This window comes from Streptomyces sp. NPDC004539 (assembly GCF_040610055.1).
In the GTDB taxonomy this organism is placed as follows: Bacteria; Actinomycetota; Actinomycetes; order Streptomycetales; family Streptomycetaceae; genus Streptomyces.
Genome location: NZ_JBEXLS010000035.1, coordinates 1 through 57671, shown reverse-complemented (window position 1 = coordinate 57671; position 57671 = coordinate 1). Strand labels below are relative to the sequence as shown.

The following is a 57671-nucleotide window of genomic DNA, read 5'->3' as shown; positions in this document are numbered from 1 at the left end:
GTTCAGGTATGTGAAGGGCAAAGATTATCCCTGGACGTCCGGCTGCGGAATCACTAAAGCGATCGATCGGTCGGCGGGATTCGGCTCCGTGACCGCAAGCGCACGCGGAGAAGCCGGCCCCACAGTCGGGATCCCGGTTGAGAGAGCCGAGGCACACCCGGGCGGCTGTGACGATCTCGAAAGGATCCTTCCGGGTCACCGCGCACGGCCGAGTGCTTTCTCGTGGGTCGGCCGACTGCGATCCCGGCAGCCAGAAAAACAGCAAGCTCCAGGCGGCGGTCATGACGAAGCCCGTCTTCCTCATGACCGCCGGCTGGGCAGGTAGTGCCTGCGCGTGTGTGGCGTGGGAGGCCAGTAATGAGAGGACTCAGCTACTCCGCGCCTGTTGCAGGACGTGGCTGTCCGCAGCCTGCATAAGCCACGCGATCTTGGCGTCGCGGATGGTCCAAATGTGAATGTACCGAACACCTGTTCGGTTCCTGCTCTTGGTCTCGTGCCGATCGCCGTCCGCGTAGTACTGATCGGGGGCTGGGGAAACCGGCGTGATGTCCCAGACGAGGTCTGGCGTCACGATCTCCGCGGCGACCGCTGGCGCCATGCGGATTTGTAAGACGACGGACGAGAACGATGTTCGCGGTGTTTGACACAGGGGCCCTGAGCTGCACCCCGTTTCGTGGAGTCGGTTCCCGCGGTGACGTGGACTGGTCACGGTAAGCGATCGACTCCGTCAGCGTCCGCGCCCTCGAAGGGGGCGGCTGGCGGGACCGAATCCGATCGACCGCAGCAAGAAGGGATCGAGAATCCACTTGATCCGAACCGCGGGAGCCTGCCCTTGTCAGTAGGCAATCTGCTGCAAACCTCCACGACAGTCAGGCCCTCATCCCGCGGGTCCGCGGCATCCCGCCACGGGCAGGGCAAGACCAAGAAGGCATCGACCTGTTCGTCCGCAACATCTGCGGTCCGGCCGAGAACTCACTGGAAGGCCGGAACGACCTCCTTGATGAACAGCTCCAGGGACTTGCGCTTCTCCTCGTGCGGCAGGCTGTTGTCGATCCAGAAGCTGTATTCGTCGATTCCGAGTTCCTGGTAGGAGCGCAGCCGCTCGATGACCTCTGCCGGGGTGCCGATCATCGCGGTCTTGTGCAGTGACTCCGGTTGGAACTCGGGTCGGTCTTCGAACTTCGACTCCGGGCTGGGCGGCAGGAACCCGTTCTGCGGGGTGGTCTTGTTGCCGAACCAGGTGTCGAAGGTGCGGTAGAAACGGTTGATGGCTTCCGCGGCTGGGCGCCAGCCATCGGGCTCGTCGGGGGAGTGGATGTGGGTGTGCCGCAGCACCATCAGCTCGGGACGCGGCACCTCCGGGTGGTTGGCCACGGCGGTGTCGAACTTGCGCTTGAGGTCGGTGACTTCCTCGTCTCCCTTCATCAGCGGGGTGACCATGACGTTGCAGCCCTGCGCTACGGCGAAGTCGTGGGAGGCGGGGTCGCGCGCGGCGATCCACATGGGCGGGGTGGGCTGCTGCACCGGCTTGGGCACACTGGTCGAGGTCGGGAACTGCCAGATCTCGCCCTCGTGGGCGTAGTCGCCCTGCCAGAGTGCTCGGACGGCGGGTACGAGTTCGCGCAGGTGCTTGCCGCCGTCGGCGGCGGGCAGTCCGTCCGCGAGGCGGTCGAACTCGAACTGGTAGGCGCCGCGGGCGAGTCCGACCTCCATCCGGCCGTTGCTGATGACGTCGAGGAGCGCGCATTCGCCGGCGACCCGGATCGGGTTCCAGAACGGGGCGATGATGGTGCCGGCACCGAGGCGGATGGTGGAGGTCTTCGCGGCGAGGTGGGCGAGGAGCGGCATCGGGCTGGGGGAGATCGTGTACTCCATCCCGTGGTGCTCGCCGATCCACACCGTGCCGAAGCCACCCGCCTCGGCCATCAGGGCCAGTTCGGAGAGGTTCTCGAAGAGCTGCCGGTGGCTGACCTCCTCGTCCCAGCGCTCCATGTGCACGAACAACGAAAACCTCATGACCGCTCCTTGTGTGCTGTGGGGACCGAGGTGCCGGCGGCGTCCATCTCGGTGAGGGTGACGTCACCGGTGGCCCAGTGCGTGCGGGGGACCTCGTGGACGACGACACGGATGTACTCGGGCCGGGTGTTCACGGTGCGCAGGACCGCGTTGTGCACCTCGTGCATCAACTCCCGGATCTGTGCCGGGGTGCGGCCCTCGGTGAGGGTGATGGCGACCTGTGGCATCTCAGCTCCGCATCGTGAAGGGGTCGGCCACGGGCTCCTCGCTCGTGTTGATCCAGATGCTCTTGAGCCGCGTGTACTCGTTGATCGTCTCGGTGCCGTGTTCGACGCCGACGCCGCTGGTCTTGAAGCCCTGGCGCGGTGACATGGGGGACATGGCCCGGTAGGTGTTGACCCACACGGTCCCGGCGTCCAGGCGCGCCGCCATCCGGTGCGCCCGGGAGAGGTTCGTGGTCCACACGCCGGCCGCGAGGCCGTAGTCGGTGTCGTTGGCCAGGCGTACGACCTCGTCCTCGGTGTCGAACGGCATCACCGCAAGGACGGGGCCGAAGATCTCCTCGCGTACGACGCGCATGGTGTTGTCGACGTCCACGAGCACGGTCGGTTCGTAGAAGTACCCGCCGAGGCCGCCGTCGGTGGCTCGGCCGCCGGTCAGTACCCGGGCGCCCTCGCCGCGTCCGAGGTCGACGTATCCGGCGACCTTGTCGCGCTGGTCCTCGAAGGCCAGCGGGCCGAGCTCGGTCTTCTCGTCGAGGGGGTCGCCGATGACGATGGTCCGGGCGCGTTCCGAGACGCGCTCGAGCAGCTCGTCGTAGACGGACCGGTGGGCGAACACCCGGCTGCCGGCGATGCAGGTCTGTCCGGCGGCGGCGAAGATGCCGGCGACGACGCCCATCGCGGCGTTCGGGACGTTCGCGTCCTCGAAGACGATGTTGGGCGACTTGCCGCCGAGTTCGAGGGTGGAGCCGATGAAACGGCTCGCGGTCGCGGCGGCGATCCGCGCCCCGGTGGCGGTGCTGCCGGTGAAGGAGATCTTCGCGAGGTCGCGGTGGTCGACCAGGGCCTGCCCGGCCTCGGCGCCGAACCCGGTGACGACGTTCACGGCGCCCGGCGGGAACCCCGCCTCCAGCGCCAGTTCGGCGAGCTTGAGCACGGTGGCCGAGGTGTGTTCCGACGGCTTGATCACGACGGTGTTGCCGGCGCAGAGCGCGGGCGCCAGTTTGCTGCTGGTCAACGTCAGCGGAGAGTTCCACGGGGTGATCGCTCCGACCACACCGAGGGGCTCGCGGGCCGTGTAGTTGAGGACCTGCCGGTCGGAGGTGGGGATGAAGTCGCCGTGGATCTTGTCGGCCAGTCCGGCGTAGTAGAAGTAATACTCCGGCAGCGTGGCCAGCTGGCCACGCATCTCGCGCAGCAGCTTGCCGTTGTCCTGCGTCTCCATCCGCGCCAGTTCTTCGGCGTTCTCGGCGATCAGGTCGCCCAGGCGCCGCAGTAGATGGCCGCGCCGTGTCTGGCTGAGGTCGCGCCAGCGCGGGTCCTCGAACGCCTTCCGCGCGGCCGCCACCGCTCGCTCGATGTCGGCGGAGTTCCCGCGCGCGGCCCGGTAGAGAACCTCGCGGGTGGCCGGGTTGGTGCTCTCGAAGTACTCGCCCGACGCGGGCTCGACCCACGTCCCGCCGATGAAGTGCTGCAACGCGGTGAGGTCAGACATGGGCGCACTCTCCGATGAAGGTGGTGAGGCAGTCGACGAACGCCTCGGGGCACTCGACGGGCAGCATGTGACGCGCCCGGGGTATGACCACCGCACGGCAGTTGGGAAGTGCCGCGGCGAGCCGGTCGGTCATCTCGGGGGTGGACCCGGGGTCGTTCTCGCCCGTCACCGCCAGTGCGGGTACGGCGATGTCGGGCAGGTCCGGCGCGAGGTCTGCGTCCGCCGTGGCGAACACGCGATAGCAGCTCAGGAAGGACCCGATGTCATTGGCGAGCAGGGTGGACTCGGTGCGGGCCACCCGGTTGGGGTCGACGTCGGTCCCGTCGTACCACCGCTTCAGGGACGCGGCCGCACTCGCCGTGAAGTCGGCCTCCGCGATACGCAGCCGGTCGAGTACGGAGGCCCGCTCATGGGCCGTACGCGCGCACACCGAGCTGACCGAGGTCAGCGTGGCCACCAGCTCCGGGCGGTGCAGCGCCACGTCCTGGGCGACGAGCGCCCCGAGCGAGAAACCGACCAGGTGCGAGCCTGCCGGGATCTCGTCGGCCACCCCGGCGGAGAGGTCGGCGAGTGTCACCCCGTCGCGCACCGGTGGGCGGGTGCCATGGCCCGGCAGGTCGAGGGCGAGCACGGTGAAGCGGTCGGCCAGGAGCGCGGCGGTGGGCTCCCACATGGTGTGGTCGAGCCCGACGCCGTGCAGCAGCACCACGGTGGGCTTGCTCATGACGTCCTACTGCTCGGTCGAGAGCGGCGCCAGACGCTGCTGCGGGCGCCCCTGGGCGGCCGCGGCGAGCGCGATGACGATCTCGTTCGGGTGGGGGGCGTCGGCGATCCGGACCTCGACAGTCTGGTGGTGCGAGCGGATCGTGGCGTCGGTGATGTGCTTCAGCGGGATGTCGAAGACCACGCCGGCGGGCCCGCGCTTCTCGACCGCGGGCAGCAGGGTGGTGGCGTTCGCCGCCTTACGGAAGTGGTCGCCGAACTTGAGCGTGTGGATCAGCCCCGAGCCGTGCTCGATCTCGCCGTCCAGGCCCACGATGGCCGCCTTGCCGTACGCCTCGGCGGGCGCCTCGAGTGCGTCGAGCACGGCCGGGGCCAGCAGCGCGCCGAGGTCGGAGGCGTGTGCGTCGATGCCGGGAGCGAGGTCCTCGACGAAGCCCTGACCGGCCCAGGGATTCTCGATCACCGCCGCGACGACGGCGACCCGGGCGGGGCGATCGACCGGCCGGCCGCCCTCGATGCGGATTTCCTCAACGACGGTGATGATCTTGCGGACGCTCATGAGGCGACAACCTCCAGGGTTTCGGTGGTGACGACGGGGTCGGTCATGCGGTCCCCGATACGGGGGTGCGGGCGCGGACCTGTCGACGCCGCCGCGATAACGACGATCTCGTCCGCGCGCGGAGCGTCGGAAACACGGGCACTGATGGTCTGGTAGTGGCTGCGCGTCGAGGCCCGCGTCTTGTGCCAGAGCGGCACGACCAGCGTCTCACCCGCTTCGGCACGCGTGTCGGCGAAGCAGATGATCGACTCGCCCTGGAGGAACTCCCTTACCAGGTTGCCGAAGTACGGCGTGTGGATGAGGGCACCGGCGTGCTCGATCTCGCCGGCCGCTCCCACGATGGCAGCCTTGCCGAACGCTTCGATCTCGTCCACGCCGCCCAGGGAAGCGATCAGCTGATCGGTCAGCAACTTGGCGAGCACCGGGGCAATGCGACCTTGCTCCATGGACAGATCAGCCGATGAGCCGGTGCCTACCCACGGGTTCCGTATGACTGCGGCGACGCTGGCTCGCCGTGCGGGCTGCCCAGGCGCCTCACCCGCCTCGGTCAGGACGACGTCGCGGTAGAGCACGAGCTTGCGGAGACCGATGCTCTCGTCAGGATGATCCAGGCGCTCTTGCATGGCACAGGACGATAGGCGTGGTCTCTCGGGTCGGTCAAGAGGGTTGAGTAGAAGGGCTCTCCATGGTCCGTTGACGTCCCCACCTGGGCGAGTAACAGGTCATTAACCTGCAATTATTTGTTCCGCATCAAGCCTGGATGTGATTCCGCATGTCGAACCCTTGACGCTCCATCTGTGACGTGCCTTACTGCTGCTTGTATGCCAGATCAGGCGGCCGTCGGGCCCCGAACCCAAGGAGTTCCATGTCCAGTCACCTTGGAACGGGCGCTGAAATGCCGCCCGCGACGACGACGGAGAGTGGCGGGGAAAGCGTCACGGACGGCACAGGTGCCCACCGTGACGGCGGTGGCAGGCTCGGTTCCGTTTTCTGGACCTCGCTCGGTATCTCCACCGTCTTCGTAGCCTGGGCGGTCCTCTTCACGGACAACCTGAACAAGGTCACCAGCAAGTCGCTGAACTGGGTGACGGCCACGTTCGGTTGGTCCTACCTCGTGGTCACGCTCGCCATCCTGATCTTCCTGGTGTTCCTGGCCTTCAGCCCTGCCGGAGACATCCGGCTGGGCAAGGACAGTGACCGTCCCGAGTTCTCGACGCCGACCTGGTTTGCCATGATCCTCAGTGCGGTGATGGGTATCGGACTGGTCTCCTACGGCGTCGCCGAGCCGATCTCCCACCTGGCGACGCCGCCGCACGGCCTCGCCGAGCCGAACACGCCGGCGGCAGCGGTGCGCGCCCTGCAGTACTCCTACTTCGACTGGGGTCTGCAGGCCTGGGCGATCTTCGCGGTCTTCGGTCTGGCGATCGCGTACTCGACCCACCGCAAGGGCCGGCGCACCCTGGTGAGCCAGTTGTTCCGGCCGCTGCTCGGCGACCGCGTGGACGGGCCGATCGGCAAGACGATCGACGTGCTCGCCGTGTTCGCGACGCTCTTCGGCACCACGACCTCCCTCGGCCTGGGAGCCCTCCAGGTCAACAACGGTCTCGGCAGGCTGTGGGGGATGCCGGTCAACAACGTGAGCCAGGTGCTCATCATCGCCGTCGTCACCTCGATCTTCACGCTCTCGGCGGTGACCGGTGTCAGCAAGGGCATCAAGTTCCTGAGCCAGGGCAGCACGGTGCTGGCCATCGCGCTGTTCGTCTTCATGCTGATCGTCGGCCCGGCCGTGTTCATCGCGAACCTGTACATCGAGTCCGTGGGCCAGTGGGCCACCGACTTCTTCCGGATGAGCCTGCAGGGCACCGCGTTCGGCGGGCTCGAGTGGATGCAGTGGTGGACCTACTTCATGATGGCCTGGTGGGTCTCCTGGGGCGCCTTCGTCGGCGTCTTCCTGGCCCGTATCTCGCGCGGCCGCACCATCCGCGGCTTCATCATGGGCGTCCTGGTCGTCCCCAGCGTGGTGTTCTTCACCTGGTTCACGGTCTTCGGCGGCACCGCGATCCACATCGACATGTACGAGAAGGGCGACATCGCCAAGCAGACCGCGGCCGACATCAACAGCGCGTTCTTCGCGACCCTCGACCACTACCCGCTCGCCACGGTCACCTCGGTGATCGCCATCATCCTGGTCGTGATGTTCTTCGTCTCCGGCGCGGACGCCAACACCTACGTGCTGTCCATGATGACCTCGGACGGATCGCTCACCCCACGCCGCTCGGTACTCATCCTGTGGGGCGTGCTCACCGGTGTCACCGCGGTCGTCCTCATGCTCGCCGGCGGCCTGAACGCCCTTCAGAACACCGTCATCGTGACGTCGTTGCCCTTCCTCGTGATCATCGCCGGTCTGGCGGTGTCCTTCTGGAAGGAGCTGAACGCAGACAGGAAGGAGAAGGCTGGTGTCGAGCGCTGACGCCCGTCGTGGACTGATCGAGAAGGCGTGGGCCGCGGCCTGGGGCGGAGGAGATGTCGATGCCCTCGACGCGCTGCTGAGCCCGGCCTACCTGCGGCACAGCCAGGACCCGCACCCGCAGGACCTGGCCGCCTTCAAGGCCTCCATCGTCTCGACCCGAGCCGCCTTCCCGGACCTGGTGACGACCATCGACGACATCGTGATCGAGGGTGACCGGGTCGCGATCCGCTGGCACAGCACCGGAACCCACCAGAACTCGCTCCTCGGCGTCCCCGCCACCAAACGGCGGGTCGAGGTCAGCGGCGCCACCTTCGCGCGCTTCGAGGGTGATCGGATCGTCGAGGAGTACGTGACGTGGGATCCCCGGGCGCTGCTCTCGGCGCTGGGCGTCATCCGGGTGGGACAGGACTGACGATCGATGACAAGGAGCACCTTCATGACCCCGCTCGCCTCGAAGCCCGACCTCGACGTGATGAAGCAGGTCAACCGGCAGTTCGTCACCGGCGTCACGGTCGTGACCGCGATGGACGGTGAGACCCCCAGAGGGCTGGCCGTCAACGCGTTCTCGAGCATCTCGCTCGATCCCGCCACCGTGATGGTGTGCGTCCAGCACACCTCCTCCACCCACGACTGTCTGTTCCGGGCGGACCACCTCGCGATCAACATCCTGTCCACGGACCAACTCGACGTCGTCGGTACGTTCGCGAGCAAGGCCACGGACAAGTTCAAGGACGTGGAGTGGGAGAGCGGCCCGTTCGGCAGCCCGCTGATCGCCCGGAGCAGCGCTCAGATGGAGGTCGAGATCCGCGAGCGGCTGCAGGCCAGCACCCACACCGTGTTCATCTGCCGGGTGGTGCACGCCGTCGTCTCCGAGCGTCATCCGATGGTCTACAGCGCGGGTAAGTTCTTCGACGGCGGCGCGCTGGCACCGCTGGGATGACCGGCGGGCGGCTCGGGAGACGGAGGAGAGTTCGGTGAGTGGCGCAAAGAGCGAACCGAAGTGGGGGTCCCCCCGGCCAACGGCTGGGGGAGGGTCGATGCAGGCCAGAGTGATCGCCGAAATGCGCCGGCGGATCATCAAGGGCGACATCGAGCCCGGGGCTCCGCTCTCGGAGCTCGCTCTCGCGGAGGAGTTCGGCGTCAGTCGTACGCCGGTGCGCGAAGCCCTCAAGCAGCTGCAGACCGAAGGGCTGGTCGAGATCCGGCCCCGGGTCGGGACGTTCGTCACCACGCCCTCCCGCCGTGCGATCACAGAGCTCTTCGAGATGAAGGAACTCCTCGAGGGCGCGGCCGCCCGCCTCCTCGCCCAGCGTGGCCGCGTCGCGGAGATCGACATGCTCGAGCGGAACCTGCGTGAGGCCGACGAAGCGGTCGAGTGCGACGACCGTGCGCGGTACGCGGAACTGGTCCAGGAGTTCCACGACCTGCTCATCTCCGGCGCCGACAACAGCAAGCTGGAGGCCCACTACCGGATACTGATGAACCAACTGGCCTACTCCCGGCTGGTGCACACCTCGCTGAGCCAACCGGGCCGCGCGCTGCAGTCGGACCGTGAACACCATCTCGTGCTGGAACTGATCCTGGAGAAGGATGGCGACAGCGCCGAGCATGTAATGCGCGAGCACGTCAGGGCCAGCCGACGTGCGCTCCTGAAGGGGCTGCCCGTCAGCGGTTCGCATGAGGGGGCGGGCACCGCAAGCTGAGGTGATGAACGCCGATGGCCGGCCACACCCTGCGCGGGGGTGTGGCCGGCCATCGGCGTTCATGCAGCGGCTTCACATCGAGCGGATGTCTGAGCACAACCGAACAGCAACAAGCAGGACATGCTCGCGAAACAGGAGCTTTGTTTCCTTAGGGTCAACGGAGTTTCTTGAAAGGAGAAGCGTGATCATGAGTCCTGAGGCAGTCGGCAACGCGCAGCCCTCCTTCCGCATGCCGTCTGTCCGACCGGCAGCCGGCGCACCCTGATCACCGCTGATCCGGACACAGGAGACGAGTCGACGCCGCCGGGCGAGTCGATGCGCAACACAGTCGACGGGCCCGAATGGGGCCGCCAGCGCAATGTACGGACCGCGCCGACTGACGCCACATGACACCCGCACCCGCCGCCGCAACCGCCCACCGGTCGCCGTCCCCGACAGCGAACCCTTCCGAGAGGCCCTGACCGTCATGCCCGAAACGACAGACCTGGCGACCCTGGCCGCCAAGTACGACACGACCTTCATCCTCGCCCTCTTCGTCGACCTCACCGGCAAGCCGTGCGCCAAGCTCGTACCCGTCGAGGCCGTCGAGGAGCTCCAGACGGACGGAGTCGGGTTCGCCGGATACGCGGCCGGCGCCCTCGGCCAGGAGCCCAAGGACCCCGACGTGATGGCGCTGCCCGACGCGTCGTCGTACACGCCCGTTCCGTTCATCAAGGAGGGGCTGGCGATCGTCCACTGCGACCCGTACGTCGAGGGCAAGCCGTGGCCGTACGCGCCACGGAACATCCTGCGCTCGATGCTGGACAAGGCCGCCGAGCGGGATCTGTCGGTGTTCGTGGGCGCCGAGGTCGAGTACTTCCTGGTGCAGAAGGACGAGCACGGTGGGCTCACCACCGCCGACGCCAGCGACAACGCGGCGCGGCCCTGTTACGACGCCCGAGGCGTGACCCGTATGTTCGACCACCTCGCCGCGGTGTCGCGCGGGATGAACGAACTCGGCTGGGGCAACTACGCCAACGACCACGAGGACGCCAACGGCCAGTTCGAGCAGAACTTCGCCTACGCCGACGCTATGACCACCGCGGACCGGGTCATCACGCTGCGGTACCTGATCTCGATGATCGCCGAACAGCGCGGGATGACCGCCACGTTCATGCCCAAGCCGTTCGCCGACCGCACCGGGTCCGGCCTGCACCTCCACCTGTCGTTGTGGAACGGCACCACCCCGCTGTTCCCCGCGGCGGACGGCGCCGACGACGCCCGCGGACTCGGACTGTCCGCCCTGGCCTACGACTTCATCGGCGGGGTCCTGGAGCACGCCGGCGCGCTCCAGTCCGTTCTCGCCCCCTCGGTCAACTCCTACAAGCGCACCGGCGCGGTGAGCACCAACTCGGGTGCCTCGTGGGCGCCCCGGGTGCCGACGTACGGCGGGAACGACCGCACCCACTACGTGCGGGTCCCCGACAACAACCGCATCGAACTGCGCGGCGGGGACGGGTCCGCCAACCCCTATCTCGCCATCGCCGCGGCCGTCGGAGCCGGCCTGGACGGCGTCGAACGGCACACCGACCCGGGCACGCCCGGCGGGGACAACGGTGCCGACCGCGCGGCCCTTCCCCTGACCCTGCTGCATGCCACGGAGGCGCTGGAGGCCGACGCCACCGTCAGCGGCGCGCTCGACAGCGCCGGCGCCGAGGTGGCCAAGTACTTCGGCGACCTGAAGCGGGAGGAGTTCTTCCGCTGGCACTCCCAGGTCACGTCCTGGGAGATCAACCACTATCTCACCGCCTTCTGACGCGACCGATCCGGGCCTATCGCCCCGAGCACGAGAGAAACGAGGAACGTCATGTGCGGAATTGTGGGGCTGCATCTGCGAAACCCCGCGCTGTACCCGCAGTTGGGCACCCTGCTGACAGGGATGCTGTGCGAGATGCAGGACCGGGGATCTGATTCCGCCGGTGTGGCCGTCTACGGCGACCCGCGCTGGTCGCCGCCCGGACACGCCGCGGTCTCGCTCGTCGACAGCCCGCTGACGCCCGCCGAACTGCGCGCCGCGCTCGAAGGGCTCCTGCCGCCGGGCACCCCGGTGGAGGTCGTCGAGGCGTCGCCGACGCTGGTGGTGAACGCGCCCGTCGACGTCGACGTCCTGCGTACGGCGGTCTCGACGGCGGCGCCCGAGGCGCTGGTGGTGGGTTTCGGCGAGGACATCGCCGTACTCAAGGGCGTCGGTCATCCCCGTGACCTCGCCGAGAGCTTCGGTCTCGCCGGGGCCCAGGGCTGGCAGGGCGTCGGCCACACCCGCATGGCCACCGAGTCCGCCGTCACGCCGGGCGGCTGCCACCCGTACGCGGTGGGTCCCGGGCAGTGCCTGGTGCACAACGGGTCCTTCTCCAACCACGCCACGATCCGCCGCGAACTGCGGGCCCGTGGTGTGGTCTTCGACAGCGAGAACGACACCGAGGTCGGAGCGCGCTTTGTCGCCGACAGGCTCGCCGCCGGGCTCGACGTCGAGACCGCCCTGAAGGAACTGTGCGCCACCTTCGACGGTTTCTACACCCTGCTGGTCTCCAACCGGGACTCGTTCGCCGTCGTCCGCGATGCCATCGCCTGCAAGCCCGCGGTGATCGCCGAGACCGCGGACTGGGTGGCGATGGCCAGCGAGTACCGCGCGCTGACCGGACTTCCCGGCATTGAGAGCGCCTCCCTCTACGAACCCGAGCCCGAGCGGATCTACGCGTGGACGCGCTGACAGCTCCCCTGACGAAAGGCGGCCATGCCGTGCAGGACGTTCTCGAACTCGAACTCGACCTCGCCGAACGCGGGCTCCGCGACGTCAATGGCCTGCTCCACCGGGCCGACCTCGACGCGGAGGAGGTGCGCATCCTCAACCCCAAGGGCAAGCACAGCGTGGCCGTGGGACTGAACCGGGCGATGCGGGTGACGATCGACGGGCATGTCGGCTACTACGCGGCCGGCATGAACCAGCTGGCCGACGTCGTCATCAACGGCAACGCCGGCGTCGGCGTGGCGGAGAACATGATGAGCGGATCGGTGCTGGTCCGCGGCAACGTCTCGCAGTCCGCGGGAGCGACCGCGCACGGCGGCCTGCTCGTCATCGAGGGCGACGCCGCCGCCCGCTGCGGCATCTCCATGAAGGGCGTCGACATCGTCGTGGGCGGCAGCATCGGCCATATGAGCGCCTTCATGGCCCAGGCGGGCCGCCTGGTGGTCCGCGGCGACGCCGGTGAGGCGCTCGGCGACTCGATCTACGAAGCGCGTCTCTACGTCCGCGGCACGGTCGCCTCCCTGGGTGCCGACTGCGTGGCCAAGGAGATGCGCCCCGAGCACCACGAGGAACTGGCGGGGCTGCTCAAGAGCGCCGGATTCGAGGGCGAGGACACCTCGCGGTACACCCGCTACGGCTCGGCCCGGCGGCTCTACAACTTCCACGTCGACAACACCGACGCGTACTGACCGCAGATCCGTCCGGCACAGACCAGGGGCCAGAAGATGACCGACCTCCCGAACCGACTCTCGATCGAACAGCGCGGACTGCGTGAGTCCGCCACCTTCGACCGTGGCACCATCAGCGCGATCCAGCGCGCCGCCCGCACCGGCGTCTATGACATCCGGGGCTGGGGCGCCAAGCGGGCGCTGCCGCACTTCGACGACCTGCTCTTCCTCGGGGCGAGTATGTCCCGCTACCCGCTGGAGGGTTACCGCGAGCGCTGCGGCACCGACGTGGTGCTCGGCGACCTCAACGCCAAGTACCCGCTGCGCCTCGACACCCCCGTCACCATCGCCGGCATGAGTTTCGGCGCGCTGTCCGGCCGCGCCAAGGAGGCGCTGGGCCGCGGTGCCAGCGAGGTCGGCACCTCCACCACCACCGGCGACGGAGGGATGACCGAGGAGGAACGGGGCCAGAGCAAGCATCTCGTCTACCAGTACCTGCCGTCCCGCTACGGCATGAACCCCGACGACCTCCGTAAGGCCGACGCCATCGAGATCGTGCTCGGCCAGGGCGCCAAGCCCGGCGGCGGCGGCATGCTCCTCGGCCAGAAGATCACCGAGCGGGTCGCGGGGATGCGTACCCTTCCCCAGGGCGTGGACCAGCGCAGTGCCTGCCGTCACCCGGACTGGACCGGTCCGGACGACCTGGCCATCAAGATCGCCGAGATCCGTGAGATCACCGACTGGGAGAAGCCGGTCTACGTCAAGGTCGGGGCGACCCGCACCTACTACGACGTGAAGCTCGCGGTGCACGCCGGGGCCGACGTCGTGGTCGTGGACGGCATGCAGGGCGGGACCGCCGCCACGCAGGAGGTCTTCATCGAGCACGTCGGCATCCCGACCCTCGCCGCGATCCCGCAGGCCGTGCAGGCGCTCCAGGAACTCGGCGTGCATCGCAAGGTCCAGCTGATCGTCTCCGGCGGCATCCGGACCGGCGCCGATGTCGCCAAGGCCATGGCGCTGGGTGCCGACGCCGTGGCCATCGGCACGGCCGCCCTGATCGCGCTCGGCGACAACGACCCGAAGTGGTCCGCCGAGTACGAGGCGCTGGGCTCGGCAGCCGGCTACTACGACGACTTCCAGGACGGCAAGGACCCGGCCGGCATCACCACGCAGGACCCCGAGCTCCAGCAGAGGTTCGATCCGGTCGAGGGCGGCCGACGGCTCGCGAACTACCTGCGCGTGCTCACCATGGAGGCCCAGACCATCGCGCGGGCCTGCGGCAAGGCCCACCTGACACATCTGGAGCCCGAGGACCTGGTCGCCGTCACCATCGAGGCGGCGGCGATGGCGAGGGTCCCGCTGGCGGGCACCTCCTGGATACCGGGAGGCACCGGTGGACTGTGACGCCGTGGTCGTCGGAGCCGGCCTCACCGGCTCCTCCGCGGCGTGGCAGCTGGCTGCCCGCGGCCTCAAGGTCACCCTCGTCGAGGCCCGCGGCATCGGCCACGACAAGGGAAGCTCGCACGGTACCTCCCGCATCTACCGTCGTGCGTACGCCGATCCGGACTACATCGAGCTCACGGGACAGGCCGAGGAGCTGTGGGACGAACTGGAGGATCGCTCCGGCCAGTTGCTCCGCACCCGCACCGGCGGCCTCGATCACGGCGCCGAACGCGACCCTGAGACCCTGACGGCCTTGATGAAGCAACAGGGAGTCGCCGCCGAGCTGTTGCGCCCCGAAGATGCCCAGGAGCGGTTCCCGGGCATGGTGTTCACCGGCCCCGTCATGTTCCACCCGGACGCAGGGCACCTCGACGCGGACCGTACGGTCCGGGCCGGTGTCGACCTCGCCGCGTCCCTGGGCGCGGTGGTCCTCGAGCACACGCCGGTCATCCGCGTCGAGCAGACCCCGTACGGCGTCCTCGTCCACACCGAGGACCGCTCGTTCAGCGCCCGTCACGTGGTCGTCGCGGCGGGCCCGTGGCTGCCCGAGCTGCTGCCCTCGGTCGGCATCTCACCCCGTATGCCGCGCACTTGGGCCACTCAACAGCAGGTGTTCCACTTCCGGCACCGCGACCCGCTGGCCGCGTGGCCCGTCATGGTCTACAAGGAGGGCATCCAGCTCTTCGGCCTGCCGTCGGGGGCGGACGGGGGCCCGGCTCCCGTCATGAAGGTGGCCCAGCACGACGGAGGGACGCCGACGACCGCCTCCGGCCGGGACGGACGGATCAACCCCGCCTCCCGGGACATCGTCACGTCCTGGGTGAGCCGCCAACTGCCGGGCCTCGACCCCGAACCCGTCGCCGAAGGAAGCTGCCTCTACACCATGACGGCCGACGAGGACTTCGTCATCGACCGGCTGGGCTTCGTGATCGTCGCCTCGCCGTGCTCCGGGCACGGCGCGAAGTTCGCGCCCCTCATCGGTTCGCTCGTCGCGGACCTGGTGCAGGGCGCCACGGCGCACCCGCGTTTCGCCTTCCGCGACTGAACTCCGTAACTCCGAGAACCTCCGAGTAACTCCGAATCGCAGTAAGGAATCACCCGCATGCAGCAAGCGAAGGCCGTGGTTGCCCGCGGCAAGGGCCAGCCGGTCTCCGTGGAGACCATCAATGTGCCCGACCCGGGTCCGGGCGAGGCTCTTGTGAAGGTGCAGGCGTGCGGCGTCTGCCACACCGACCTGCACTACCGCGAGGGCGGCATCAACGACGAGTTCCCCTTCCTGCTGGGGCACGAGGCGGCCGGTGTCATCGAGGCTGTCGGCGACGACGTCACCAATGTCGCACCGGGAGATTTCGTGATCCTCAACTGGCGCGCGGTCTGCGGCGACTGCCGGGCCTGCCGCCGCGGCGAGGCGCAGTACTGCTTCGCCACCAAGAACGCCACCCGGAAGATGACGCTGGAAGACGGGACCGAGCTGACGCCGGCGCTTGGCGTCGGCGCGTTCGCCGAGAAGACCCTGGTCGCGGCGGGCCAGTGCACGAAGGTCGACCCCTCCGCCCGCCCCGCCGCGGTCGGACTGCTCGGCTGCGGCGTGATGGCTGGCCTCGGGGCCGCCATCAACACCGGCGGGGTCACCCGCGGCAAGTCCGTCGCCGTGATCGGCTGCGGCGGAGTCGGTACGGCGGCCATCGCTGGCTCCGCGTTGGCCGGCGCCGGCCGGATCATCGCGGTCGACATCGATGCCAAGAAGCTCGACGTCGCGAAGAAGTTGGGGGCGACCCACACCGTCGACTCCTCCGGCACCGACCCCGTTGCCGCCGTTTGGGAACTCACCGGCGGCTTCGGCGCCGATGTCGTCATCGACGCCGTCGGCCGCCCGGAGACCTGGAAGCAGGCGTTCTACGCCCGGGACCTCGCGGGCACCGTCGTACTGGTCGGCGTACCGACACCGGACATGAAGGTCCCCGAGATCCCGCTCATCGACGTGTTCGGCCGCGGCGGCTCGCTGAAGTCGAGCTGGTATGGCGACTGCCTGCCGGAGCGCGACTTCCCGATGCTCGTCGACCTCTATCAGCAGGGCCGCCTCGACCTCGACGCCTTCGTCACCGAGGAGATCGGCATACAGGACGTAGAGGCGGCGTTCGAGCGGATGCACCACGGCGACGTGCTGCGATCGGTGGTGTTGTTCCCGTGACCGCTGCGACGCCAGAAGCACGGGCGAGGATCGACCACGCCGTCTCCAGCGGCACCTTCAGCCTCGACGGCCAGACCTTCGACGTGGACAACAACATCTGGGTCATCGGCGACGACAACGAATGCGTCGTCATCGACGCCCCACACAGCGTCACGGACATCATGGCCGTGGTGGGCACCCGCGAGGTGAAGGCCATCCTGTGTACTCACGCCCACGACGACCACATCCGCGTCGCGCCCGAACTGCGCGAGCGGACCGGCGCACCGATCATGCTGCACCCGGACGACAAGCCGCTGTGGGCGCTGACCCATCCTGACCTGACCTGGGACGCCGACCTGTCCGACGGAGCGGAGATCCCGGTGGGCGGCACCACCCTGCGGGTGCTTCACACACCGGGCCACGCGCCCGGCGCGGTCTGCTTCCACGCTCCGGCTCTCGGTTGCGTCTTCACCGGCGACACCCTCTTCCGGGGCGGTCCGGGCGCGACGGGCCGGTCGTACAGCGACGAGGCTCTCATCGTGCGGTCGATCCGTGCGCGACTGTTCGTCCTGCCGGACGACACGGTGGTACACACCGGCCATGGCGACAACACCACGATCGGGCAGGAGAAGGGACTGCTGGACCCGTAGACCGAGGACCGCGCGGGTTCTTGAACGTCTCCGCCGCCCCTGACGTCTGCCGTGCGGGGCGTGGCCGGGCGGTGCCGGCTCTGTCAGCCACCACATTGTCCGCGCCCAGCACCGGCCCCGTCGCGTGCCCATCGTCTTATCGCTCACGTTGACGACTGAAGCAGGACAGGACCCCTGGCACCGCCGACGCCTGGAACACCGAACAGCCGGAATACGCCGCCCTGGAACAGGATCATTGGTGACCGCGCCGCAGGCCCGGAACGATCGCCACGAGCCCGATGACCAGGCGGACACCGAGCCTCGCGCGGCCGCGTCTTTGCTTTAGGACGCCCTCGACCAACAGCCAGGCCAGCGGAGCTCGCGCCGGAGGTGTTCACGGCGGTCAAGGCGACGACCGAGGCGTTGTGCCCGGCGACACCAGCCAGACTTCACACGGTCGACCACCGGCGCCGGCTGTAGGCCGACAAACGAGGCGGCGGTAGGAGCCACCGAAGACGGCAGAGCATCGACTGTGGTCCACACGACGGCGCGGCGCCCGGAAGCATGACTCACCCTACGAAGGTGGTGTGGAGCCTCCCGATGCGGATGAACTCCTCATTGCTCTCCTCAGGCCGTCGCATCGCTGTACGCGACCACGGACAGGAAGCGGATCGGGAGCACCACCAGCTCTTTCGGGCCGTGTACGCCTTCCCCGTCCAACTGCAGCGCGTCACCGGGGCGCATCCGGTACTCGGCGTCACCGTGGCCGTAGACCATCTCGCCCTCGAGCATGAACAGCAGCTCGGTTCCCGGGTGCTGGAAGAGGGGGAACACTTCGCTGCGCTCCGTCAGCGTCACCAAGTGAGCCTCCATCCGCTTGTGCGGACCGCGTAGCGCGCCCAGCAGGGTGTAGTCATGCCCGACCCGGGAGCCGCGCTGCACGATGCGCGCCCCCGTACCCGCCGGTGTGAACACGGCCTCGCGGCCCGTGTCGGCGCCACGGAACAGCGCCGTCACCGGCACATCCAGGGCCGCCGCCAGCCGGGCCAGCGTCGTGAGACTGCAGGAGATCCGGGCATTCTCGATTTTCGACAGCATGGCCTTGGAGATGCCTGCCAGCGTGGCAAGCTCTCCCACGGTCAGCCCTGTCGCCAGCCGGTACTGGCGCACCTGCATCCCTATGACCCGTTCCAGATCACCTTCGGAGGGCGTCGGCTGGTCGACTTCCCGGGCCGCCGGACCACCGATCGGCTCCTCATCCGGTTCCTGCGCCTGCAACTCGCTCATCCGTTCCCGTCTATCCGTACGATCACGCCACGGTACCCGGAAGCGCCGACGTGGCCGGGTGACGGAACCGCAAGACCAGTGAGGAGCGGGCTCCATGTTGCGCCCGGAGGGACAACGGCGAGCTGCCGGGTAGCCTGACGACCTTTGTTCTCGGGCCGCCCAAGTCTTTAAACGTTACGTATCCAGGGCGCCTTTGCGTCGGATCGTGCTTCGACAACGCCGTCAGCGAGGCGTTCAACAGCGTGCTCAAAGTCGAATACGTCCACCGGCACACCTTCGCCACCCGCGCCGATGCCCGGATCAGGATCGCCACCTGGATCACCGACTTCTACAACGCGCGGCGACTACACAGCGTGTGCGGCTTCAAGAGCCCGATCGACTACGAACACGACCACCGGGCCGGCCTCACCAAGAAGCTGGCTGCATAGGAAGGTCTCCACGTTCGGAGGGGATTGACAGTGAAGCGTAACGGTGGCGTGTGCCCGTAAGCCGGGGCGGAGTTCGCCTCGTTCGACGGCGGCGGTGAGTGCGCCCGCGAAGTGTGCCTTGGCGTGGCCGACCATCTCTTCCCGGATGCGCCGTGCCTTCGCGGCCGTTCGGCGACGGTCGCGACGACCGACGCGGTGACGGGCTGGTTCAGCCAGCCGGCCATCTGTTCCAGCTTGGTCTCCAGTCGAGCGCGGACGGGGGCCATTACCGAAGGTGACCAGAGGGCGCACGCCGCCGGCAAGTGTGTCCAGGAGCAGGGACTGCTGGTCGTGCCAGTGCCGGTAGACGGCGGCACGGCCGACTCCGGCGAGGGCGGCGAGGGCGACCCGCTCGGGGCAGCCTTCGGCGAGAAGCTCGAAGGCGGCCGTAAGAACGGCCGTACGGCTGCGGCGGGCATGCAGGTCTCCGGGCGTTCGGGGCCCCGGAGGCACCTCTTCCCGAAACGCTCCCTATGAGACAGGTTGACTCACAACCCTTCTCTGGTACAGACTGTCTCAAAGGCGGGGTGGAAACCCCGCCGGAGAAGGCACTGCCCGTCACAAGTTCCGCTGCAGGTCCGTCACCCAGGAGAGAGTCATGTCCATCAACGCCATCGCCCTGCGCTTCGCCGACCGTGCCACCGCCTACCAGGCGCTCAGCGACCTCAAGCACATCCGCTCCGCCGCGACCGACGTCCGTGCCGCCGTCCTGATCGAGCGCCTCACGGACGGCTCGGTGCGCATACCCGAGGGCATGGACAACGAGGAGAGGAAGAACACGGCGATCGGCGGGCTCGTCGGCTCGGTGGTCGGCATCCTCGGCGGGCCCCTCGGCGTCCTGCTGGGCTGGGGCATCGGCGCGCTGATCGGGGGCGGCAGTGACAACAAGCGGGCCGCCCTCGCCGGCAACGCCGTCATCGCCGCCACGCCCCATGTCCCGGCCGGCGGCACGATGATCCTCGCCGAGGCCGTCGAGACCGACACCCAGGTCCTGGACAAGCTGGCTATGAGCTACGACGCCATCCTCGAACGCCGCCCGGCCGACGCCGTGCGCGACGAGCTGAAGGCGATGGAAGAGGCCGCCGACAAGGCCCGGAAGGAAGAGGCCAAGCGGAGGCGTGCGACCAGGCGCCCCGGAAAGCAGGCGAATGAGGCCGCCACTGCGCCGACCCAGGAGGCCACCGCATAGCCGCCGACCCCCAGGACGCGGGGCTGCTATCCCCCTGCTCCGCATGGTGTGAGGGCGGGCTCACCGGGCCCGCCCTCACCGTCGTATCTGTGAGACGGTATGTATCGAGAACCTCTTGTAGGAAGCAGGTGTCGGATGAGTCCATCGAAGGCGGACCCCCGTGCGCAGCGAAGCCGCACGGCGGCACTGGCGGCCGCTGTGGACCTTCTGGGGGAAGGTGGCCCCGGAGCGGTCACCCATGCCGCGGTCGCCGAACGCTCCGGCGTCGGCCGGGCCACCCTCTATCGCCACTGGCCGCAGCAGCAGAACCTGCTGCTGGACGCCCTCGTCGGCCTGACGGAACCACTGCTGGGCGCGGGTGAGGGGGGCGTGCGCGACCACCTGGTGCGACAGATCGCCGACCGCCTGAACTGGTTCAACCAGCCCCTCTCGGCCTCGGTCATGGCCACACTCATCGACCAGGCTGAGCGCGATCCGCACATACGAGAGCTGCGACACCACCTCTACGGCGCCGCTGTCGAAGACCTGCGCGGAGCTCTGCGGGCCGCCGTGGAGCGTGGCGAACTGCGGCCCGGCGCCGACGAGCACGCGTCGGTTCTCCTCGCGCGGATCATCGGGCCGCTGTTCTTCCAGCGCTATCTGCTCGACCAGGTGGTGGACGAAGAGTTCGTGGAGCGGAGCGTGGACCACGCGCTAGCCGCGTGGCTGCCCTACACCTGATCGGTACGCGGGTGTGAGGTCGCACCGTTGTTGCGGTGGCCGCATGCTGTTGACCTGCAGTGCCGCACATGGATTGCGACGGGTTCTGGACGGGGAGTGCGCCGGAAGTGATCATGGACGCAGCTCGGGGAAATGCCTCCTCCCAGACGTCCTTGATGGCCTTGCTATGGGGCGCTGTACGACTTGCATCAGATGACGGACCAGGACAATCGCGCCGCAGCATCCCTGGTCGCCTCTCACCTGCGAGACGTCCTGAAAAGGGATGAGACGACCTCTGCATGATCCCGCGCACGGAACAGGGCAACGACGCGTAGCCAGAGCCCTGAGCTTACTGCCAAGCACTTCCGGAAAGTGGGACATCGGGCCGGGACTCCGCGCAGGACAGAGAGTCGATCACGATCCTCTGTTCGCCGGAGCCCCGGTGCCCATTGAGTCCGGATTGCCCATACCGGGACGGAGGCCGGACCGCGCGTGCGCGGCCGGCCAACTCGCAGAGCTGAGGCAGATCATTGTGCCCGGCGGTCCTCACGATGAGAACCCCCTTCCAGCAGCCGTCATGTCAGCGAACGCGTCGACTCCTCATCGCGGATCGCGTCGCGACGGACACACTGCGTCGAACCTCACAGGTTCTCCAAGATACGGTCGATGAGCGCTTGCACCGCTGCTCCTTGGGAGGCGGTCAGCGTCCCCTCGTCGACCTGTCCGGCGGCCCAGTCACCGATGTCGGTCAGACGCGCCCGGGCTCGGTCCACGTGGTTGTCGACGCCCCCGTTCGCGACATGGGTGGTCCAGGCCGCCTTGACCGCGGCCTCGGCCTGCCGAGCTTTGTCACTCGCCTGCGATACGCCTGGAGCATCCAGGCCCGCCACCAGGTCACGCAGCTCCGCGGCTGCCTCCTTGGCCTCGCCGAAGCCGCCGAGGACGGTGTCGACGCCGAAGTCGTACGAGCCCGATCCGACCTCGAACACGGCGGCCCCGTGCTCCATGCGGAGGAAGCGGATCCCCTTGGCGGTGTCGGCCGGCCGGCCGCCCTCGGTGACCGCCCAACGGGACTTGGACGGGACGTGGACCTCGGCGACGGTGTTAACCGGCACGTTCACCTTCAGATCGAAGGCTCCGGCGTCGGTGCTCCATTGCGAAGAGAGGGTGCCGTAGACGGTCTTGAGGCTTCCTGATCCCTTCGTCAGGTTTCCGCCGGGCACCGGCGCAACGCGGGAGCGCTTGTAGCCGGGCTCGATCGCGGAGAGGCCGCCGATGTTCTGGAACATCCAGTCGCCGACGGCGCCGTAGGCGTAGTGGTTGAAGGAGTTCATCTCGACCGGGCCGAAGCTGCCGTCGGGCATGATCGAGTTCCAGCGCTCCCACATGGTGGTGGCGCCGTTGACGACCTCGTAGCCCCAGGACGGGTAGTCCTTGTGTAGCAGCATCTTGTACGCCAGGTCGTCCCGGCCGATCCTGCTCAGGGCGGGCAACAGCAGCGGTGTGCCGATGAAGCCGGTCCGAAGGTGGTAGTCGGCGAGCGCCAGCTTGGCCACGAACTTCTCACCGACCTTCTCGACCAGCTTCGGGTCCGAGACCAGGTCCATGCGGAGGGCCATCGCGTACCCGGTCTGCGAGTTGCCCTTCACGGTGCCGTCGGCGCTGACATAGGCCTTGGTGAAGGCGTCGCGGATGTCGGCGGAGAGCTTGCCGTAGTCGGACGCCGAGGCGTCGTCGCCCAGTGCCTCGGCCACCTCCGCCATCATGCGGGCGTTCTCGGCGTAGTAGGCGGTGCCCAGGATGCCCTGCTCGGTCGGGTCGTTCAGGTGCAGCCAGTCGTTGGTGAAGAACGTCGTGCGGCCCGGTTCGAGAAGGTCCGCTCCGGCGCTGGTGCGCACGAACTGGAAGAACTTCTGCATGGCCGGGTAGTTCTCCCGCAGGATGCTGGTGTCGTTGTAGGAACGCCAGACGTGGTACGGCACGGTGATCATCACGTCGGACCATCCGACGCCGCTGTCACCGAACTGGCCCTGCGGGGTGGGGACGACCGCTGGCAGGTTGCCGTTGGCGTACTGGGAGTTGCGGACGTCCGCCATCCAGTGGGACAGGAACGCGCGGGTGTCGACGAGGTAGTTGGCCGTCGGGGCGAACAGGCTGATGTCACCCGTCCATCCCAGGCGCTCGTCGCGGGCCGGGGTGTCGGTGGGGATGGAGAGGAAGTTGCCCCGCTGGCTCCAGGAGATGTTGCTCACCAGTTGGTTGAGCATGCTGTCCGAGGTCTTGAGCGTGCCGGTGGTGGGAAGGTCCGATCCCCATACGACACCCTTGACGTCGTCGAGTGCGGGCGCCTCGTTCACCCCGGTTATCTCGATGTAGCGGAAGCCGTGCTGGGTGAAGGTGGGCTCGTAGGTCACCGTTCCGGACTTCGCGAAGACGTAGCGGTCGGTGACCTTGGCGCCGCGGAAGTTGTCGGTGTAGAGGGTCCCGTTCTTGTTGAGCACCTCCGCGTAGCGGATCTTGACGGTCTGGCCGGCGGAGCCGGTGAGCGTCAGCCGGGAGACGCCGACCATGTTCTGACCGAGGTCGTAGACGTAGGTCTTGGTGGTGGGCTCGGTCTTCTTCTGGGCCTGGAGCACCTGGGTCCGGCGCACCGGCTCGTCGCTCTGCGGTACGAGCAGGGCGGTCCGGGACTGCATGCTCGTAGCGGGATCCCACGTCGTGTCGTCGAACCCGGGCCGGCTCCAGCCCTCCGGCTTCAGCCGGGCGTCATAGGTTTCGCCGTCCTGCAGGTCGGCCTTGACGTAAGGGCCGTCCCCCGCCTTCCAGTCACCGTCCGTGGCGATCCACTGGACGGAGCCGTCGGTGTAGGAGATGCGTATCTTCGCCACGAGGGCGGGAGTGTCCCCGTACTGGCGGCTCCAGCCGAGCCCGACCTTGCCGGCCCACCAGCCGTTCGCGAGGGACGCGCCGATGACGTTGTCGCCGTCCTTAAGAAGCTTCGTCACGTCGTAGGTCTGGGCCTGGATGCGCTTGTGGTAGTTCGTCCAGCCCGGAGCGAGCACCTGGTCGCCGACCGTCTCGCCGTTGAGCTCCAGCTCGTAGATACCGAGTGCCGACGCGTACACCCGCGCGGACGCGATCTCCTTGCCGTCGCTGGTCGCGAAGGCCTTGCGCAGCAGCGGCAGCGGCCGGGCCCCGGTGCTGTAGAGGGCGTCCGTGGTGCCGGACACCGCGAGGGCGGAGTCGACGATCTCGCCGCCGGTGAAGGGGTTCCGTCCGGAGGCGAAGTCCGTGTCGAGCAGGGTGCCGCCGTCAGCGCCGGTGACGACGGCGTCGTAGACCGTTCCCCGTTCGCCGCAGCACGCGTGGGTGCGGAAGCCGATGTAGCCCTTCGTGAAGGCTGAGTCGGTGAAGGTGTTGACCAGCTTGCCGTCGAGGGTGGTCTTGATGGTGGTGCCCGCCGCGTCGTAGCGGACGGTGTGCCGACCGGTGAGGAGATCCGCGTTGGTGAAGCCGTAGGACGTGAGATCCACCTGCTGAACCACGCTGTAGTTGCCCTTGACCTGCTTGTGCAGCCTCAGCATTGGGGTCGAACCCGTGACGTTGAACTGCCACATGTATCCGTTGCTCGGATCGGGTGCGCGCAGGAACATGCCGAAGGCGGCGCTGTCGAGCTTGAACTCGACCGTGGCGGTGTAGTCGGTCCACTTGTCCAGCTCACTCGGAGCTGCGGGGCGGGTGATCCACTGGGCGCCGTCCCAGTCACCGGAGTCCAGCAGACCTGTCTCGAATAGCGCGGGCGTGCTCCACGGGCTCGCCACTCCCTGGCCATCCCAGGCGCGAACACGCCAGTAGTACCGCGTGGCAGACGTCAGATCAGGACCGCCGTACTTCACGCCGACCTGGCGGTTGGACGTCACCTTGCCAGACGACCACACATCGGCCGCCCCCGGCTCGCGTCCGACCTGCAGTTCGTATGCCTGCTGCGTGGTCGCCCGCCGGGCCGAGGCCAGCTGCCAGCCGAAGACCGGGGTCTCGCCTCCGATGCCCAGCGGGTCCACGCGGCCGTTGGTACTCAACCCCTTCACCGCGAACGGTTCTTCCGACGCCGACGCCCACCCGCCGCCCCCGGACGCCGGCAGGGCCACAAGGCTCCCCAGCACCGCGAGCACTACGAAACCCCTGAGGAACACAAGCAGGGCTGAGCGTTTCTCACTCATGACGGCTCCGATTGAATCGTTTCAATTTATCACATTGCCCGGACGTTACTTATGTGCCGCGAAACACGTCAAGAGGTGGCGAGCAGGTAACTTCGCGATTACCGGAACATCCGATCATCATCTGACACTGCCAAGCAGGACCGAGGGCAGGTGCGCATGATCGTCTGCGACGGGCTCAAAGGCCTGCCCGACTCCATCTCGGCCGTCTGTGTCGTCCACCTGATCCGGGCCTCGTTCCGCTACGCGGGCCGCCAGGACTGGGACAAGATCTCCCGCGCACTCAAGCCTGTCTACACGGCCCCGACCGCAAGTGCGGCGGAGGACTGGTTCCTGGAGTTCCAGGAGGAGTGGGGCGCCAAGTATCCGGCGATCGTGCGGCTTTGGGAGAACGCCTGGGCCGAGTTCGTACCGTTCCTCCAGTTCGACGCCGAGATCCGCCGCGTCGTCTGCACCACCAACGCTGGAGCGGCTGAACCGGGAGATCAGGCGGCGGGCCGACGTCGTCCAGGTCTTCCCCAACCCCGCCGCCCTGGACCGGCTGGCCGCCGCGGTCCTGGCCGAACTCCACGACGAATGGCAGGTCCTCGACCGCCGCTACCTCTCCGAAGCCTCCATGGCCGAACTCCTCACCGACAAACCGGCACCGCAGCGGCAGATCTCCGCGCAAGCGGCACCCAACGAGCTCGACTGACTACACCACCTCGCGGGACACCATCTCACCAGGGCCCAGTGGGAGGGACAGACTGTCCCTCCCACTGCACGTCCTGTCCGGCTCAGACTCGCTCCTGCGTGCATGTAGCGCCCTGACAGTGCTGCTCGAAGTGCACGTCCGGGCGCCATGTGCCGTGCACGGGTCGTTGGGCCCCGGGTGCCGGGAGATCTTCGAAAGTTGGGTGACTGAGCGTGAGTACACGGCGAAAGCTGTCTCGGGCAGGGCTGGTCGCAGGGGCGTGCGGGATGGCTTTGTCGGTGCTGGCGGTGCCGCAAGCCTCCGCGCACCACGGTTGGTCGGAGTTCGACACCACACGTGCCTACTACCTGTCAGGTGAGTTGACGAACGTGCGGTGGGGCAGCCCGCATGTCGAGGTGACCATCCAGGTGGAGCGGACGGCTGTACCCCAGGGCTGGGCCGATCGTGAGATCCCGCAGGATGCCGAGGCCATGGGCACTCGCGACACGATGAAGGCCACACGCCCCTACGACGGCGGCCGCAAGGAGCTCAATCTGGTGCTGGCGCCGCCGGAGACACTGCGCGAATGGGGCTTGGATCGTCGCCTGGAAACCGGGGAGAGTCTGGAAGCGGTCGGGTTCCTGAGCCGTGATCACGACGATGAGCTGCGTCCGGAACTGATCTATCTGGAGAACGGGCAGGCCGTGCGGCAGCGGTTGTTGGCGCTGCCGGACAAGCCCGTCCCACCGGGCGGTTCCGACGAGTCCTCCACAGACACCGGCGATCAGCAGAGTTCAAGCGCAACGGAGCAGGCTTCGGATTCCGGAACGTCCAGTGCTGTGGTGTGGACGGTGACCGGGGCCGTGGCGGTGCTGGTGGTGGCCGGTGGCGCCGTGTACCTGCGGCGCCGTAGCACGGGGCAGTAAGCCGTGTCGGCTTTCTTCGACTGGCTCGAACAGTCAGGGCTGGCCGAGGCTGTGCGGACGACGCCGTATCTGTATGCGGTGCTGGAGTGCATCCACGTACTGGGGCTGGCCGTGTTGGTCGGTCCGGCAGTGGCGTTTGATCTACGGCTCCTGGGCCTGGGACGGCGTCCGCTGCCGGTGACGGCGGCCGCCCGTCATCTGCTCCCGCTGGCCCAGATCGGATTCGTCGTCGCCGCGCTCACCGGCGTCTTCATGTTCATCTCCGGTGCGGTGTCGATCGCGGCCAGTGGAGCCGCGCCCTTCAAGCTGGGGCTGCTCGTCGTTGCCGGGATCAACGTCGCCGTCTTTCATCGCGGCGTCTACCGCAGTGTCGAGAGCTGGAACAAGGACGTACGTCCTCCGGGCGGAGCCCGTGCCGCTGCGGTGATCTCTCTGGCCTCGTGGACTGGCGTCACCGTTTGCGGGCGGCTGCTCGCCTACACCTGACCCGGGTCGGCTGCGGGACGCGGCCGACTCGCTGTGTGCCCAGGCCGTACGTCAACACAGCGTCCGTACGTCGGGCACAGTAAAGGTCACGGCCCCCGGGGTTCGGTAGTACCGGGCCCGGGGGCTGTTGCGCTGCACTTCAGGCCGGGGCTTCCCGTAGGCCGGCGCAGCGGCTGTTTCCCATCCGATTCCGAGTAACGGCCGCTCTGCCGCGGCCGGGAGCCGCCATGAGAACAAAAAGAGTGCTGGCCGGTGCTGCAACCGCCGTTGCGGTACTGGGCGGATACGTGCTGTGGCCGGGAGGCGCAGCGTCCTCCGAGACGCGGAGCCGCGCCGACCGGCAGGTGAACGCACTGGTGAAGGCCATGACCCTGGACGAGAAGATCTCGTTCGTACACGGGTCGACCGATCCCGAGAGCCGGGGCCAGGCAGGGTTCATGCCCGGCGTCGAGCGTCTGGGCATCCCGCCGCTGCGACTGACCGACGGTCCCGCCGGGATCCATCTGGCGCAGAAGGCAACAGCCATGCCCGCTCCCGTGGCCCTGGCATCCACCTTCGACGACCGCCTGGCCCGTGACTTCGGCAAGGTCATCGGCCGGGACGGCAGGGCGCTGGGCCAGGACGTCCTGCTGTCTCCGATGACCAACATCATCCGCGTCCCCTACGGCGGCCGGAACTTCGAGACATTCGCCGAGGACCCGCTCCTCTCCTCACGCATGGTCGCTCAGGAGATCGCCGGCATCCAAGGCGAAGGACTGATGGCCACGGTCAAGCACTTCGCGGCCAACAACCAGGAACGTGACCGGCAGACGCTCGACGCGCGCGTCGGCGAGCAGGCCATGCGCGAAGTCGAGCTGCCGCCGTTCGAAGCCGCGCTCAAGGCGGGCGCGAGCTCGTTCATGTGCGCCTACAACAAGGTCAACGGCGTCTACGCCTGTGAGAACGAGGAGCTCCTCGACAACGTGCTGCGCGAGCAGTGGGGGTTCGAGGGGTGGGTGATGTCGGACTGGAGGGCCACGCACTCCACGAAGTCACTGAGCGCGGGCCTGGATCAGGAGATGCCACTGGGTGAGTACCTGGACGCGCCGCTGAAGCAGGCCATCAAGGACGGCAGCATTCCGCAGAGCGAGCTCGACGCGTCCGTGGCCCGGATCCTCACGCAGATGCACCACTTCGGCCTGTTGCGCTGTGCTTCCCCCGTCGGCGCCCGCGACGGGTGCGTGCTGCCCAAGCGGCCTGCCCTGGCGGGCACCATGGGCGATCAGGTCGCCCAGCAGGTGGCGGAGCAGGGAGCGGTCCTGCTGAAGAACGAGCAACACACCCTTCCGCTCACCGCCCGCTCGGGCAGCCTCGCCGTGATCGGTCAGCCCGCCCAGCGTCCGGTGATCGGTGGCGGAGGCAGCTCCGAGGTCACCCCGCGCACGGTCACCGCGCCGCTGGACGAGATCCGCAAGCGCGCCCCCGGCGAGGTCACCTATCGGCCCGGCCTCGATCTGACCGGCACCCGCATCGACGAGGGCGCCCTGCAGCCGGCCTTCCCCGCGAACGGGATGGACCTCGGCTACAACGAGGAGAAGACGTTCACCTCCACACTGACGGTCAGGACCGCCGGCCTCTACAGCTTCACGGTCAGCGCCCCGCAGTCGATCTCCTTGCTCACCATCGACGGCACGGACGTACTGCGCGGCTCACGCAACAAGGCCGCCCGCGGCGCCCTGCAGCTGAAGCCCGGCACTCACGAGGTCAAGCTGCAGCTGCGGGTCATCCGATCGACCGACCACGTCAGCATGTCCTGGGTCACGCCCGAGAGCGTCGCCGCCGACCGCGCCGAGGCAGTAAAGGCAGCCAGTGCGGCCAGGACCGCCGTCGTGTTCGCCTTCGACGACGGCACCGAAGGCTTTGACCGCACGGATCTGTCTCTCCCCTTCGAGCAGGACAAACTGATCGAGGCGGTCACCCGCGCCAACCCCAACACCATCGTCGTGCTTAACACTGGATCGGCCGTCACCATGCCCTGGCTGAACCGCGTCAAGGCCGTCCTCAACATGTACTACCCCGGCGGGATGGGAGGCCGTGCCACCGCCCGGCTGCTGTACGGGCAGGCCAACCCGAGCGGGCGCCTCACTCAGACCTTCCCGACCTCCGAGGAGCACACCTCTGTGGCCAGCGACGCGTCCGCCTACCCAGGACGCGACGGGGTGGTCACCTACAGCGAAGGCGTCAACGTCGGCTACCGCTGGTACGACAAGACGGGCACCCGGCCGCTGTTCCCCTTCGGATACGGCCTGTCCTACACGTCGTTCGCCTACAGCCACCTCAAGGCCCAGCCCACCAGGCACGGCCTCTGCGTGACGCTGAACGTGCGCAACACCGGCTCGCGCACAGGATCGGACACCCCGCAGATCTACCTCGGCCCGGACTCCTCCTGGCACGGCGAGCAGCCCACCAAGGCACTGGCCGGCTACACCAAGGTGACGCTCAAGCCTGATGAGCGCACCACGGTCCGTATCCACATCGACCAGGACAGCCTCCGGCACTGGAACGCCGACACTCGTCAGTGGGACGCCGGCCGGGGCGCGCGCACTGTGTGGGCCGGCACCTCGGCCATGCACCTGCCCCTGCAAACCCGCGCTCACCTGCGCTGACCTGACCTGTCCGAAGGCGGTGGGGGCAGCCGATCGGCTGCCCCCACCGCCTTCCGTACTCATCCTTGCAGGAGTGGGTCGGCCCATGGCCCGGGGCCTGGCAGCGTCGCCGCCCCGGTCAGCGCGACTCCAGGACGTCGCGGATGACGGGCATGGCGGTGAACACCTTCGGCCACCCGGTGAAGTAGGCGGCGTGGTTCAGCATCGCGTCGACCTCGTCATCGGTGATCCCGACGTCCATCGCCTTGTTGAGGTGGACGCTGATCTGGCCGCTCTGGCTGGTCGCGATGAGCGCCACGACGGTGATCAGGCTCCGGTCGCGCGGCTTCAGGTCCGGGCGCAGCCACAGGTCGTCGAAGAGGACGTCGTCCGTGTCGTCGACGACTCCCTGCGAGACGCCGCCGTACTGCTCCTGGACGCGCTCCTCGCGAGCCCGCTCGGCCTCCTGGTCCTGCGGGAGCAGTTCGGGGTCCCGCTCGGGGAGCTGGTCGGCGTCGATCCGGTGCGCGGCGAACACCTTGGCGATCACCGGCACCGCTGCCTTGGCGTTCTGCCAGCCTGTGTAGAACGCGAGGTGGGTGACCGTCTCCGAGATCTCCGCGGCGGACAGCCCGTCGTCGAGGGCGCGGTCCGTGTAGTGGCCCAGCTCCTGCGTCTGCCCGTTGGAGATGAGCACCGCGATGGTGATCAGGCCCCTGTCGCGACGCGAGAGGCTGTCGTCGTTCCAGAGCTCCTGGACCCGCTCCTTGTCGTACTTCGCCAGTGCCGGGGAAACCGACTCGACCTGACTGGTGCGGGAGCGGGGTAGGGCGGTCGAGCCGGAATCGGCCTGGGCGGTGTATCCGACGAGGAGCGTGCCCGCGGCGATCGTCCCGATGAGGGCAAGTGTCCGGCGCTTCATCATGCCCCCTGCACTCGCTTTCCACCCAGGTACTGGTCGTCGGTGACGTGCTCCAGCCAGTCCGCGGTGACTCCGTCGACGGCGTAGGTGATGGCGATGTGCGCCATCGCACTGTCCTTGGTCGCCCCGTGCCAGTGCTTTACGCCCGGTGCGAACCAGACGACGTCTCCCTTGTGGACGGTGATGCGCTTCTTGCCCCACTCCTGCACCCACCCGGTGCCCTTCGTGATGAGCAGACGTTGCCCGTCGGGGTGGGTGTGCCAGGCGGTACGGGCTCCCGCGGAGAACCGTACGTCCGAGGCCCGCTCCGAGTTCTCGTCGCCGGCGTACTGCGACTGGATCGACACCTCACCGGTGAAGTTTTCCGGAGAGCCCGGCACGATCGCTCGTTCGTCGTCACGCGATACGACTATCCCCGGACTTGAGGTAGCAGTCGCGGCGCCGGCGGCCGGTGCGGAGTCCGTCGCAAACCCGGTGAGCAGAATCGCGCTGCCCGCGACACCGGCGAGCATGGCTGCTCCGGTTCGTCGAGAGGCATTGGTCATCGATACTTCCAATCTTTGCAGGGTGGTTGGGATCAGCTGGCGTGCTCGAAGGGCGGTCCCTGGGCGGCATCGCCAGGAGGGCCTGCCAGCAACAGGGACTGGGAAACGTGGCGGCGAGGCCCACCATCAAGCCGGTCAGGAGGACGATGGGGGTTGCGGCCGTGGCGCCGGGGAGGGATGGGCAAGGCAGCCCGGCAGATGAAGTCCCTGTGGCCAGAGTCTGCCTGACACATTGTCAGTCACGAAAGCGCCCCGTAAGGGAGAGTTTCTCCCAGGGAGAATCTCTCTCTGTCACCTCCCTGGTGCCGTCGGGCACAGTCGCCACAGCGGCCCCCATGACCGCTATGAGGCGCCCCCGATGTTCCGTCCATGGGAGATTCCATGAGCTCCGAGCCCGCCACCCCGCCCGACGCCGACCGGGCACGCCCCACACGGCGCACGGTGCTGGCCACCACCGCGGCAGCCGGCGGCGCACTGACCGTGGGCGCTCTGCCAGACTTCATGGAAAGCACCGCGCAGGCCACCGAGCAGGCCCCCACCAGTGAGGTGACGGTCACCGTCAATGGCACCCGGCACACCCTCACCGTGGACAACCGGACGTCTCTGCTGGACCTGTTGCGCGAACACCTGAAGCTGACCGGAACGAAGAAGGGCTGCGACGCGGGCGCGTGCGGCGCCTGCACCGTCCTCGTCGACGGCCGCCGCGTCAACGGCTGCCTCACCCTGGCCGTGCGCCTTCACGGACGCGAGGTCACCACCATCGAAGGCGTCGCCCGCGCCGATCAACTGCACCCATTGCAGCAGGCGTTCATCGATCAGGACGCCTTTCAGTGCGGCTACTGCACGTCGGGGCAGATCATGTCCGGTCTGGGCTGCATCAAGGAAGGCCACGCCACCTCCGGCGACCGGATCCGGGAGTCGATGAGCGGCAACATCTGCCGCTGCGGCTGCTACCCGAAGATCGTCCGCGCGGTCGAGCAGGCCGCCCGCCACAGCTAGACGAGGCCCCCTTCATGCACCCCTTCGCCTACCACTCCGCCACCACCGTCCCCGAGGCCGTTCGGGCCGCGGTACGAGGCGCTCGGTACATCGCCGGCGGAACGACACTGGTCGACCTGATGCGGGAGACCGTGGAACGCCCCGACGAGGTCGTCGACATCACGGCCCTGCCCCTGAAGGAGATCCGTCCCGCCAAGGACGGTGCCCTGCACATCGGCGCCCTGGTGACCATGGCCGAGGCCGCCACGCATCCTGCCGTGCGCGGCCGATACCCGGTGGTCAGCCAAGCTCTGGAAGCCAGCGCTTCCGCGCAGCTGCGCAACATGGCCACGATCGGCGGGAACCTGCTGCAGCGCACCCGCTGCTTCTACTTCCGGGATGTAAGCGCCGCCTGCAACAAGCGCCAACCGGGATCGGGCTGTGCCGCCCTCGGCGGCTACAATCGCATGCACGCCATCCTGGGCGTCTCCGACTCCTGCGTGGCCACGCATCCGTCCGATGTGGCGGTCGCCTTCGTCGCGCTCGGCGCGGTGGTCCAGCTGCGCGGCCGGGACGGCGAACGCCGCCTGCCGCTGGCCGAGTTGCTGCTCAAGCCCGGAAGCACGCCGCACCGCGAGCACGCGCTCAAGGAGGGTGAGCTGATCACCGGGATTGAAATCCCCGCGCACACGCGCTCGCTCGCCTCCGGCTATCTCAAGGTCCGTGACCGGCAGAGCTACGAGTTCGCTCTGACCTCGGCGGCGGTGGCCCTGCACCTCACCGGCGGGCGGATCACCACCGCCCGCGTCGCGGCAGGCGGTGTGGGCACCGTGCCGTGGCGGCTGGAGGCCGTAGAAGAAGCCCTGGTCGGGCAGCGGCCCCGGCCCGGCCTGTGGTCCGAGGCCGCCCGGCACGCCACCCGAGGTGCCCGCCCGCTGCAGCACAACCGGTTCAAACTCCCGCTCCTGACACGGACCGTGGAGCGGCAGCTGACCGAGATCGGAGGCACTCTGTGAGCCAGCCGTCCGCCGCCGTCGGCGCCCGCGTCTCCCGGGTCGAAGGCCGCGCCAAAGTCACCGGTGCCGCCACCTACAGTGCCGAACACGATGTACCCGGTGTCGTGCACGCGGTCATCGTCGACGCGACCGTCAGCCGCGGCCGCATCACCGGAATCGACACCGACACCGCGCTCGCGCTGGACGGTGTGCTCGCCGTCATCAGCCACCTCAACGCGCCGCGTCTGCCCTACCGGGACAACAGCAGCAGCAACAACCCGCCCGGCCGACGGCTGCGCGTCTTCCAGGACGACGAGGTCCACTTCCACGGCCAGCCCGTCGCCGTCGCCGTGGCCACCACCCTGGAGCAGGCCCAGCACGCCGCCCGCCTCCTGCGTGTGTCCTACGACATCCGGCCCGCCGAAACCGACCTGGAGCGGGGGGAGCCCGGCACGGCCAGGACCTACGAGCGGGGCAACCCGGTCGAGGAGCTGGCCAACGCGCCCATAAGGCTCGAAGCCACCTACCAGTTGGCCCGCAACCACCACCACCCGATGGAGCCGCACGCCACGATCGCGTCCTGGAAGGGCGACGAGCTGACCGTGCGGGACAAGACGCAGTGGGTGGTGGGCACCCAGACCGAACTCGCCGCGGTGTTCGGCCTCGAAACCGCCCAAGTCCGCGTCATCTCCCCGTTCGTCGGGGGCGGCTTCGGCAGCGCCTTGCGGGCCTGGCCGCACGTGACCGTCACGGCTATGGCCGCCCACGTTCTGGAGCGGCCGGTCAAGACGGTCCTCACCCGCAAGCAGATGGCCTTCGACACCGGCTACCGCCCCGCGTACCGCTATCGGCTGCATCTGGGCGCCACCCGCCGCGGCCGACTGATCGCCGCCGACCACGACGTCCTCGCCGAGACCTCCCGCTACGAGGACTTCACCGAGGCGGTGCTGAGCAGCGGGCAAATGCTCTACACCACCCCCCACGTCCGCCAGAGCTACCGCAAGGTCCCGCTCGACGTCAGCACCCCGCTCTACATGCGCGGTCCCGGCTACGCCACCGCCGCGTTCGCGCTGGAGTCGGCCGTCGACGAACTCGCCCACCAGCTGGGCATCGACCCCATCGAACTGCGCCGGCGCAACGAACCGGACGCCGACCAGTCCAACGACCTGCCCTTCTCCACCCGGCGTCTCGCCGAGTGCTACACCACCGGCGCCTGGGAGTTCGGCTGGCACCGACGCAGCCCCAGGCCCCGCTCCCGCCGCGAGGGCAACTGGCTGATCGGGCTCGGCATGGCCGCCGGCGTCTACGACACGCTGCGCAACCGGGCCCAGGCCCGCATCCGGCTCGAGGCCGACGGCACGGCCCGCGTCGAGGCGGCCGCCAGCGACATGGGGCCGGGCACCTACACTTCCCTGTCCCAAGTCGCCGCCGATGCTCTCGGGTTGCCGCTGAAGCGCATCGACACCCGGATTGGCGATTCCACCATGCCGCCCACCCCGCCGCACGGTGGCTCCCAGACCATGGCCAGCGTCGGCTCCGCCGTCCAGGACGGTTGCGACACCGTACGCCGCGCCGCCATCGACCTCGCTGTCAGCGACCCCGACTCCCCACTGCACGAAGCCGACCCCGAGAAGGTCGTCGTACGCTCCGGGCGCCTCCACCTCACCGATCAGCCCGCCCGCGGTGAGACCTATCAGCAGCTGCTGGTGCGCAATGGGCGCACGCACCTGGAGGCCACCGGCACCTTCGCCCCGCCCACCGGCGCCAAACGCCACTCCCTGTACGCCTATGCCGCCACCTTCGCCGAAGTCGCGGTCGACGGCGACCTGGGGCTCCTGAGGGTTCGCCGCCTGCTCGGCGTCTACGACGCCGGCCGCATCATCAGCCCCACCCTCGCCGACAGCCAGGCCCTCGGTGGCATGGTCGGCGGAATCGGGACCGCGTTGCTCGAGCACTCCGTCACCGACCACCGCGACGGCCGTATCGCCAACGCCAACCTCGCCGACTACCTGGTTCCCGTCAACGCCGACATCGGTGACCTGCGCGCCATCTTCCTCGACGGCAATGACCCCATCGTCGACCCGATCGGCGTCAAGGGGCTGGGCGAGGTGGTGCACGTCGGTGTCGCCCCGGCCATCGCCAACGCCGTCTTCAACGCCACCGGACGACGCGTCCGGCAACTGCCCATCACCCTCGACGCCCTGCTGTAACCCCTGATCGCTTCCTGCCGTCAACGGCCACGCCCCCGAAGCCGGGACGGCAGGAGGCACCGCGTACGAGATACGAGACGAGCCTGACGTGCTGAACATCGCCGCCACCCTCGCCCACTGGTGCCGCACCCGCCGCCCCTGCGCCGTGGCCACCGTGACCGCCGCCACGGGCAGCACCCCGCTGCCCGTGGGCACCTCCCTGGCGGTCGACAGCGACGGCAACGTGGCGGGCAGCATCTCGGGCGGCTGCGTGGACGGCGCCGTCTACGAACTCTGTCGTCGGCTGCTCGCTGAGAACGGCGCGCCCGAACAGGCCCGTTTCGACTCCTCCGACACTGACGCGTGGGCTGCGGGGCTGATGTGTGGCGGCAGCATCAGCGTGTATGTGCAGCCCATCCACCCGGCCGACCAGGCCCCTCTGGCCACCGCGCTGACCGCTGCGGCCGACGAGCGAACCGTCGCGCTGCTGCAGATCACCGAGACCGCCGACCCCGACCTGGCGGGCCGCGTTCTGTCCCTGCCCGCGGACGGAACCCTCACCCCGCAGCTGCCGGTTCCTCCGCAACTGACCACGCGCGCCGCAGCCGCCCACCGCACCGGCACCAGCAGCCTTGTCCACGCCCCGGCGGGCCCGCACTGCGCCCCCGCCAGTGCCCTGGTCCACACTTGCCGCCCTGCACCGGACATGCTCATCTTCGGAGCGGTGGAATTCGCCGACGCCCTCAGCCAGGCCGGCCGCTTCCTGGGCTACCACGTCACCCTGTGCGACGCCCGCCCCGTCTTCGCCACCCGCGACCGCTTCCCCCACGCCCACGCCGTCGTCACCGACTGGCCGCACCGCTTCCTCGCCCACACCTCCACCGACGAGCGCACCGTCGTCTGCGTACTGACCCACGACACCAAGTTCGACATCCCGCTGCTGCGGGACGCGCTGCGGCGGGATGTCGGCTACGTCGGCGCCATGGGCTCACGCCGCACCCATGAACACCGCCTCGACCTGCTGCGGGCGGAGGGCGTGAGCCCCGGCGAACTCAAGAGCCTGAACGCGCCGATCGGCCTGGACATCGGAGCCGCCACCCCGCAGGAGACCGCGATCTCGATCGTCGCCGAGATCATCGCTCACACCCGCGGGCGCCCAGGTATGCCGCTCGCGGACACCAGCGGCCCCATCCACGCCCGTACGTCCTACTGAGGGACCAGCTTCAGGGTGGCCGCCCGTGCGGCGTCCGCGACCATGGGATCCACGTAACGGGCCCCGTAGCGGCCGTACTTGCTGCGGTAGGCGGCGTCGATCCGTTCGTTGAGCGCCGGATCGGGCTCGTCGACGAAGGTGACGTCCCTGCTCACTCCGCCCGAGGAGATGTGTCCCTCGTGGCGCTGCTGCGTGGCACGGAACCAGACACCGGTCCGGCCGCGGTGCGCACGGACATACGGGTCGTCGCCGACTCGGACCACCCAGATCGGCGTCGGAGAGCGGTGGGTGCCGTCCGCACGCAGCGGAGCGATCTCCAGTTCGTCGGCGTTCTCGATGCGGGACAGTTCCTGGGAGCTCCAGCCTGTCATGCTCATCGTTCCTTTCTTGGTCTCGGGGCTCCGGATCAGGCGGCGACCGGAGCGCCGAGTGGGGCATCGGTCGGCAACTGCGCCAGAGCCCACAGACGGTGGCTTGAGCGGCTGCCCGGCCGCGCGGTCCAGCTGACCAGCCGCTGGTCCGGATCGATCGTGCTGGCCAGGGTGCTGCTCTCCAGTTCCAGCGTTCCCGCGACGGGATGCCGCATGGTCGTACCGCGGACCTCGACCGCCACCTGATACGACGACCACCACTCACGGAAGGCGGCATCGCGCTCGGCGAGTTCGTCGACCAGCGCCTCCAGCCGGGCACTGCCCACGTTGGCCGAGGCTTCCATCCGCAGCTGAGCCACCGCCTGCCGGGCCACGTCCTCCCAGTCGGCGTGCACCTCCCGCATCCGCGGATCCGTGAAGATCAGCCGGACCCAGTTGCGTTCCGTCTGCGGGATCCTCGCGAAGTCGGTGACCAGGACCGACGCCAGCTGGTTCCAGGCCAGCACGTCCATGTAACGGCCCAGGACGAGCGCCGGAATGGCCGTCAGCCCGTCCAGCAGCCGTCGTAGCTGGGGCTGCACGCACTGGGTCCGGGGCCGCCGAGCCGCTCTGGTCTCCTGGTCGAGCAGACCGAAGACGTAGTGCCGTTGCGTGTCGTCGAGTCGCAGCGCGGACGCAACGGCTGCCAGCACGCTCGGGGTGACCGCGATACGCGCCTGCTCGATGCGGCTGTAATAGTCCGTGCTGATCGCGGCCAGTTCAGCCACTTCCTCTCGCCTGAGTCCCGGCACCCGACGCGGCTCGTCCCAGACCATGAGGCCCACCGCTTCCGGGCGCAGCTCATCGCGCCGGGCCCTGAGAAAGGCCGCAAGTTCCTTGGCACGTTCCCTGGGCATCAACGGCCGTCCTCTGGACCCGGGACACCCACGCTGGGCAGACGCTGCGGAACCAAAGCTGGATTTCTGGGAGAACCAGCCAGATACGGGATCGCGAAGCAGGGGAGTGCCATCTGTCCGATGCCTTTCGTTCACAAGGCGAGCGGTCACAGCACGGCCCCCCCGGCGGAGACGCGCCGCGCGCTCACGGTGTGCTCACCGCTATGCAACAGCGCTTCTCAGGCCCTGGGGAGAGCCTGTTGGGCGGGGTACTCGCAGGGTCTCCCCGACTCCAGGACGCGCCCATAAGCTGGCGGTTTTGCGATGCCTGGGGAGTTCCTTGATTTTTCCATGACCTTGAACGCCGCTGCCGGAAACGGCTGGGCAGGGTGAGGTCGAAGACGGGGCAGGGCCCACTGGACGGGGCTACTGGGACGGCGCCGCGGCGGTGTTCCGGTCTTTGGTGAGCACGTGGTCGAAGGAGACCACGGTGAACTCGTTGTAGTTGTCCGGCGAGAAGCGGATCTCTTCCTCCCAGTCGTGGAGCATGACCGTCCGCTTTCCGGTGATCTCCCAAGTTCCGTGGTAGAGGTTCCGGGTGCCGTGCTGATCCTCGTGCCACTCGTGGTCGCTGGTGAACCGGATCTGCTGGTGCAGCTCGGTGTCTCGGTGGTTGCTCCAGACGCCGATCACGTCCTCCTCAGTGATCGGCCTGTCGATGGCCGTGGCCGAGACACCGGACGTGCGACCGGGCACAGGAGCCGTGTGTGACGGGTTGGGCGTACCCTTCCGCGCAGAGCTTGCGTCAGACAAGGTGTCCGAGCTGCAGGACATCAACGTCACCATCAGTGAAGCCGCCAGCAGGGGCGCCAGCTCGCGGTGCAACTCGCTTGTCTTCATCTGCTTTCCCCCTCCTCTCGTGGGTTTCGCCACCGCGTCGAAGCACCGACACGAACGACCTCTCAGGGACGCAGAAGCGTCTTGATGGCGCGGCGTTCGTCCATGGCCTGGTAGCCCTCGGCGGCCGCGGACAGGGGCAGAGTGAGGTCGAAGACGCGGCCGGGGTTGATGCGGCCGGTCATGACGCGGTCGACGAGGTCGGGCAGGAAGCGGCGCACCGGAGCGGGGCCGCCCTGCACGGCGACGTGGGAGTAGAACAGGGCGGCGCCGTCGAGCGTGACGCCGTGCGGGAGGCCAGCGATGCCCACGCCGCCGCCGGGCCGGGTGGAGTTGAGGGCCTGCTGGGTGGACTGCTCGGTACCGACGCACTCCAGGACCCGGTCTGCGCCGATGCCGCCGGTCAGGTCCTTGACGCGGGCCACGCCCTCGTCACCACGCTCGGCCACGATGTCGGTGGCGCCGAACTCGGTGGCCAGCTTCTGGCGCGACTCGTGGCGGGACATGGCGATGATGCGCTCGGCGCCGAGCTCGCGGGCGGCCAGCACGGCCGAGAGACCGACGGCTCCGTCACCGACGACGGCGACCGTGTCACCGGGCCGCACCCCGGCGGCGACGGCGGCCCACCAGCCGGTGCCCATGACATCGGAACAGGCCAGCAGGTCGGGAACCTGGGCGACGGTGGGCAGTTCGGGGGTGGCGACCAGGGTGCCGTCCGCGAGCGGGACACGGACGTACTCGGCCTGACAGCCGCCGACGAACTCGCGGTTCAGACAGTTGCTGGGGTAGCCGTTGAGGCAATTGGGGCAGGTGCCGTCGCTGGCGAAGAAGGAGCCGACGACGAACTGGCCCGGCCGTACCGTGGTGACCTCGCTGCCGACTTCCTCGACGATTCCGACGTACTCGTGGCCGACGAGGGCGGGGTCCTTGGCGGGGTTGATGCCGCGGTAGTCCCACAGGTCGGAGCCGCACACGCAGGTGGCGAACGTGCGGATCACGGCGTCGGTGGACTTGAGGATCTTCGGGATGTCGCGTTCCTCGACGCGGACGTCTTTGGGTCCGTACAGAACTGCTACGCGCATGGCGGGGCCCTCCTTGCCGCTGTTCGAGGCGTGGGTCAGAGGTCGCGGCCGCGGGGGCCGGCGTATTCGGCGTCGGTGACGTGGTCGAGCCAGGTGACGTCGTCGCCCTCCCACAGGGCGAGGTGGGTCATGAAGTGGTCGGGGGCGGCACCGTGCCAGTGCTCCTCGCTGGGCGGGGTCCAGATGACCTGGCCGGGGTGGGCTTCGAGGATCCTGCCGCCGCGGGACTGGATCAGGGCGATGCCCTCGACGATGTAGAGCGTCTGGCCCACTGCGTGGGAGTGCCAGGCCGTGCGGGCCCCGGGTGCGAAGTGCACCGCGTTCGCCCGCAGCTTCGACGGCTCTTCGCCGCGGTGGATGACATCGGCCCAGGCGTCTCCGGTGAATAGCTCCTCCGGCAGCTTGAGGGTGGCGGGCCGCTTCAGCAGTTCCAAGGGGTGGCTCCTTGCTTGTGCCGTGCTTGTGCGAGCCGCGCCGATGCGCGGCCCGGTTTGTCGGGGTGCCCCGACGGGGGCGGGTCAGCCGCGGAAGAGGTCCTTGGCCACGCCCATGGCGGTCATGGCGCGGGGCCAGCCGGTGTAGAACGCAAGGTGGGTGATGGCCTCGATCAGCTCGGACTCGCTCACCCCGTTGTCCTTGGCGCGGCCCAGGTGGTGGCGCAACTGCTCGGCGCTGCCGCTGGTGACCAGGCTCGCCACCGTGATCAGCGAGCGATCGCGGGCGGCGAGGTCGGGGCGTTCCCATACCTCGCCGAAGAGGATGTCGTCGGTGAAGTGGACCAGTTGCGGGGCGAAGTCGCCGAACATCTTGGCCGCGCCGGAGGGCTGTTCGTTGCTGGACATGGTTGCTCCCTTGCGGTCGAGCCCCGCCCGGTCGGCAGGACAGAGAAGTGCAGTGCGTGGTCGGTCGGGGCTACTGGATGGTGTAGCCACCGTCCACGGCCAGGGCGTGGCCGATGACGAAGCTGGCCTTGTCGCTGGCCAGCCACAGCACTGCCTCGGCGATCTCTTCGGGGCGGCCCAGGCGGCCGATGGGCTCCTGGGCCAGGAGGGCGTCCATCGCGTCGGGGTCGGTGGCGGTCATCCGCTCGACCATGGGGGTGTTGATGATGCCGGGGCACACGGCGTTGATACGGATGCCGCGGGCGGCGTACTCCAGGGCGGCGCTCTTGGTCATGCCGAGGACTCCGTGCTTGGAGGCGTGGTAGGGAGCCAGGCCGGCGATGCCGATCAGGCCGCCGATGGAGGCGCAGTTGACGATCGCGCCGCTTGCCTGCTCGCGCATCTGCCGCAGTTCGTACTTCATGCAGTTCCACACGCCACGCAGGTTGATGGCCTGCACGCGGTCGAACTCGGCGCCGTCGGCATCGGCGGTCTCCACGTTGAGTGTCTGGACACCGGCGTTGTTGTAAGCGGCATCCAGACGGCCGAAGGCGTCGACGGTCTGCTTCACCAGGTCGGCGACCTCGCTTTCCACGGCGACATCGCACACGACCGTAAGCGCCCGGTGGCCCTGGGCGGTCAGATCGTCGGCGGCCTGGCGGATGGCGTCCTCGTCGGTATCGGCCAGCACCACGGCGGCGCCCTCATGGGCGAAGGCGCGAACCGTGGCCAGGCCCATTCCGGCGCCGGCGCCGGTCACCAGGGCCACCTTGTCTGCGAACGACTTGCTCATCGACATGGCTCCGTTGCTTGTTCGGTAGGGATGTCTGCCGGTGTTGTTTCGGGGGATCAGGCGTCGCCGCGCCGGGCGGCGCTCATGCGGGGGGCGGCCAGCGCGGCGGCCAGGGCCACGGCGGCGGCCAGCAGGAGGCTGATGCGCAGGCCGTGCTCGAAGCCGGCCGAGGCGGACAGCAGCGCGCCGAAGACCGCTACGGCGAGGGCTCCGCCGATCTGGCGGCTGGTGTTGAACACGCCGCTGGCGGTGCCGGTCTGGTCTGCGGAAACGTGCTCAAGGAGCAACGCGGTGGTCGGCGGCATCACCAGGGGCCCGGACAGGCCGATGGGGATCAGCAGCAGCGCGGTCACCCACACGGGCACCGAGGCTGGGACCGCGGCCAGGGCGATCGATCCGGCCGCGATCAGGAGGAGTCCCGCGATGACCGGCACGCGCGGGCCGGTGCGTTCGGCGATCCGGGCGGAGAACGGGGTGAGGCTGGCGCTGAGCAGCATCATCGGCAGGAACGCAAGTCCGGCGCCGAGCGCGGACAGGCCGTGCTGCTGCTGGAAGTACAGGGAGAACAGGAACGGCAGTCCGTAGAAGCCGACCATGAACGCGAACCCGATGCCGGTGGCGACGACCACGGTCCGGGAGCGGAACAGGGTGAGCGGCACCATCGGGTGGGCCACTTTCGCCTGCGCGGTCACGAATGCGATCAGCGCGACGACGGCGATACCGAGCGAGGCCAGCACCTGCGGCGCGGTGAACCCGGCGGCTCCGGCTTCGATTGCGCCGAACGTGAGGCCGCCCATCGCGAGGATGGCGGTGATCTGCCCGATCCAGTCGAACGGGGCCGGCCGGGTCGGCGAGTGCGGGGTACGGGCCAACAGGGCCAGGGTGAGGATGCCGACCGGCAGGTTGATCCAGAAGATCATTCGCCAGGAGGCCAGGCTCAGCAGGCCGCCGAGCACCGGGCCCGCGGCGGCGGCGATGGCACCACCCATCGCCCAAACTCCGACCGCGCGCGCCCGGCGGTCCGGGTCAGGGAATGCCTGGCGCACCAGGGCCATGGAGGTCGGCATGGTGACGGCCGCGCCGATGCCCTGGACCACGCGCGCGGCGATGAGGACCGGCAGCGACGGGGCCAGCCCGCACGCCACCGAGGCGACGATGAACAGGCTCAGGCCGCCGGCGAACGCCTTGCGTGCGCCGATCCGGTCCGACAGGGCACCGGCCGACAGCAGCAGCGCGGCGAACATCAGTGTGTAGGCGTCGACCACCCACTCCAGGCCGGTGATACCGCCGCCCAGGGCGTCACGGATCGACGGCAGGGCGACGTTCACGATCGTCGCGTCCAGGGTGATCACGAAGAAGCCGAGGACGGCGGCCGCCAGCGTCGCGGTGGCGTGGCGGCTGGCTCCGGGCACGCCCGCCTCCGACGACCGGTGCGAGGAAGCGGTGAGAGGCATGACAGTGCGTGATCCTTCCTTGAAAGGGAGTTACCGGGGTTGCTTGCCCGGGCCACCCATCCACAGAACCACGCACCCCATCTGACCTGGGAGTCCTTGTTAGGAGGGGTACTGGCAGGGACCCCCGTGGCCGACTGTGTCCTGCGCTGCCGAGGTGTGTCCTAGGCTGAGGTCGTGCCGACCGACACCGTCCGCGACGACATCCGCACCTTCCTCACCAGCCGACGTGCCCGCCTCACCCCACAGCAGGCCGGCCTGCCCGACTTCGGCGGGCGCCGACAGGTCAGCGGGCTGCGGCGCTCGGAAGTCGCTCAGCTCGCCGCGATCAGCATCGAGTACTACACCCGCCTGGAACGCGGCAATGTAGGCGGTGTCTCCGAGGAGATCCTCGACAGCCTCGCCGGTGCCCTCCAGCTCGACGACGTCGAACGCGCCCACCTCGCTGCCCTCGTCCGCGCCGCCAACGCCCCCAACCGAGCCGCCGACCGAGACGGCGGCGCCTCGCACGTACGCGACAGCATCCAGCAGGTCCTCGACGCCATGACCGGCGCCGTCGCTTTCGCGCGCAACGCCCACCTGGACGTCCTCGCCACCAACCAATTGGCCCGCGCCCTGTACGAAGAGGCCCTCGACACCGTCGAACAACCCCCCAACCTGGCCCGCTTCGTCTTCCTCGACGAGCGGGCACGTCGCTTCTACCGTGACTGGGACGGCATCGCCCACGACGCCGTCGGCAGCCTGCGCGCCGAAGCCGCCCGCACGCCAGGCAACACCGACCTCGCCGATCTCGTCGACGAACTCGCCTCCCACAGCACCGAGTTCGCCTCCCGCTGGGAGGCGCACGACGTCGAGTACTACCGCAGCGGGCAACAGCACTTCCACCACCCCGCCGTCGGCGACCTCGACCTCGACTACGACGCTCTCGAAGTCCCCGCTGACCAGGGGCTAACCATCGTCACCTACACTCTCGCCCCCACCGCGCCTCACGCCCCCGCATTCCTTAGGCTTCAGCAAAACAGCTCGACCCGCGCCGAGACACCGAGCACCTCGGCCGAGCAGCCCGCGCCCTGAAGAGGCGTCTCCTCCTATGCCGCCCGCTGCCGATACTTCGCTGATATCAAACTCATCGACCACGAATTCCTCGCCACCATCGGCCACATGACCGCCCACATCTAGGTGGCTGCGAGCGCGCTTTTGCAGCGGAATCTGACCGTCCTCGGACGAGGTCGACCAGGTGATCGAGTACCTCAGAGACAAGGGCCTCGGGTAGGGTTCGCCTGCCGGGTGCTGAGGCTGTCTGGGTCGGCGTAAAACGCGCGTGAGATGCGAACGAAGTCGGCCCGCCGACTGCGGAGCCGTCGGCCACCGAACCTGGTCGACCGGAAACTTCACCGCGAGGCAGCCCAACCAGCTGTGGGAGGCGGACATGACTCATGCCCGCGCCTGGGCGGACTGGGTTGGATCAGAGGGTGCTGTCCAGCACGTCGTAGAGCCGGTCCTGACGGGATTGCGCGTCCTCCCACTCCGCCGCATCGGGGGATCGAGTCAGGCAGCAAGAACGCGACCAGGCCGTGTGCCTGGCTGACCATCAGGGCATCGACTTCGACGGTCTCGTCGGCTGTGGCCGGCACCGGATAGCCGAGGTACACCGTTCCCTCGTTGGCCACTTCCCGCAGCTGCTCCGCCAGCAACGAGGCGCGGATCCGATCCCGGCTCTCGCCGTACACCACCTGCAAAGACATGCGCGACGCAACTTCCTCGGGATCGTCGAGTCGTGAGTCCCCTGTCCTGCCAAGGGCCTGTGACCGTGCTGTGGACGCCATCCTAGTAACCGTGCGATGCCGCCGGCCCAACTCCTGCTGTCAGTCGCTCTCGTCCGGTGCGCCACAGGAATGTGCGGCAAGGTAGGCCCGGCCGGCCGGGGTGAGGCGGTACTGCCAGGCGCTGGCGTCCTCGATGTAGCCGTGGCCGCCCGGGCCGAGACGGCGTGCCGCCACCCGCCCGATCGCGACCTTGGCGAGGGCCTGTCCGGGGGCGTCGGCCACAGCCTCGAGTGCTGCCTGCAGCCACTCGGGCAGCAGCGACGGGTCGGGTGCCTGCCCGGCGGATGCCGGTTGCAGGGCCCGCCCGGCGGCCCGCCCGGCGCGGGTGAGCCGGAGCTGGGTGTGCCAGACGGGGCCGGCCGGAGTGTCCTGCGCCACCCGTCTCAGCTCGATCAGCCCCCGGCGCTGCAACGCGGCCAGTGTGGCACCGGCGCCCGCGTCGAGCACGTGACGCCGGCCCAGCTGCTGCTGGACCGGTGTGGCCTCGGCAGCAGGATGGTCGACACCGTAGGTGATCCACCGCCACTGCTCGGCCGGCTGCCGCTCCCGGGTGGCGTGCCAGCGGCGGGTCTGCGCGCTCTCGTTGTCCTGGTCGATGGTGAACAGCACGTCCAGGTAAGTCTGCTGACGCTCGTTCAGGCCCTCAAGATGCTTGCCCGCACCGCCCGGCTGCTCGCCGTGCGGCGTGGGCGGTGAGGGCGGCGTCATGAGGATTCCGGCTGCTCGATCGGTTCGAGCTGGTGGGAGGGGAGCAGCGCGCTGCCGAGTTTGTAGGCCAGGTGCAGTTCGATGGGCAGCGTCACAGGATCGGCGAAGTGCGCGGCCGCAGAGCGGCGCTGATGGGCCAGAGCCGCCCAGGCCGCAGCCGGGTCGTCACTTTGTTTGACTGCCACGAGCAGCTCCAGCAGCTGCGGATTCCACACGTCCTTGCACGTATCCACCTTCCACACGGTCTCCTTGGCACGGTTCTTGCCCTGATGCGCTTCCAGCCGGGAACCGCCCGGGCTCCCGGGCCCTGCGGTGTTGGGCTTGTCGGCGGTGGCGAAGAACAGCCGGTCGTTGTCCTTGCTGGCCCACAGCCCGCCGCCCACGCCGACCCGGTCCTTGGGGCCGGCCTTGCCGTACGCGAAGTGCTGGGCGCTCTCGTCACGGACGTTGGTGCGCAGCCGGATGTGCCGCAGCCCCTTGTACCGGTCGGCGTCCAGAGGCCGGTCCGGGTGGAACGCGAGCCGGTCGGTGACCAGCTTCGGGTTGGTCAGTGCCGGGCAGTCCGAGCGGATGTTCTGGGCCAGGGTGAACAGGGCGAGATCGCCGCCGTCACAGGACTCGGCCACGCAGTCGGCGAAGAACTCCTGGATCTCCGGACCCTCGAAGGTACGCGGACGGTTCCAGCCGGCGAGCAGGAGCAAGGCCTGATGGTAGGTGACCCAGCCAGAGTGGGGCAGACGCACCAGAACGTTCGGCCGGTCGGGCACGCTCGCCACGGCCAGCGGCATGACAGTCCTGAAGTCACCGGTGCGGCGCACCACCCACAGCCCCAGGCACGCCACGTCGGTGAGCTGATGCTCCGTGGTGCCCTGCTGGGCCGGGGGCCTGATCAGGCCGCTCTGGCGGATCAGCAGGTCACCGATCGCCCTGCGGGTGCGCTCCCGCTGGCTCTTCGCGCTCTCCGCCTCCGTGTCGTCGTCGCCGTCCGGCGCGGCCGCGGCAGGCGGCAGCAGGTTCTGGGTGACGGCCCCGCAGGTGGCTGCCCCGGCCCGCACGGTCATCTTCGGGTCGTGGTCCACGGAGGCGAATCCGTCGGCACCGCGCATCTCCACCAGCACGAACCGGGACGTCACCCCGGGGGCTGGCTGCCCGAGCCGGCTGCGGACCTGTACCTGGCGGCTGATACCGGCGTCCTTGAGCCGGTCGCCGCGGCGCTTGATCTTCTCGTCCAGTTCGAGATCGTCGGCGATCGCGCCCACCGGCTCCACGCGCAGCAGCACTTCGAGTTCGGGCAGGGCGAACGTCTGCCGCCACGTCTGCACCTGCCCTGGCTGGTCCGCCACGTCCAGCGGCAGTTCCAGCGCGAGAGCGACGGCGTTCAGTGCCTCGTCGCGCATGGTGGTGGTGTCGCACCACAGGACGATCTCGACCCGCTCTCCGGCGGCTGTGGCGAGCGCACCGCGGTCGATCCGGAGCAACTCCTTGGCGGTCGGGCGCACTCGGGAGGGAATCGGCACGCGCACGTGGGGCTCGTCCGCCACCGCGAAGCCGGCCAGCGCGGGCACCAGCTGGCTGAAGATGCGCCACTTGTCCTTGGCGGACACGCCGTCACCGACGGCGTGTCCGGTGTTCTTCCCCAGCCCGGGCCGGTAGGGGACACCCGCGATGGGTTCCCGAGGCAGTCCGTCGTCGCCGGTGCCGGGTTCCAGGAAGCCCAGCGGGTCGTGGGCCAGTCCGGCGGGATCGGGCAGAAAGTCGAACGAGCCCAGCCGCTTCAGCGTGGGCACCAGATCGTCGGCCCATCCCATGAACCCCTGCTTCTTGCCGGCCGGTCCCGGATGCCAGGCCATGGAGGCGAGCCCGAACGGGCTGCTGGCGTCCGCCCAGGGAGAGGGGGAGAACAGGTGCACGCCGATGTTCCGCTTCGCATCGAACACGTTGTACCGGGCCCAGCGGCGCATCCCGACCCGCACGTGCAGCCGCGGCTGCGCCGTCTCTTCCAGACCTCTGGTCTGCACCGACAGGCGCAGCGTGTAGGACCAGGGATAGCGCACCTTGCTCTCGCCCTTGCTTACGTACACATGCGGAGGCCAGGACACCAGCTCCGCCCCGCCGCCCCGGGCGGCCGTACGCCGCCACCGGGTCGTGTGCACCACCCGGGCCGTCACCCCCTCCTCCTCATCCTCGCTCGGCCCGGCAGCCGTCCCGTCCTCGCCGCCGTCCCCGTCCTCGTCGTCGGTGTCCTCCTCAGCCGCTTCCCCTGCCGGGTCCGATTCCGGCTTGCCGTGGACGACGTGCCAGTCCGTCAGACACAGGTGCGTGGCCAGCGCGTGCGGCACCAGCGAGTAGTCCGAGCTTTCCGGATCGGCGCCTGGCCCCAGGTCGAGGGTCTTGCGCGTGAATTTCAGGTCCTGCCCGCGGAAGGTCTCCAGGACGCCGGCCAGGGCGGCGATGTCGATGACCGGCGGGCGCCCACGGCGCTGCGCCAGCTGGTTGCGGTGCATCGCGGCCGCCATCAGCCCGCCCTTGACGAACTCCACCAGCAGGGCGCGGTCCGGTGTCTTCTCGTCCGCGTCCGCAGCCCAGGCCAGCCACATCTCACCCCGCCGCGCGCGGGCGTCGTGGGTGAGGACCTGCGGCATCAGCGCGGCGATCGCCCCGTTGACCGCCCACAGGGGAATGCCCCGCTTCTCCTCCTCGCTCTCGCCGTCCGCGGTGGCCGGCCTGAAGACCTGTTCGCGCAGGGGCTGCGCCCACTTCGCGGGAAACTCACACGTCCAGTACCGCGCCAGACGATGGTCGGCGAAAGACTTAAGGACGAGAGAGAGGGGCTGCAGAAAGTCATAGCGCACGGTGTTGCTCCACCAGGGTGTGCAGGGACTGTCGAAGGGGCCGGTACAGCGGTGAGGCGATCGCCTCGTCCGGGCCGTCGAGGGCTTCGTTGAGGGCGTCGAGCATGCCGACCAGCATGCTGTCGTCGTGAGAGGGGTCGAAGGCGGCGTCACAGAAGTACACGCGGGCCGTGGCCCCGCCGCGCAGCATCCGGCCGATGATCTGGTCCAGCGGGACGATGTTCGTCCAGTCCATGGCGCGCCGCTGCGCCGAGTGGGCCCCGGTCGCCCTGTATTGCAGGGTGCCCTCCAGCAGGTCGAGCCAGGTGCGGCGGGCCAGTTCGCGGAACATTCTCGCCCGCTCGCCCAGCGCCGTGTCGGGGCCGGCTGCGGGAATGGCGCGGCGGATCTCTTCCACCGCCCACCGGTTCATGGTCTGCACGTGGTAGCTGAGGTCTTCGGGGTGCAGGTGCGGACGGACCAGGTAGAACGCGGCTCCCAGTGCGGCGACGTGGCTGTCGTTGAGGATGTTGTGGCCGCGTTCGATGGCCAGCTGAGGCGCGATGAGGATCCACGCGTCCTGTTTGGCCATCGCGTGCACGTTGCCGCGAGTGATGGTCTGCCCGCTCCAGTGATGGCTGCCGGAGTCGTCGTCGGGCACCATCTGCAGAACCTGATCCGCCCATTCGGGCCGCATCCTGATCAGGTGCCGCAGCACTTCCTCGGCCTCCCGGTAGCTGCCCACCAGCAGCAGGACCCGCTGCCGCCCCTCGGGCAGCTCGTCGCGGATCTCCTCCAGGCGGCTCTTGCGCGGCCCGCGCAGCCCCGCCTGCTGCCGGCACAGTCCCGCCAGCAGTTCCCGCAGCGCTTCCAGACGGTCCTGGCCCTGCTTCCCCGACACGGTCACCGCGTACGCGGCCCCGCTGGAGGACTGCATTTTGACCGGCAGGTACTTCAGCACGATCCGCTGATGCAGGGGCACCCGGTCACCGGTGTGGGAGGCCAGGATGCCCGCCACGGGAACCTGCACGTCGTACCGCGGGGAGTTCCCTGCCCAACTGGTGGCCGACAGCAGCAGACACGCCGGCCCCGCATCCTCCTCACCGGCCGCGTCCTCATACAGGTGCGGCAGGTTGAGCAGCAGCCAGCGGCCGATGCCCGAGCAGCGGAAGAACGACAGGGTGCCGATCTGTTCCAGCTCCCCCTCGTGCTCCCGGTACTGGAAGCCCAGCAGATTGCCCATGGGAGACTCCGGCACCAGCGGCAGGTACTCCGCGGGCGGCCGGTGCACGAGGCTGGAGCCCATGGCCTCCAGACCGGTCTCCATCTCCACTTCCCAGCAGGCGCGGGTCAGCAGGGCCAGCTTCTCGGCCAGCAACGCGACCACCATGGTGACCTGAAACCGCACGGCCAGCCGCTCCAGCGCCTGCTCCCCGACGAGCACGACGTCGTCCTGGCCGCGCAGCCACGCCACGAGGTCCTGGGTGACCAGGCCGGGCGGCTGGTAGCCGCGTGCGGTCAGATCACACAGGAACGCAACGGACGTATCCGCGCCCGGGTAGCGACCGGCCGGGTCGTCGAGCCACTGGGTGAAAACCGCCAGCCACCGCGCGCGGCACTCCTCGTCGGAGTCCCACAGCGCCGGCTGCCCCCGCCGCTGGCTGCCGCTCTGGCGCGCCGGACGCGGGCGGCGGGAGATCTCGCCGGCCAGTCCCACCGCCAGCCGCCACTCGTTGAAGTAGCCCTGGCTCAGCCATTCCCGCACGTGGCTGTGCTCGGCCAGAAGATTGCGCAGGTGGGTCACCAGCAGTCCGGCCGTGCTGATGTCGACGGACCAGTCCCGCACCGGTTCGCTGAACAGGTGCTGGCCGCGGGTATGGCGCATGTGCCGCTCGAACAGCGGCCGCACCTCGTCCAGCCAGGCGTCCTCGCCCGGCCCGGCCAGCGCCTGCGAGGGGCTGAACGCCTGGTCCCACTGGATCTGCACCCGGTCGGCCTCGTCCACGACGAACGCGTCGCTGCGCTGCCAGGCCAGCTCCAGGTACCGCAGGTCGTGCCGCGACAGCTGCTCGGGCACCCGGCAGTGCATCAGGCTGGCGGGGGTGGCCACCCACACGGTGGCATCCACCAGCTCCCGCGCCGCCTCGTGCCGCCCGCACACCGGCAGCAGCGAACATCCCACGGCCGCCTCCAGCTGCTGCTGGTCCGGCCCTTCGCCGCTCCATGGCCGCAGCCGGTGCGCGCAGGGGGCGTCCTTCAGTGCCAGCGGCTCGGTCAGCTCGGCCAGCCCCTGCAGCACGCACTCGGTGGAGATCCACCGCAGCCGGGGATCCTCCAGCAGCTCCAGGCCCCGGGCCTGCGCGTGTGGTGGGCGGTGGACCTGCTGCAGGTGCCGGCCGCGGTTGGCCGCCCCCAGGATCGGCGCCGCCCTCACCCCGTACCGGCACAGCGCGGTGACCATGTCGAGAACGGACACGACATCCCCGAGGACCACCGTCAGCGTGTGCCTGCGGTGCGGCTCGGCACACGCCCACACCGCTGCGACCGTGATCAGCGTGGTCTTGCCGACGGCCGGCATGCCCACCACGTGCATCACATCCGCCAGCACCAGCTTCTTCGACTTCCGCAGCCGGCCGTCGCTCTGACGCACCAGCAGATACAGGTCGTCGATCCGCCCGCGCCAGTTGTTGCGCAGACCCAGCTGCGCGTCCACCGAGTCCATCAGGTCGGCGGTCGCCGTGAGCGCCGACCAGCGCAAGGTCACCTGCTTGCGCCGCCGCCCCGCGCGATGCCGCCGCGCAGGGGAGGGGCTCATCCCCTCCGGGACCACCACACTGGCGTCCCCGCGCCCCATGCGGTAGCGCACACCCTCCTCGACCAGCCGCACCCGCTGCTCACGGTGAGCCGGCAGCGCCGCCAGCGCCTGCGCGTACACCTGGTCCCGGTCGGATGCCACCGCCACCGACGGACGCCGCACGGGAGGCCGCGACGGGTCCTTCACGTCGAACAGCCGCAGCAGCTCCGGCAACGCCTGATACGACTCAAGGGCCTTGTGCCAGGCCGTCGGGCTCTTCAGCTCGCCCACCAGCCACCGCAGCACCGACGGCGCCGCCACCACCCGCTGCCGGCGCGTACGGAAGTCGTAACCGCCCATCAGGGCCCACGCATCCTGGGCAGCCGCACCCTCGGCCCACGACCCGAGCGCGACCAGCCCGAGCTCCACCGACGCCACCAGCCGCACGTCCACGCGGCCCAGACCGTTGCTCTTGGCCGCCCGCCGCAGCTTCTGCCCCAGCTGCCTGTACCAACCACTGCGATCACGGGCCACAGACGACCTCCCCCGCCACACCCAGATCGGGGCAGGACGCCACCAGATCGTCGTCGCAGACCACCTCGATATGGGGCTGCGCCTTCAGCGCCTCGCTGCGCTGCGACAGGATCCTCATGTAGCCGCGGTTGGCGCGCAGCCGGTCGCGCGGAACAACCAGATACCCCTTGCGGTAGGCGTGGGGGTCACCGGCGCCCCAGCGGGGGAACGTCTTGATCCGGCGGGCCAGCAGATAGGGACTGTGCCAGTCCTTCACATCCACCCCGATGCTGTGACCGCCGGGCCATACGGCGACCAGGTCCAGCGCGTCCAGCTTCGGATACAGCACCACCCGGGCCCCCCGCGCCGCCAGCCGCCGCGCGAGATCAAGCTCCGGCCGGCCCGGCAGCGCCACGAACCGCACCAGCTCCGGCTCCAGCCGCCGGGCTCCCCGTGCCTCCACCCGGTCCGGCTCCGGGAGGTCGTGCCGCTGCACGCATCGCCACACCCGGCACCGCACCCGGCCGTCCGCCCGCGGCGCGATCCACTGCCCGCACCCGCCGCACACGGCCACCCGCCCGTCGGCCGCCGCCTCCGCGGTCACCGGCCCGTACGACTCCTCCAGCCAGGTCGGCCACTGGGGCACGTCCAGCACCGCGTTCTTGGCCGCCAGGAACGCGTCAGGCCCCAGCACCGCGTGCTCGGTGACGAACAGACGCCACCGTGCGTACAGTTCCGGCCGCCCCAGCAGGGCCGCGGTGTCCTTGATGTGCTTGACCAGCGCGCTCTCGTGCACCTCGGACACCACGTCCCGGGCTGCGACCGCCCACTCCAGGCAGAACTCGCTCGGCTCCCCACCGATCAGGAGCCGTTCCCCGCCCACCTGCGCATCGGGATCGAACTCCAAGGGCCAGGAGTCCACCGGCCGTTCGGTGCACCACTCGCCCACCAGATCGGCCACGCCCACGGGCGCGTCCCGGCCTGCCCGCACGCACAGGGCGGCCAGCCGGTCCAGCCCGAGCTGCAGACTTCTGTCATAGGGCTGCTGAAGCCGGCGCACCCCCGCCCAGCCGCGCATTCCCACCAGTCCCGAGGCCACCAGGCTCAGGACCACTTCGCCAGCGCGGACCGCACTGGCCCGCCCGGAGTACACCGGGCCGAACTGTGTCAGACTCACCCGCCACACGGTAGAGGCCCCCACTGACAGTCACCGAGCGAACCCATCAGTAACCAACGGTGAGCAGCGACAAACACCGAACTCACCTGTCCAAGCAGGCCCCCTGTGCCATTCGCGTCAGGAGCAGCCGCAGCCGGTCGGCCCGCCCCGGCTCCCACGCCGGAAGCAGCATCCCCGACGCCGGGTCGAGCTGGCCGCGCCACTGCGCGACGCGGTCTCGCACCGATGTCTGCCACCCGTCCCAGTCGGCTTCCGGCCTGCTGCTGACCACCGACAGCCGCAACGGGCACCCCAGCGCCTCCAGCCGACTTGTCAGAGCCGACACCTGAGCCTCCGTCCAGGCCAGCACCCGCCGGCCGTCCAGCGCACGCTCCAGCACCGCCGCCCCTTCGGGCGGAGCGCATGCGCCCTGCGGCACCCCGCAGCCGCGTGCCCCGGCGAACCGCACCACCAGGTCGGCCAGACCGTTGCCCTCCCCGTCCACCGCCGTCACCCGGGCCGCCGCCAGGGGCCGTGCCCGCCCCGACGGCGTGTGACCCCCCTGAACCGTCTCCACCCACACCACTGCGAGCCGGGCATCTCCCAGCAATCCCTGCGCCCACTGCGCCAGTTGCCTGCGCCGTTCGCCCAACGACGCCTGGAAGGCGGCCACTTCCCGCATCCGTCGGCACATCGGGCACAGCCCGTGCCCGTCGCGGACGACGAGAGGGCGGTCACAACAGGCACCGCACTCCCCGCACACATGCGTCTCCTGCGTGCGCCGGCCCGCCGCAGCCTCCAACTGCCGTGCGGACGCGGCGGTCGGACGGCTGGACTCCACCCGGTACAGCCCCACCACCTGGCGGCGGCCGCGGTGGTAGGTGCGCACCTGACCCCCCGCCCGCCCGACCGGCTCCCGGGGAAGATCGGCCGTCAGCAGCTGCGTCCTCGACGCCATGAACCACGGCACCTGCCCCCAGTCCTCATACCGCACCGTCATGCCCGACCCTCCAAATCTTTACAATCCGTGATGGACCGGCTGATGTGAAGGTAGCCCTTGATGACGGCTCAAGCAACTACGAAATATGGGCGTGAGCAGCGCTTTTAAAGTTTGAAAACTAAGATTCCACCTCTTGCCGGCAGAGCCCCCACTCCAACCCGGCCCGCAAGACATCACCCACCGTAATAACCTGATCCGCCAGCCGCCCGTACTCGGCCAACGCCTCCTGCGCACCCCGATCCCGCCCCGCCCGGCAGACCACAACCCCCGGATGCCGATCCCGCCAGTCCCGCAGCGCGGCCACTGCCTCGCCGGAGACCGACCAGCACCCAGCCCACACCTGCCGCGCCATCGCCACAGGAAGCCGAAACGACACAGCCTCCGGATACCCGCCGTCCCGAGCCCCCGGCCACCGCCCCATCTGTCCAGCCCCACCCTCGGCATCCGGCCACTCCCTCAGCCACCGGCGCACCGTCAGCTCGTGACGCACCCCGTACAAGGCGAACGAGTCAACCGTGTCCAGCAGCCAACCCCCCTCGCGCAACCGCGCCACCTCCGCGCGCCGCCGAGCGCGCACCGCATCGGCCTCACGCCGGGGCAAACCCGCAACGCTCCACCGGGCATCACCCGTCAGCTCCCGCCGCAGGGCGCGATGGCGCGACACCACCGCCTCCAGGCGGGACCTCGTCCCTCGGGGCACCTTCACCGTCATCGACGTCAAACCCTCGTCAGCCACATCCCCACACTTACAGCAACCCGGCCCCGATACACCGTCCACACAGCGAACCCGCGGGGTCTGTCGACCGCAAGCCGCCGTCGCATCGCCCCTCGGGGGTCACAACAGCTCTGCACGGGGTCACACCAATAAAAGGCAAAAGATGCCATTCGGAAAAGAAATGGCGGAATAAATCTAACGCGACTCGGAATCCTTTATCGGGCGAATAAAAATTGCCCCCGCATTCAGCCCGGCACCGCCCGCGAGAGCTGAATCCTCCCGCCCACCGCATGGCCGAAGCGACCCGCATGATCCGGCCCGAGACAGGAAGCCATCCGACGGTGGCCCGCCGCCGGATGTCAGAAAACAGGCATCCTTTCGCCACTCCCTACGGCAGCAAGAGCACCGGTCCTTGCTCCAGGGGAGAGGAACCAGGCGTCGTGGACAGCACACTCCTCAGCACGGCAGCGACCGTGCCCGCGTGCGCGGCCACATGCACCGCCCGGGTGCTCACCATCCGCATCACCACCCGGGCCCTGCTGGGCAGAGCCCGCATCGAAGAGGAAGGCCGCACGGCCCGGATCACCGCACTGGACCAGGGCGGCACGTTGCAAAGGTGGCCGGCCAGTACGGCGTCTCCGTCCTGCCCATGTTCATCGCCTTGCGGAAGGGTCAAAAGGTGGACGCCCTCAAAGGGGCCGACGATGAGGCGCTCCGCCGGATGGTTCAGGTATTTGCCGCGTCCTAAGCCCGCACCTCCCCCCCCGGCCCTCGCCGAACTCAACGACCGGCCCGGTGGCACTGTTCACAAGAACAGACACCCCCGCACCTACTGACTTCGGCGTCGTAGGGTCTGGTTTTTAGTCAGTCCTGGTGACGGCGTCCACGTTCGCTGGTACCCCGGAGGCATGCGGTACCCAGATGGGGGCTGTGTCGTCGGAAACGCGTTCCGCGCCGCCGTTCACCCGGCTCAGACGGCAACGAGCCCCGGAAGATGCTCGGCGAGATGCATGGCGTGCAGCCGCTCGAACTCGTCGTGCGTGCAGCGGCCGTACGCCGGATGCGACGGATGCGGACCGGTGTGCGCGCCGAACAGCGCGACCGCGTCGGCGAATTGCCGGGCCGCCTCGCTCGCAGGCAGCTCCGGATCGAGGGCTGGGGCACCGTCGAGCCCTGCGTCGAGGGAGTGCTTGGTGGCTCCCCGGCGCAGGAAGACGCGCTTCGCGAGGGCACCGACAGTGACCCGGAAGAGGGCTGATTTGAGCTGTGGATACCCGGTCACGGAGTACCGGACGGTCTGCGCGCAGTGCTGCAGGGTCTGGGACAGATTGAAGGAGCCGCCGGCGGCGTGCAACTCGGCCTCGGGCGTCCCCAAACGCTCATGAAGCCGCGCGACGAGCACAGCCAGGGGGGTCGGGGCAGAGACAGTGGCCATGCCCCCAGTGTAGCCGCGATGAAGCGGCAGGCTTTCGTTGCGCATGGGGTTCGGGTCATGCCGACCGGGCAAGTCGCCGAGATCTGTTACTGACTTCGGCGTATTAAGGACCGCCCTTCCCACGGCCCCGCCGCTCCCCAGCGGCGGGGCCGCATGGCTTCCAGGGCTGACAGAGCACGCCGCAGGTCGACGTTCGATTCCGCTGCGGCTTCGGTGCCTTCCAAACTGGCGAATAAACGCTGCTCAAACTCGTGAGCAAAGCCACGCTCGGGTGTGTTCTCGGCAGGCGCGTTGGCGTAGAGGGTGGCTGCGTGGCGGATGGTCTCGCTACGGCGGTAGCCGCCGGCGGGCCCGTGGTCGAGAGCGGCGGCGGCGATGAGCTGGGCGGCGGGGGAGCGGGGGGTGCGGGCGGCGCGTTCGGTGATGTGGTCGGCGTCTTCCAGGTCGGGCTGCTGGGCGAGGGTGGCGGCGGTGAGCTCCAGCAACGTGTCCTCATCGAGGCTGTCGGCGAAGGCGAAGTGCCCCACCCCGCGCAGACGTCACCCGGCAGGCCGGCATCGAGGGCGGCGCGCCAGATGCCCGCGGCCCGCTCGGCGACATGGTCGCGGTCGGCGCGGGCGGTGTAGGTGGCCAGCCGAGACGGCCGCGCCGCCGCCCGGGCAGCCGGCCAGCCCGGCGAGGAATGCACCGGCAGGGCCGAGAGGTTCGTCCTCCTCCAACAGGGCCAGGAAGACCTGGTCGAGGGCGCCCTCCGCGCGCGGCGCGCACAGGGCCCGCCACAGACCGGCCCGGTCCAGTCGGGCCAGCAGCACCGGGTCGGGCCTGCCGTGGATGAGCCAGGTGCGCGCGGGGCGCCACGCCGACTCCAGGGACAGGAGAGTGTCGGCATGGGCGCTGACCCAGGCGGGGTCGCAGTGGCGGAGCTGGCCGAGGCCGAAGCCGATGATGGCGAGGGCCTGGTCGTCCGGCTCGGCACCGAGCAGTTCCTCCAGCACCACCGTCAACGGCTCGGGCACCCCCTCGCCGGTGCGAACGGCGTGCTGGATTCCCCAGGCGGTCAAGGACAGCAGGGCGCTGCCGCCGGGCGCCGTCGTGGCCGTGCCCAGCGGGGAGGAGGTGTCCAGGCGCGGCGTGGACCAGCCGGTGATGAGCGCGCGCAGCCAGGTCACAGCGTCCGCCTCCACCGCCTCCGGGGATGCGCCGCTGTTCCAGAGCCGGTGCAGGAGGTTGGAGATGACCAGTTGCAGCTGCTCGGCGCCGGGCGTGTCGGTACGGGGGCGTACGGCGAAGGCGGCCTCCCACAGCGTCCCTCGCCGGGACAGCGGCAGACACAGCCCGCACCACACCTACGTGCCACCCCCTCGCCCCGTGACTCCTCGACGGCAAGACGCGCCAGCGGTCACCTCAACCCGAGACACCCCGCAGCCCAAGCACAACCGATCCACACAATCCCCAAGTCAGGGAAGAACAGGCCACGTTCGACAACCCCAACCCACCCAGCGCCGCCAGGCGCCAGCAACCCAAACGCAGACACCATCTAGACACATCCGCCAACTAACACCCCCTCACAACACCAAGCGGGCCACCAGGCCCGCGACATCCCACACCCCAACTACCAGTCATGCCACCAGGCATGACACCACGACACATCCCACAGTCCGTCAACAACCGGAGCGCACCAGCGCTCCGACAAACCACACAACCACCCAAAACCAAAGAAAAGGCCGCGCCAGCGGCCCCACAAAACAAGAAACAAGAATTTTGCCGCCAGGCAAAATACAGAAACCCAAACTCCACCCACAAACCCAGAATTTGCCGCCAGGCAAATTCACACGCAAAACCAAGGGCCGCGCCAGCGGCCCGGCATAAACCACAGAGAATTCGCCGCCAGGCGAATTCCGGGGCGAGGAATTCCGCCAGGAATTCCCAAAGGGGCTTTATGCCCCTCCGCCCCCCCGCTCCCTGGTCCCGTTTCTCGCTGCTGGTCGCGCTGCTCGCGGCGGCGGGGGCGAGTGTGCTGCTCTTCGAGCCGCAGAAGCTCCTCCAGGACG

Annotated in this window: 49 protein-coding genes and 2 pseudogenes; 25 read left to right on the top strand and 26 right to left on the bottom strand. The window is 69.0% G+C overall.

From position 1 onward, the window contains the following. Window positions 1-678 precede the first annotated feature (678 nt). A pseudogene (locus tag ABZX85_RS44490) lies at window positions 679-906 on the top strand (IS5/IS1182 family transposase); the annotation flags it as partial. A gap of 66 nt (window positions 907-972) precedes the next feature. Here ABZX85_RS44490 and ABZX85_RS44485 read toward each other — a convergent pair. From ABZX85_RS44485 to ABZX85_RS44460, 6 genes are read right to left on the bottom strand one after another with little or no spacing between them, the layout of a single operon-like run. Beyond that, on the bottom strand, window positions 973-2016 hold the full coding sequence (locus ABZX85_RS44485; protein WP_355883033.1) for an LLM class flavin-dependent oxidoreductase: 1044 nt from the start codon (window positions 2014-2016) through the stop codon (window positions 973-975). Beyond that, the gene (locus ABZX85_RS44480) at window positions 2013-2243 is read right to left on the bottom strand and encodes a tautomerase family protein (RefSeq protein WP_355883031.1); all 231 of its coding nucleotides are present in this window, start codon (window positions 2241-2243) and stop codon (window positions 2013-2015) included. Before ABZX85_RS44480 ends, ABZX85_RS44485 begins: the two co-directional genes overlap by 4 nt. A 1-nt stretch (window position 2244) precedes the next feature. After that, a complete protein-coding gene (locus tag ABZX85_RS44475) occupies window positions 2245-3732 on the bottom strand; it encodes an aldehyde dehydrogenase (RefSeq protein ID WP_355883028.1) in 1488 nt (495 codons plus the stop codon). Then, on the bottom strand, window positions 3725-4456 hold the full coding sequence (locus tag ABZX85_RS44470; RefSeq protein ID WP_355883026.1) for an alpha/beta hydrolase: 732 nt from the start codon (window positions 4454-4456) through the stop codon (window positions 3725-3727). The genes ABZX85_RS44475 and ABZX85_RS44470 overlap by 8 nt, the downstream gene beginning before the upstream one ends. Window positions 4457-4462: 6 nt before the next feature. Beyond that, a complete protein-coding gene (locus ABZX85_RS44465) occupies window positions 4463-5014 on the bottom strand; it encodes an amino acid synthesis family protein (RefSeq protein WP_355883023.1) in 552 nt (183 codons plus the stop codon). Further along, window positions 5011-5637, bottom strand: a complete 627-nt coding sequence (locus ABZX85_RS44460; RefSeq protein ID WP_355883020.1) for an amino acid synthesis family protein — start codon at window positions 5635-5637, stop codon at window positions 5011-5013. The genes ABZX85_RS44465 and ABZX85_RS44460 overlap by 4 nt, the downstream gene beginning before the upstream one ends. Window positions 5638-5879: 242 nt before the next feature. On the opposite strand from ABZX85_RS44460, the gene ABZX85_RS44455 reads away from it, so the two are divergent. From ABZX85_RS44455 to ABZX85_RS44405, 11 genes are all read left to right on the top strand, one after another. Beyond that, window positions 5880-7484, top strand: coding sequence for a BCCT family transporter (locus ABZX85_RS44455; protein ID WP_355883017.1), 1605 nt, complete (start codon window positions 5880-5882; stop codon window positions 7482-7484). Continuing rightward, the gene (locus tag ABZX85_RS44450; RefSeq protein ID WP_355883014.1) at window positions 7471-7896 is read left to right on the top strand and encodes an ester cyclase; all 426 of its coding nucleotides are present in this window, start codon (window positions 7471-7473) and stop codon (window positions 7894-7896) included. The genes ABZX85_RS44455 and ABZX85_RS44450 overlap by 14 nt, the downstream gene beginning before the upstream one ends. A gap of 24 nt (window positions 7897-7920) precedes the next feature. Further along, the gene (locus tag ABZX85_RS44445) at window positions 7921-8424 is read left to right on the top strand and encodes a flavin reductase family protein (protein WP_355883012.1); all 504 of its coding nucleotides are present in this window, start codon (window positions 7921-7923) and stop codon (window positions 8422-8424) included. A 97-nt stretch (window positions 8425-8521) separates the two neighbouring features. Further along, a complete protein-coding gene (locus ABZX85_RS44440; RefSeq protein WP_355883009.1) occupies window positions 8522-9187 on the top strand; it encodes a GntR family transcriptional regulator in 666 nt (221 codons plus the stop codon). 466 nt (window positions 9188-9653) lie between these two features. Beyond that, on the top strand, window positions 9654-10982 hold the full coding sequence (gene glnT, locus ABZX85_RS44435) for a type III glutamate--ammonia ligase (RefSeq protein WP_355883006.1): 1329 nt from the start codon (window positions 9654-9656) through the stop codon (window positions 10980-10982). Between the two features lie 51 nt (window positions 10983-11033). After that, entirely contained in the window at window positions 11034-11936 is a 903-nt protein-coding gene (locus ABZX85_RS44430; RefSeq protein WP_355883003.1) for a glutamine amidotransferase, read from the top strand. 29 nt (window positions 11937-11965) lie between these two features. Further along, window positions 11966-12661, top strand: coding sequence for a glutamate synthase (locus tag ABZX85_RS44425; protein WP_355883000.1), 696 nt, complete (start codon window positions 11966-11968; stop codon window positions 12659-12661). 36 nt (window positions 12662-12697) lie between these two features. Next, entirely contained in the window at window positions 12698-14044 is a 1347-nt protein-coding gene (locus ABZX85_RS44420) for an FMN-binding glutamate synthase family protein (RefSeq protein WP_355882997.1), read from the top strand. Continuing rightward, entirely contained in the window at window positions 14034-15128 is a 1095-nt protein-coding gene (locus ABZX85_RS44415; protein ID WP_355882994.1) for an FAD-dependent oxidoreductase, read from the top strand. Before ABZX85_RS44420 ends, ABZX85_RS44415 begins: the two co-directional genes overlap by 11 nt. A gap of 57 nt (window positions 15129-15185) precedes the next feature. Continuing rightward, window positions 15186-16274 carry an S-(hydroxymethyl)mycothiol dehydrogenase gene (locus tag ABZX85_RS44410; protein WP_355882991.1) on the top strand — a complete coding sequence of 363 codons (1089 nt, stop codon included), beginning with the start codon at window positions 15186-15188 and terminating at the stop codon, window positions 16272-16274. Continuing rightward, complete coding sequence (locus ABZX85_RS44405; protein WP_355882988.1) at window positions 16271-16903, top strand: MBL fold metallo-hydrolase; 633 nt, start codon at window positions 16271-16273, stop codon at window positions 16901-16903. Before ABZX85_RS44410 ends, ABZX85_RS44405 begins: the two co-directional genes overlap by 4 nt. 606 nt (window positions 16904-17509) lie before the next feature. Here the strand turns inward: ABZX85_RS44405 and ABZX85_RS44400 are convergent. Further along, the gene (locus ABZX85_RS44400; RefSeq protein WP_355882985.1) at window positions 17510-18169 is read right to left on the bottom strand and encodes an XRE family transcriptional regulator; all 660 of its coding nucleotides are present in this window, start codon (window positions 18167-18169) and stop codon (window positions 17510-17512) included. 122 nt (window positions 18170-18291) lie between these two features. On the opposite strand from ABZX85_RS44400, the gene ABZX85_RS44395 reads away from it, so the two are divergent. The 4 genes from ABZX85_RS44395 (at window position 18292) to ABZX85_RS44380 (ending at window position 20545) form a co-directional block, all read left to right on the top strand. Continuing rightward, window positions 18292-18597: an integrase core domain-containing protein gene (locus ABZX85_RS44395; RefSeq protein WP_355883101.1), complete on the top strand. Its 306-nt coding sequence runs from the start codon at window positions 18292-18294 to the stop codon at window positions 18595-18597. Window positions 18598-18927: 330 nt separating this feature from the next. Beyond that, a complete protein-coding gene (locus ABZX85_RS44390; protein ID WP_355882983.1) occupies window positions 18928-19113 on the top strand; it encodes a hypothetical protein in 186 nt (61 codons plus the stop codon). 121 nt (window positions 19114-19234) lie between these two features. Beyond that, the gene (locus ABZX85_RS44385) at window positions 19235-19825 is read left to right on the top strand and encodes a hypothetical protein (protein ID WP_355882980.1); all 591 of its coding nucleotides are present in this window, start codon (window positions 19235-19237) and stop codon (window positions 19823-19825) included. Between the two features lie 135 nt (window positions 19826-19960). After that, window positions 19961-20545 carry a TetR/AcrR family transcriptional regulator gene (locus ABZX85_RS44380; RefSeq protein WP_355882977.1) on the top strand — a complete coding sequence of 195 codons (585 nt, stop codon included), beginning with the start codon at window positions 19961-19963 and terminating at the stop codon, window positions 20543-20545. A 620-nt stretch (window positions 20546-21165) separates the two neighbouring features. Here the strand turns inward: ABZX85_RS44380 and ABZX85_RS44375 are convergent. Further along, complete coding sequence (locus tag ABZX85_RS44375) at window positions 21166-24603, bottom strand: family 78 glycoside hydrolase catalytic domain (protein ID WP_355882975.1); 3438 nt, start codon at window positions 24601-24603, stop codon at window positions 21166-21168. Window positions 24604-24903: 300 nt separating this feature from the next. On the opposite strand from ABZX85_RS44375, the pseudogene ABZX85_RS44370 reads away from it, so the two are divergent. The 4 genes and pseudogenes from ABZX85_RS44370 to ABZX85_RS44355 form a co-directional block, all read left to right on the top strand. After that, window positions 24904-25435 (top strand): annotated as a pseudogene (locus tag ABZX85_RS44370) (transposase); the annotation flags it as partial. Between the two features lie 266 nt (window positions 25436-25701). Further along, complete coding sequence (locus ABZX85_RS44365) at window positions 25702-26340, top strand: DUF6152 family protein (protein ID WP_355882972.1); 639 nt, start codon at window positions 25702-25704, stop codon at window positions 26338-26340. 3 nt (window positions 26341-26343) lie between these two features. Continuing rightward, window positions 26344-26826, top strand: a complete 483-nt coding sequence (locus ABZX85_RS44360) for a DUF6644 family protein (RefSeq protein WP_355882969.1) — start codon at window positions 26344-26346, stop codon at window positions 26824-26826. Between the two features lie 227 nt (window positions 26827-27053). Then, complete coding sequence (locus ABZX85_RS44355; protein WP_355882966.1) at window positions 27054-29471, top strand: glycoside hydrolase family 3 C-terminal domain-containing protein; 2418 nt, start codon at window positions 27054-27056, stop codon at window positions 29469-29471. 118 nt (window positions 29472-29589) lie between these two features. On the opposite strand, the gene ABZX85_RS44350 is transcribed toward ABZX85_RS44355, so the two are convergent. Together ABZX85_RS44350 and ABZX85_RS44345 are read right to left on the bottom strand one after the other, a co-directional pair. Next, window positions 29590-30372: a carboxymuconolactone decarboxylase family protein gene (locus tag ABZX85_RS44350; RefSeq protein WP_355882963.1), complete on the bottom strand. Its 783-nt coding sequence runs from the start codon at window positions 30370-30372 to the stop codon at window positions 29590-29592. Continuing rightward, entirely contained in the window at window positions 30372-30752 is a 381-nt protein-coding gene (locus tag ABZX85_RS44345; protein ID WP_355882960.1) for a cupin domain-containing protein, read from the bottom strand. The genes ABZX85_RS44350 and ABZX85_RS44345 overlap by 1 nt, the downstream gene beginning before the upstream one ends. Window positions 30753-31298: 546 nt before the next feature. Between ABZX85_RS44345 and ABZX85_RS44340 the strand changes: the two genes are divergently transcribed. The 4 genes from ABZX85_RS44340 (at window position 31299) to ABZX85_RS44325 (ending at window position 36292) form a co-directional block, all read left to right on the top strand. Beyond that, window positions 31299-31916 (top strand): (2Fe-2S)-binding protein, encoded by a 618-nt coding sequence (locus tag ABZX85_RS44340; RefSeq protein WP_355882957.1) that lies wholly within the window; start codon window positions 31299-31301, stop codon window positions 31914-31916. Window positions 31917-31930: 14 nt separating this feature from the next. Further along, a complete protein-coding gene (locus tag ABZX85_RS44335; RefSeq protein WP_355882955.1) occupies window positions 31931-32911 on the top strand; it encodes a xanthine dehydrogenase family protein subunit M in 981 nt (326 codons plus the stop codon). After that, the gene (locus tag ABZX85_RS44330; RefSeq protein ID WP_355882952.1) at window positions 32908-35100 is read left to right on the top strand and encodes a xanthine dehydrogenase family protein molybdopterin-binding subunit; all 2193 of its coding nucleotides are present in this window, start codon (window positions 32908-32910) and stop codon (window positions 35098-35100) included. The genes ABZX85_RS44335 and ABZX85_RS44330 overlap by 4 nt, the downstream gene beginning before the upstream one ends. 88 nt (window positions 35101-35188) lie before the next feature. Next, window positions 35189-36292 (top strand): XdhC/CoxI family protein, encoded by a 1104-nt coding sequence (locus tag ABZX85_RS44325; protein WP_355882949.1) that lies wholly within the window; start codon window positions 35189-35191, stop codon window positions 36290-36292. On the opposite strand, the gene ABZX85_RS44320 is transcribed toward ABZX85_RS44325, so the two are convergent. The 8 genes from ABZX85_RS44320 to ABZX85_RS44285 all read right to left on the bottom strand — a co-directional run bounded on the left by ABZX85_RS44320 (window position 36286) and on the right by ABZX85_RS44285 (window position 42645). Next, window positions 36286-36663: a DUF2255 family protein gene (locus ABZX85_RS44320; RefSeq protein WP_355882946.1), complete on the bottom strand. Its 378-nt coding sequence runs from the start codon at window positions 36661-36663 to the stop codon at window positions 36286-36288. The genes ABZX85_RS44325 and ABZX85_RS44320 overlap by 7 nt on opposite strands. Window positions 36664-36698: 35 nt before the next feature. Further along, on the bottom strand, window positions 36699-37559 hold the full coding sequence (locus ABZX85_RS44315; RefSeq protein ID WP_355882943.1) for a helix-turn-helix domain-containing protein: 861 nt from the start codon (window positions 37557-37559) through the stop codon (window positions 36699-36701). Window positions 37560-37964: 405 nt separating this feature from the next. Continuing rightward, complete coding sequence (locus ABZX85_RS44310; RefSeq protein WP_355882940.1) at window positions 37965-38294, bottom strand: hypothetical protein; 330 nt, start codon at window positions 38292-38294, stop codon at window positions 37965-37967. 206 nt (window positions 38295-38500) lie between these two features. Further along, window positions 38501-39517 (bottom strand): zinc-dependent alcohol dehydrogenase family protein, encoded by a 1017-nt coding sequence (locus tag ABZX85_RS44305; RefSeq protein WP_355882937.1) that lies wholly within the window; start codon window positions 39515-39517, stop codon window positions 38501-38503. 35 nt (window positions 39518-39552) lie between these two features. Next, window positions 39553-39951, bottom strand: coding sequence for a cupin domain-containing protein (locus ABZX85_RS44300; RefSeq protein ID WP_355882935.1), 399 nt, complete (start codon window positions 39949-39951; stop codon window positions 39553-39555). A gap of 84 nt (window positions 39952-40035) precedes the next feature. Beyond that, window positions 40036-40359, bottom strand: a complete 324-nt coding sequence (locus ABZX85_RS44295) for a carboxymuconolactone decarboxylase family protein (protein WP_355882932.1) — start codon at window positions 40357-40359, stop codon at window positions 40036-40038. A 70-nt stretch (window positions 40360-40429) separates the two neighbouring features. Then, window positions 40430-41197: a glucose 1-dehydrogenase gene (locus tag ABZX85_RS44290; RefSeq protein WP_355882929.1), complete on the bottom strand. Its 768-nt coding sequence runs from the start codon at window positions 41195-41197 to the stop codon at window positions 40430-40432. 50 nt (window positions 41198-41247) lie between these two features. Continuing rightward, window positions 41248-42645, bottom strand: coding sequence for an MFS transporter (locus ABZX85_RS44285; protein ID WP_355882926.1), 1398 nt, complete (start codon window positions 42643-42645; stop codon window positions 41248-41250). 174 nt (window positions 42646-42819) lie between these two features. On the opposite strand from ABZX85_RS44285, the gene ABZX85_RS44280 reads away from it, so the two are divergent. Beyond that, the gene (locus ABZX85_RS44280; protein ID WP_355882923.1) at window positions 42820-43716 is read left to right on the top strand and encodes a helix-turn-helix transcriptional regulator; all 897 of its coding nucleotides are present in this window, start codon (window positions 42820-42822) and stop codon (window positions 43714-43716) included. Between the two features lie 791 nt (window positions 43717-44507). Here the strand turns inward: ABZX85_RS44280 and ABZX85_RS44275 are convergent. The 8 genes from ABZX85_RS44275 to ABZX85_RS44240 form a co-directional block, all read right to left on the bottom strand. Next, a complete protein-coding gene (locus tag ABZX85_RS44275; RefSeq protein WP_355882920.1) occupies window positions 44508-45176 on the bottom strand; it encodes a hypothetical protein in 669 nt (222 codons plus the stop codon). Further along, the gene (locus ABZX85_RS44270; protein WP_355882917.1) at window positions 45173-48028 is read right to left on the bottom strand and encodes an RNaseH domain-containing protein; all 2856 of its coding nucleotides are present in this window, start codon (window positions 48026-48028) and stop codon (window positions 45173-45175) included. Before ABZX85_RS44270 ends, ABZX85_RS44275 begins: the two co-directional genes overlap by 4 nt. Further along, window positions 48018-51248, bottom strand: coding sequence for a hypothetical protein (locus ABZX85_RS44265; protein WP_355883098.1), 3231 nt, complete (start codon window positions 51246-51248; stop codon window positions 48018-48020). The genes ABZX85_RS44270 and ABZX85_RS44265 overlap by 11 nt, the downstream gene beginning before the upstream one ends. Window positions 51249-51324: 76 nt before the next feature. Next, complete coding sequence (locus ABZX85_RS44260; RefSeq protein ID WP_355882915.1) at window positions 51325-52491, bottom strand: hypothetical protein; 1167 nt, start codon at window positions 52489-52491, stop codon at window positions 51325-51327. An 82-nt stretch (window positions 52492-52573) separates the two neighbouring features. Then, on the bottom strand, window positions 52574-53470 hold the full coding sequence (locus ABZX85_RS44255; RefSeq protein ID WP_355882912.1) for a hypothetical protein: 897 nt from the start codon (window positions 53468-53470) through the stop codon (window positions 52574-52576). Between the two features lie 1685 nt (window positions 53471-55155). Then, window positions 55156-55620: a DUF1569 domain-containing protein gene (locus ABZX85_RS44250; RefSeq protein ID WP_355882909.1), complete on the bottom strand. Its 465-nt coding sequence runs from the start codon at window positions 55618-55620 to the stop codon at window positions 55156-55158. A gap of 86 nt (window positions 55621-55706) precedes the next feature. Continuing rightward, window positions 55707-56147 carry a hypothetical protein gene (locus ABZX85_RS44245; RefSeq protein ID WP_355882906.1) on the bottom strand — a complete coding sequence of 147 codons (441 nt, stop codon included), beginning with the start codon at window positions 56145-56147 and terminating at the stop codon, window positions 55707-55709. A 12-nt stretch (window positions 56148-56159) separates the two neighbouring features. Next, complete coding sequence (locus ABZX85_RS44240; RefSeq protein WP_355882903.1) at window positions 56160-56966, bottom strand: hypothetical protein; 807 nt, start codon at window positions 56964-56966, stop codon at window positions 56160-56162. Window positions 56967-57671 lie beyond the last annotated feature (705 nt).

Bases quoted from the DNA above. Each gene is read 5' to 3' on its own strand.
- ABZX85_RS44485 (WP_355883033.1), bottom strand. From the start codon at position 2,016: ATGAGGTTTTCGTTGTTCGTGCACATGGAGCGCTGGGACGAGGAGGTC.
- ABZX85_RS44480 (WP_355883031.1), bottom strand. From the start codon at position 2,243: ATGCCACAGGTCGCCATCACCCTCACCGAGGGCCGCACCCCGGCACAG.
- ABZX85_RS44475 (WP_355883028.1), bottom strand. From the start codon at position 3,732: ATGTCTGACCTCACCGCGTTGCAGCACTTCATCGGCGGGACGTGGGTC.
- ABZX85_RS44470 (WP_355883026.1), bottom strand. From the start codon at position 4,456: ATGAGCAAGCCCACCGTGGTGCTGCTGCACGGCGTCGGGCTCGACCAC.
- ABZX85_RS44465 (WP_355883023.1), bottom strand. From the start codon at position 5,014: ATGAGCGTCCGCAAGATCATCACCGTCGTTGAGGAAATCCGCATCGAG.
- ABZX85_RS44460 (WP_355883020.1), bottom strand. From the start codon at position 5,637: ATGCAAGAGCGCCTGGATCATCCTGACGAGAGCATCGGTCTCCGCAAG.
- ABZX85_RS44455 (WP_355883017.1), top strand. From the start codon at position 5,880: ATGTCCAGTCACCTTGGAACGGGCGCTGAAATGCCGCCCGCGACGACG.
- ABZX85_RS44445 (WP_355883012.1), top strand. From the start codon at position 7,921: ATGACCCCGCTCGCCTCGAAGCCCGACCTCGACGTGATGAAGCAGGTC.
- ABZX85_RS44440 (WP_355883009.1), top strand. From the start codon at position 8,522: ATGCAGGCCAGAGTGATCGCCGAAATGCGCCGGCGGATCATCAAGGGC.
- glnT (WP_355883006.1), top strand. From the start codon at position 9,654: ATGCCCGAAACGACAGACCTGGCGACCCTGGCCGCCAAGTACGACACG.
- ABZX85_RS44430 (WP_355883003.1), top strand. From the start codon at position 11,034: ATGTGCGGAATTGTGGGGCTGCATCTGCGAAACCCCGCGCTGTACCCG.
- ABZX85_RS44420 (WP_355882997.1), top strand. From the start codon at position 12,698: ATGACCGACCTCCCGAACCGACTCTCGATCGAACAGCGCGGACTGCGT.
- ABZX85_RS44410 (WP_355882991.1), top strand. From the start codon at position 15,186: ATGCAGCAAGCGAAGGCCGTGGTTGCCCGCGGCAAGGGCCAGCCGGTC.
- ABZX85_RS44400 (WP_355882985.1), bottom strand. From the start codon at position 18,169: ATGAGCGAGTTGCAGGCGCAGGAACCGGATGAGGAGCCGATCGGTGGT.
- ABZX85_RS44385 (WP_355882980.1), top strand. From the start codon at position 19,235: ATGTCCATCAACGCCATCGCCCTGCGCTTCGCCGACCGTGCCACCGCC.
- ABZX85_RS44380 (WP_355882977.1), top strand. From the start codon at position 19,961: ATGAGTCCATCGAAGGCGGACCCCCGTGCGCAGCGAAGCCGCACGGCG.
- ABZX85_RS44365 (WP_355882972.1), top strand. From the start codon at position 25,702: ATGGCTTTGTCGGTGCTGGCGGTGCCGCAAGCCTCCGCGCACCACGGT.
- ABZX85_RS44355 (WP_355882966.1), top strand. From the start codon at position 27,054: ATGAGAACAAAAAGAGTGCTGGCCGGTGCTGCAACCGCCGTTGCGGTA.
- ABZX85_RS44350 (WP_355882963.1), bottom strand. From the start codon at position 30,372: ATGAAGCGCCGGACACTTGCCCTCATCGGGACGATCGCCGCGGGCACG.
- ABZX85_RS44340 (WP_355882957.1), top strand. From the start codon at position 31,299: ATGAGCTCCGAGCCCGCCACCCCGCCCGACGCCGACCGGGCACGCCCC.
- ABZX85_RS44335 (WP_355882955.1), top strand. From the start codon at position 31,931: ATGCACCCCTTCGCCTACCACTCCGCCACCACCGTCCCCGAGGCCGTT.
- ABZX85_RS44320 (WP_355882946.1), bottom strand. From the start codon at position 36,663: ATGACAGGCTGGAGCTCCCAGGAACTGTCCCGCATCGAGAACGCCGAC.
- ABZX85_RS44315 (WP_355882943.1), bottom strand. From the start codon at position 37,559: ATGCCCAGGGAACGTGCCAAGGAACTTGCGGCCTTTCTCAGGGCCCGG.
- ABZX85_RS44305 (WP_355882937.1), bottom strand. From the start codon at position 39,517: ATGCGCGTAGCAGTTCTGTACGGACCCAAAGACGTCCGCGTCGAGGAA.
- ABZX85_RS44295 (WP_355882932.1), bottom strand. From the start codon at position 40,359: ATGTCCAGCAACGAACAGCCCTCCGGCGCGGCCAAGATGTTCGGCGAC.
- ABZX85_RS44290 (WP_355882929.1), bottom strand. From the start codon at position 41,197: ATGTCGATGAGCAAGTCGTTCGCAGACAAGGTGGCCCTGGTGACCGGC.
- ABZX85_RS44285 (WP_355882926.1), bottom strand. From the start codon at position 42,645: ATGCCTCTCACCGCTTCCTCGCACCGGTCGTCGGAGGCGGGCGTGCCC.
- ABZX85_RS44275 (WP_355882920.1), bottom strand. From the start codon at position 45,176: ATGACGCCGCCCTCACCGCCCACGCCGCACGGCGAGCAGCCGGGCGGT.
- ABZX85_RS44255 (WP_355882912.1), bottom strand. From the start codon at position 53,470: ATGACGGTGCGGTATGAGGACTGGGGGCAGGTGCCGTGGTTCATGGCG.
- ABZX85_RS44250 (WP_355882909.1), bottom strand. From the start codon at position 55,620: ATGGCCACTGTCTCTGCCCCGACCCCCCTGGCTGTGCTCGTCGCGCGG.